Source organism: Curtobacterium sp. MCLR17_055 (assembly GCF_003234305.1).
Taxonomy (GTDB): domain Bacteria; phylum Actinomycetota; class Actinomycetes; order Actinomycetales; family Microbacteriaceae; genus Curtobacterium; species Curtobacterium flaccumfaciens.
In genome coordinates this window covers 1-55,680 of the sequence record NZ_QKSX01000002.1, presented here as the reverse complement: position 1 = coordinate 55,680, position 55,680 = coordinate 1, and the positions used below count along the sequence as shown (strand labels likewise).

Genomic DNA, 55,680 nt, shown 5'->3' with positions numbered 1-55,680 from the left:
GCAGGCGCAGCAGCAGGTCGCCGAGGCGCAGGGTCAGGCCGACGCCAACGAGGTCCTCAACGAGCACCCGCTCTCCGACGCCGCGCTCAAGCAGCGCGAGATCGAGGCGCTCAAGAGCGCCGGCGACAACGGCTCCCTGATCGTCGTGCCGCAGGGCACCGACAACATCCTCAGCCTGCCCGGCACCTCGGGTTCGAAGAGCAAGTAGCGCGCCGAGACGCCGCCCAGTCGCCGAGACGCCTCCGTTTTCGGAGGCGTCTCGCGCACGAGGCGGCGTCGCGGGAACACGACGGCGTCTTCCGGATCCGAGACGCGCGCCGAGACGGACGGGAGGCACGGTGCCAGCTGGCACCGTGCCTCCCGTCCGTCCGCGTGGCGGGGTCCAGGGCCCCGCTCAGGCCGCGCCGTGACTGGCGCGGCTGCGCCGCGAGAGCGAGTCGATGATGACGGCGAGCAGCAGGACCGCGCCGGTGATCATGTAGCGGATCGACGAGTCGAGGCTCAGCAGGGTGAGCCCGTTCGAGATCGACTGGATCACGATGATGCCGAGCAGCGCTGACCAGGCGCTGCCTCGGCCACCGAACAGGCTGGTCCCGCCGATGACGGCTGCGGCGATCGCGTTGAGGTTCGTGTCACCGGCGCCGGACGACAGGCTCGCCGAGTTCAGGCGGGCTGCGGCGAGGATGCCGCCGACGGTGGCGAAGAGCGAGGTCAGCATGAACACCGAGATGTAGATGCGGTTCACCCGGATGCCGGAGCGCCGTGCGGCCTCGACGTTGCCGCCGACCGCGAAGACCGAGCGCCCCCAGCGGGTGCGCTTCAGCACGAAGTTCATCAGCACGACCAGCACGATGAAGAACACGAACGAGGTGCCGGTGCCGAAGTCGCGCGACAGGTACCAGACCATGAGCGCGAGGCCGAGGAACAGGGCGACGGCCTTCACGATGGTCAGCGACATCGCCCCGGTCGACAGCCCGGCACGGCGGCGGCGGGCAGCGCGTCGGATCTCGGTGAAGAAGAGTCCTCCGGCGGCCAGGACGGCGAGCAGGTAGGCGAGCCACGGCGGCAGGTACGAGGCCGAGGCGAACTGCACGATCGGGGAGTCGTACGGCAGGTTGATCGAGCCGTTCGGGCCGAGGATGAGCAGCTGCAGCCCGAGGAACCCGAGCAGACCGGCGAGCGTGATGACGAAGCTCGGCACCCCGAAGCGGGTGAACAGCAGGCCGTAGAGCAGACCGGCGGCGGCACCGACGGCCAGGGCGACCGTGATCACGAGCCACAGCGGCCAGCCGAGCGTCGTGAGGCCCTGGCCGAGGATCGCGGCGGAGAGCCCGCTGACGCTGCCGACGGACAGGTCGATCTCACCGAGCAGCAGCACGAGGACGATGCCGATCGCGATCGTGCCGACCGCGGCGCACTGCAGGGCGAGGTTGACCAGGTTGCCCGGGGACAGGAAGTCGGGGGAGAGCGCCTGGAACACCGCCCAGATGACGATGAGCCCGACGACCACCGGCAGCGAACCGATGTCACCGCCGCGCACCCGGCGGACGAACGCCTTCGCCGCGCCGCCGATCCCCTGGTCACGCAGGAGCCGCTCGTCCTGCAGGTCCGCGGCCGAGGGCGTCGGGGTCGCTGCGGTGAGGGTCTCGTCGGTCTTGCTCATGCGCTGGCTTCCTGCTCGGTGCGGGCGGCGGCGCGACGGGTGACGGCGTTGTCGGTGGCGCCGGTGATGGCCGCGATGATCTCCTCGTAGGAGACGTCGTCGATGCGGAACGTGCCGTTGTTCCGTCCGAGCCGCAGGACCGCGACCCGGTCGGCGACGGCCTGCACGTCCGCGAGGTTGTGGCTGATGAGGACGACGCCGAGGCCGCGCTCGCGCAGGCGTTCGACGAGGTTGAGGACCTCGGCGGTCTGTGCGACGCCGAGTGCGGCGGTGGGCTCGTCGAGGACGACCACCTGCGGGTCGCCGATCAGCGAGCGGGCGATCGCCACGGTCTGCCGCTGCCCACCGGACAGCGACGCGATCGGGATCCGCACCGAGGGGATCCGGGCGGCGAGCTGCTGCAGGAGCTCCCACGAGCGGCGCTCCATCTCCTCTTCGTCGAGGAACGGGTGGGCGATCTCGCGCCCGAGGAACAGGTTCGAGACCACGTCGAGGTTGTCGGCGAGGGCGAGGTCCTGGAACACCGTGGCGATGCCGAGGGTCTGGGCAGCGGCGGGGTTCGGGACGGTGACCTCGTCGCCACCGAAGGTGATCGTGCCGCCGTCCGGCGTGTAGACCCCGGCGAGGATCTTCACGAACGTCGACTTGCCGGCGCCGTTGTCGCCGACGATGGCGACCACCTCGCCCGGGTAGACGTCGAAGTCGATGTCGCTGAGGGCCTGGACGGCGCCGAACCGCTTGGTGATCCCGCGCAGGGACATCACCGGGTCGGCGGAGGGGTGTGCTGCTGGTGACGCGTTGCTCACGGGTGTCGTGCTCACGGGTGTCGTCCTCGATCGGTGAGGCCCGCCCGGTCCGCAGTCGGACCGGGCGGGCAGAGGGGGTCGGACCTACTTGATGCCGGCGCTGTCGCAGGCCGACTTGTACTGCGCGGTGCAGATCTTCGACACCTCGTACAGGCCGTCCTTGACCACCGTCGACTGGACGTTGTCCGTGGTGACGGCGACCGGGTCGAGCAGCGTCGACTGGACGCTGGCGCCCCCGGCGGTGTCGACGGTGGTGTCGCCCTTCGGGGTCTCACCCTTCGCGAACTGGATCGCCAGGTCGGCGGCCTTCGACGCCTCGGGCTTGAAGGCCTTGTAGACGGTCATGTACTGCTCACCGGCGAGGATCCGCTGGATGCCCGCGAGCGAGGCGTCCTGCCCGGTGACGGGCGGGAGCTCGGTGACGCCGGCCGACTTCAGGGCCGCGATGACGCCGCCGCCGGTGTCGTCGTTCGCCGCGTAGACGCCGGTGATCTTGTCCTTGCCGAGCTTGCTGATCTGGCCGGCTGCCCAGTCCTGCGCCTTGGCGGGGTCCCACCCGGGGGTGTCGTACTCGGCGAGCACCTCGTAGCCGCTGTCGTCGATGACCGAGTGGGCGCCCTTCTTGAACTGCGAGGCGTTGTTGTCGGTGGGGGAGCCGTTCACCATGATGATGCCCGAGCCCTCCGGGACCTTCTTCGCCTTGAGGGCGTCGACGAGTGCCTGGCCCTGCAGCTCACCGACCTTCTCGTTGTCGAACGAGATGTAGTAGCTCAGGTCGGGGCTGTTGATGAGCCGGTCGTAGGAGATCACCGGCACCTTCTTGGCCTTCGCCTGCTGGACGATGGACGCTGCGGCCTCGCCGTCGAACGGGTCGAGGACCAGGACCTTGACGCCCTGCGTGAGCATCGACTGGGCCTGCTGCAGCTGCTTCGACGCGTCGCCGTCGGCGTTCGCGTAGATGACCGAGCAGCCGCTGCACTGCTTCTTCACCTCGGCGGTGAAGAGCGGACGGTCGGCGCTGGCGTAGCGGGCGGTGACGGAGTCGGGCAGGAGCAGGCCGATCTTGGCCTTCGACGCGTCGCCGCCGCCTCCGCCGGAACCGGTCCCGGCGTCCGCGCCGTTGGAACAGCCCGCCAGGGTGGTGATCGCGAGCAGCAGGGCGCTGACGCCCAGCATCGCTCGTGTGGTGGATTTCTTCATTGAAACGTCCTCCAACAGTGGACCGCCCCCATCGGCGGTGCCCTGAGTGTGACAGCGAGCGTTCTTGGCTGCAAGAGTTGAACGCAAGGACCGCGCGCCGTGACGAAAACGTTATCCGGAGGGCGCGGGTGGCGCGGTCGGTGCAGCACGGAGCGGCCCGGCGCGTCTCCGCCTAGCGTGCGCGCGTCACGTCCACGGCTTCGATCGCCAGGGCCAGCGCGCCGGTCACCGCGGCCTTCTCGCCGAGCTGCCCCTGCACCACGTCCGGCGTGCCGTCCACGTCGACGATCAACGCCGACTCGAGGGCGTGCCGCATCGGGCCGAGCAGGAGTTCCCCGGCTCGTGCGAACTCGCCCGTGACCACCACCCGCTCCGGGTCGAGGACGTTGCAGAGCCCCACCGCCGCCGAACCGATCGCCCGCCCGGCGTCGGCCACGGCGCGCATGCAGACCTGGTCGCCGCCCATCGCGCGCAGGATCAGGTCCGCCAGCTTGAGGGTGCCGACCTCGTCGCGGACGCCCTCGAGCACCGCGGGCGCGCCGGCGATCGCCTCGAGGCACCCGCGGTTCCCGCACCGGCACAGGGGCCCGTTCGGCAGGACGGGGGTGTGCCCGAACTCACCGGCGATGCCGTGGTGCCCACGGAACAGGTGCCCGCCGAGCACGAGTCCGGCGCCGATGCCGTTGCCGACGTCGAGTGTCACCACGGTGTCGCGGCCGCGGGCCGCCCCGCTCCGGTGTTCGGCCAGGGCGGCGAGGTTGGCGGAGTTGTCGACCTGCACGGGCTTGTCCATCCGCCGGGCGAGCGACTGGCCGAGCGCGATGCCGTCCCAACCCCGCAGGATCCCGCCGCGCGCCGTCATCCCGGTGCGGGCGTCGATCGGGGCGGCCACGGCCAAGCCGACGGCGAGCACCTCGTCCATCGACGACTCGATGGACTCCACCATGTCCAGCACCAGCAGCGCGGTCTTGTCGAGCTCGGCGTCGGCCCGGTGGTCGCGGGCCAGAGGCATGTGCCGCTCGGCGAGGACGGCGCCGTTCAGGTCCGACAGCGCCAGCCGCAGGTGCCGCGGCGAGACGTGCACCCCGGCGACCAGCCCGAGGCCGTGCGGCAGGGTCACGCGGAGCGCCCGCCGGCCGCTCGAGGTGCTCGGCGTCGCGTGCAGGGCACCGGTCGCGACGAGTTCCTTGACGATGTTCGAGACGGTCGCGGGGGAGAGCCCGGTCACCCCGGCGAGCTCGACCTGCGTCAGACCGCCGTGCCGCTTCACCGCGCTGACGACCCGGCCCCGGTTGGCTTCACGCAGTGAAGCTTGGTTCCCCGGACTGCGGCGCGGCTCTGACACGGGGACAGCGTAACGGGCGGGTCCGGAACGCTCGCCGTGACGGACTGGAGGCACGGTGCCAGCTGGCACCGTGCCTCCAGTCCGTGGGTGGTCGCGTCCACGGCCCGCACCGGTCGTCAGACGCGTCGCGCCGTCCGGTCGAGGCGCGGGGTCGGGATGCCCAGGGTGGCGGCGGTGCGCCGGACGTCCTCGAGGACCGCCAGGGGTTCGGCGGCGGTCGGGTCGTCGTGCGCGGCGAGGCTCGCCCGCGCGATCGGGACGAGCGCCGTGGCCGCGGCGACGAGCGTTGCCGTCGTCCCCGGCAGCCGGACGGGCAGGGTCGTGGAGCGGTGTCGGGAGAGGTCGACGCCCCGTGCTTCCAGGACCGGGAGGAGCTCGCAGCCGGTCAGGAACGCCTCGCGGAGCGCCTGCCGATCCCCGACCATCGTCGCCAGGCCACCGCTCTGCAGGGCCTGCGCGAACATGCCGGCGTCGAGCACGAAGTGCAGCCACAGCCATCCGCGGATGTCGTCCTCGTCCTGCACGGTGAACCCCGCCCGCTGGAACACCGACCGCACCAGCTCCCGCCGTTCCGGAGCCGTGCCGGTCGTCCCGAGCCGCACCGAACGGAGGACGGCGCCGTGCAGGACCCCGTCGGCGTCGAACCCGCCGCCGGCGCCCGGGAACCCGAACAGCACCCGGTCCGCGGCGAGCGGTGCGACCGCGGCGAGGGGTTCGTCCCACACGTTGCCGAGGACCAGCACCGTGGCGTCGCCGATGCGGGGTGCCAGGGTGGCCACGGCCTCCTGCAGCCGGTGGTGGCCGACGCTGAGGACGACCAGGTCGTACGCGTCCGCCGTGTCGACCGACTCGACCAGTCGCGTCGGCGACGTCGATCGGGTCCGCCGACCCAGGGGTCCGCGGCGGCCGTCGATGACGTCGGTCTGCACGGTGTCGCCGTACTCGGCAGCGCGCCCCGGCCGCACCAGGTGGTCGACCTGGTGCCCGGAGTGCTGGAAGGCCTGGCCGTAGATCGTGGCGATGACGCCCCGTCCGAGCATGAGGATCTGCATCAGGCACCTGTCCGCTAGTCTGGAGACGATCTCCACTTGGAAGATATGGAGATTGTTTCCACTTGTCAAGGAGGCTCCATGCCGGTCGAAGAGTCCCTGCCTGGCGAGAAGCCGATGCGCGCCGATGCCCGTCGGAACCGCGACGCGATCGTGGCCGCTGCCCGGACGGCGTTCGAGCGTGACGAGCAGCTCCGGTTCGACGACTTCGCCGGACGCGCGGGAGTCGGCGTCGGCACCCTCTACCGACACTTCCCGACACGCGAAGCGCTGGCGGCTGCGGTCTACCGGGGTGAGGTCGACGTCCTCTGCCGCCGTGCTCGTGACTCGACGCGACCCGCGGCCGAGAGCCTCGACGACTTCCTGCACGGGTTCGTGGAGTACGTGGTCGACCACGCGGGGCTCGCGCGCACCCTCGCCGCCGTCGTCGACGCCACCACGCAGGCCGAGGGCGGGGGAGACCTGGAGCGCACACTCGCCGAGCTGATGGCGCGCGCTGCCGCCGACGGGACCATCCGGTCCGACGTCGCCCCCGGGACGGTGCTCATGCTGCTGCACGGCATCGGGGCCGGGATCGATCGCCCCGGGTGGGCGACGGAAGCCCGTGCTGCCGCCGACCTGATCTCCCGAGGGCTCCGGGTCCGCTGATCCGTCAGTGCAGTCGCGCCGCCGGAGCGGTGCGGGCACGGAGCAGGCGGGCACGGAGCAGCACGGCCGCGCTCGCAGTTGCGGCGAGCACGACGAGTGACCACGCCACCGCGCCCACCGCGCCGGCGGGGTGGACCACCGACTGTCCGACCGCGGCCTGCACGGTGAGGAGCACGGTGCCCGCCGCCCACGCGACCGCGACGACGACCACGATCCGCACCTGCGTCGTCGGGTGTGCCAGCCACGGCAGGCGCCGTCCGGCGGCGGCGACCAGGAGCGCCACCAGCGGGAGCACCTGCAGGGCGTGCATGCCGACGAAGTGGGCGACCCGGTAGTCACCGCCGACGGTGCTCCACCCGAGCAGCGGCACCCCGGGTCCGCCGTCCGCGATCCCCACCGTGTGGGCGCCGACGATCCCGTCCGGGGCGGTGAGCTGGGTGGGGGTCGGGCCGGTCATCAGGAACGCGACCCCGATGCCGAGGAGCGCGATGACGGCACCGGCGCGGACGGCAACCGTCAGTGCCGGGGTGGGCAGGCGCAGGAAGAACAGCGCGATCGAGGTGACGAAGGTGCAGAGGTAGAGCGTCGTGATCGCCACCGCCATCACCGCCCACACCACCACGTGCACGCTGTTCGACACGTTGAAGTGACTCGTCGTACCGGTCGCGGCGGCCCACACGATGAGCACCTGTTCCACCACCAGGGCCACGGCGACCACGGTGCCGAGTCGGCGAGCCAGCGTCCGCCACTTCGGCAGGTGGGCGATGAGCCACGCCCACGTGACGGCGTAGAGCAGGATCGACAGCGAGAACTTCAGGGGCTTCATCCACGCCGGTGCTCCGAGGATGGTCCGGGGATCCACGACGAGTCCGACGAGGCAGATCGCGGTGGACACGACCATCAGGCCGGCCACGGCCATGAGTGCCGGGTGCCACGCGACCGCTCGGCGGACGGCGGCGATCACCGGGTCACGCTCCGGGCGTGCAGCAGGGCGGCGGCCACGACGTCGGCGGTGGGGGTCGGGTGCACGCCGAAGGTCTGCTCGAACGCCGACGAGTCGAAGACGTAGGGGTCGGTGTACTGGTACCGCAGCTCGAGCGTCTCGCGGGCGGACGTGTTGAACATGGCGCCGAAGCGCAGCGTGGCCGACGACATCACGACCGTGCGAGCGGCAGGGATCCCGGCGAGCTCGACGTACTGCCGCCCGGTCAGCGCCGGGGCGGTCGGCAGGTGCCAGGTCCGGCCCGTCGCACGGTCGTCGGTGCCGAGGACCACGAGCGCGTCGCCGATGTCGGTCATGGCGGTGAGGGAGTGCGGCTGGTCGGCGTCGAGCAGCCAGGTCGGGCGCTTGCCGGCGGCGATCCGGTCGACGACGAACCCGTTGAACACGCTCGTCGTCGCCCCGGGGCCGGTGAAGTCGGCGCTCCGCCCGATGGTGACGGCCAGTCCGCGGTCGGCCGCGGTCCGCAGCTGTTCGAGGGCGGCTGCGCGCACCGCACCCTTCCGGCCGGAGGGGTTGATCGGGGTCGCCTCGGTCATCGGCCCGGACACGCGGCCGTAGGCGTAGACGTTGTCGAGGTACACCAGGTGGGTGCCCTCGGCCAGGGCTGCCTCGACGGTGTTGTCGACGATCCGCGGCCACTGGTCCGCCCAGACCCCCGACGAGTACGGCAGTCCGGCGACGAGGTACGCGACGTCGGCGCCGTGCAGTGCGCGGCGGACGGCGGTGGGGTCGAGCAGGTCGGCGATGACGTGGTCGGTGCGGGCGTTGGCGCTCTCGCTCTCGTTGTTGCCTGCCGTTGCTGGTGTCGACGGGCGCCGGCCGACGGACACGGCGGTGACGTCGTGCTCGCGGAGGGCTCGGAGAGTCTCGCGCCCGACGACACCGTTGCCGCCCAGGACGACGTGCAGCGGAGCGGTCATGCTCCGGCCTCGTCCGTCTCGGCGACGGGGAACAGGTCGTGGGTGGCGTCCTGCTGCGCCAGGCGCCGGAGTCCTGCGAAGAGCGGATCGCCGAGGACGGTCCCGATCACCATCAACTCCGCCATCGCGGTCCGGCCGTCGCGGTCCTGCAGCGCGGCGACGTCAGCACGTGCCGCGCTCGCCGCTGCCGACACGTAGGCGTCGAGGTAGTCGTCCGGAGCGTCGAACCCGATGGTGCGCAGCCCGTCGAGCGCCCGGGCCGCGGTCTCGAGTCCCGGGTTGTCCGACGTCGCGCACCAGCCGGCGGCCGACACCCGTTCCTCTATCCGGGTACGGGCCTCCGGGGTCGCCTCGGGCTCGGGGGAGCGCGGGGTGGTCATCGCGTACTGGGCGACGGCGAAGACCTCGGCCAGCGGTGCGGTCTCGGCATCGAGCACGGCCAGGACCTGCTTCGTCACGGCGACCGAGAGCCCGCCGGTCTCCAGGAGTGCCCGGACGAGCCGGACCCGTTCGACGTGCCGGTCGTCGTAGGCGGTCTGGTTCGGCGCCGACTTCTCGCCGGGAGGCAGCAGGCCTTCGCGTTGGTAGTACTTGACGGCGGTGACCGGCGTGGACGCCGCTCGGGCAAGTTCGGATATTCGCACTATCGGAGAGTAGCGGTATCTACTTGTGTCCACAAGGCCCTCGCCTCCGAGTGGGCAGGTGAGGGTGTGTCAACCTGCCAGTCCGCCTGTGCCTCCGCGCAGATCGGCACGCGGGGCATTGTCATGTCATACTCGGCGAAGCAGCACGACCGGCCGTCGGCGGGTCCCTGCTCGCAGGGCTTCGTCTCCTGCACTTGCCGCTCCCAGCAGGTCGAGCACCACGTTCTCCGGTCGATACGCCGCGCCCTTCCCCGGGGCCTGGCTGCCAGCAGCTCATCGAGCTGCCCGCCCGCACGTGGTCGACGCAGATCCGACGTTCGACGTCGCAGAGAGCACACCATGAAGAAGATCATCACCGCCTCGATCATCGGCGCAGCGGGCGTCGCCCTCCTGCTCGGAGGCGCCGGCACGTTCGCGCTCTGGAACTCCAGCGCCGAGACTGCCGGGGGCACCATCGTCGCCGGCGCGCTCTCGATCAAGCCGACCACGCAGGCGGCGAGCTGGACCGTCAACGGCGGGTCGCCGCTCTCGACGCTGGACGGCTACCCGATCGTGCCGGGCGACGTCGTCACCTACTCGCAGGACATGGTCGTCACCGCGAACGGCAAGGGTCTGAAGGCCACCCTGGCCGTGGACCCGGCCTCGGTCGAGGCAACCTCGACGTCGGCCCCGGCGGACGTCGCACTGGCGAAGTACCTGTCGGCGAACGCGGTGCTCACCGCGTCCGGTGACGGGGTCTCCGGTGCCGCTGCGCCGTACACGGTGACCGGGCAGACCGGCTCGCAGCAGGATGTCCGCGTCGGCGTGACCATCGCCTTCCCGAAGAGCACCACCCCCGGTGTCGAGGACGGCACGCAGAACGGGTCGGTCGACCTCGACGCCATCGCCGTGACCCTGACCCAGGCGTGAGCCGCCGGCGCCGAGGGGGCGCGATGACCGGCTGGCCGACGGCGACGTTGCTCGCCGTCGCCGCGGTGGGGATCGTGGCGGTCGTCGCCATCTCCACCGACGGTGGGACGTTCGCCCTCCTCAGCGCCCGGTCCTCGACCGAGCCCGCGACGATCACCGCCGGGTCCGCGGACCTGTCGCTGAGCGGTCTCGCGCTGCCGTCCGCACCCCTCTACCCCGGTGCCACCGAGTTCGGCGTGGTCACCGCGACCAACACCGGTGACGTCCCCCTCGACCTCGGCGTCGCGATGGCGCGAGCCGGCACGACGACGTCGGCCTCCGGTGTCCGCAGTGACCTGCGGGTGACCGTCGGTGCTGCGACGTCGGCGGCCGTGTGCCGGGCCGGCGGCGTGCGCCCCACGTGGTCCGGCACGCTCGACTCGACCTCGCCGCGGTCCGCAGGCATCGCGCTGCCCCCGGGCGCCGCCGTCGTCCTCTGTCTCGCCGTCGCGATGCCGGCCGACGCAGCCGCATCGCAGCAGGGCCTCTCCACCGACTTCACCACGACCATCAGCGGGACGCAGGCAGGATCATGACCGACCGCACTCCGCGTCGACGCGTGCTCCTGCTCGGAGCGACGGCCGCCGCGGTCGTCGCGCTCGAACTCGTGAGCGGCGGGACGGCGTGGGCGACGTGGACCGCCCCGGCACAGTCCGTCCGGGCCGCCGCGACGACCGGCTCCGTCTCGGTCGGCATCCGCGGTGTCGAGGACCTCGCCACCACGTACTCCTCGGCCGCGCTGTCCCACACGGCGCTCGTCACGGTGTCGAACTCGGGGTCCGTCCCCGCCACCACCTCGTTGTCGCTCGCAGCGACCGCCGGATCCGCGGTGTCGAGCGCCGTCCGGATCGACGTCTGGCAGTCCACGAACGCCAACCCCTGCTCCGGTGCTCCGTCGAGTGCGGCGATAACCGGTTCGGGCACGACGATCGCCCCCGTGGTCGCCACCCTCGCCGCCGGCGCGAGCCGTTCGACCTGTGTGCGGACGTCGGTCAGCCAGGGCCAGCGCTTCGACCTCTCCGGAGGCTCGACCACCCTGGACGCGACCGTCACCGCCCGTCAGGGGGCCTGGGTCGGCACCGCGCACGCCCGTGCCGCCCAGAGCGTCGCCGACACCGTCACCCCGTCGGTGCCGTCGAAGACCGCCGAGACCGACAGCAGCATCACCGTCACCTGGGCAGCGCCCGCGGACGCCAGCGGAATCGGTTCCTACGCCGTGTACCGGGACGGCGTCCTGGTCAGCGTGACGTCGGCGTCCGTCCGGTCCTTCACCGACACCGGTCTGCAGGTCTCGAAGTACTACGCGTACACGGTGCGAGCGGTCGCCAGCGGGACGGGCGGCCACGCGTCGCCGGCGTCCCAGGGCATCCAGCACGCCACCGGCTGGTACACGTCCACGAGCCGGTACGTCCTGCGGAACGACGCCACCGGCACGTGCGTCGCGAGTGGTGGGTCGGCGTCCGGCTCACCGATCACCACGACGACCTGCACGACCAGCGCGACGCAGACCTGGCGCTTCACGCCCGAGGACGACTGGCTCCGGATCACGTCTCCGTCGAACCCGTCGCTGTACTGGGACGCCCCGAGTGACCGCTCCGCCCTGCTCCGTCCCGACAACGACATCAGCGCCCAGAAGTGGACGGCCGAAGCGGTCGGCGCGGGCAGTGGGCTCTTCCGGTTCCGCAACCGGAACGACCTCTGCCTGACGGCGTCGAACGGGTCCGCCACCACCAACCCGATGACGGTCGCCGACTGCAGCACGTCCGGACTCCAGCTGTTCTCCCTCCGGGCCACGTCGTGACGACCGCAGTGCCGCAGGCGAAGCCGGAGCGGGAGCCGCAGCCGCAGGGTGCCCGCTGGTCGAGCGCCCTCCGGCTGCTGGGGCAGACGGCCGCGGTCCTGCTCCTGATCGCCGTGGTCGGGCTCGCGGCGCTGGCGATCCTGGTGCCGCGGATCACCGGTTCGGTACCGCTCACCGTGCTGACGAGCTCGATGGAACCGGGGATGCCGCCGGGCACCCTGGCGGTCGTCCGCCCGGTGGACCCTTCGGACATCGGTGTCGGCGACATCGTCACCTACCAGATCCGGGTCGATCGGCCCGGCGTGATCTCGCACCGGGTGGTCGCCGTCGCGATCGGGGCCGATGGTCGCCGCCTGTTCACGTTCAAGGGCGACAACAACTCCGCCGTCGATCCCGAACGGGTCGTCGCCGCGCAGGTCATGGGCCGGGTCTGGTACTCGATCCCCGGCCTGGGGTTCGTGAACACCGCCGTCGCGGGCGACACGCGGGCCTGGCTCGTGCCGACGCTGGGCGGCGTGATGATCGGGTACGCCCTGCTGCTGGTGATCCGCTCGGTCGCCGTCACCGGAGCCCGCGGAACGTCGCACGGACGTCGTCGACGAGCAGCTCCGGCTGTTCGAGCATCGCGAAGTGCCCGCCGCGCGCGACCTCGTTGAAGAACACCAGGTCCGTGTACCGGCGCGCTGCCCAGCGGCGCGACCGGCGGACGTACTCGCCCGGCATGATGCTCAGGCCGACGGGCAGGGTCAGCGGTTCCTCGACGGTGCCCGGGGTGGCCCAGCCGGTCCGCGTCGCCTCCCAGTAGACGCGCGCCGAGGACGCAGCGGTGTTCGGCAGCCAGTACAGCATGACGTCGTCGATGATCTCGTCGAGCGGGAAGAGCCGTTCGGCATCGCCGTGTTCGTCGTGGGAGCCGCCGACGTCCTGGAACATCGCGTAGATCCACGACGCCAGCCCGACGGGGGAGTCCGCCAACGAGTACCCGATGGTCTGCGGGCGGGTCGACATCTGCTGCGAGTAGGCCGACAGCTCCCGCCAGTAGTGGCCGCTCTCCTGCAGCATGACCTGCTCGTCGGGAGAGGCGTTCCGGGCTTCGTCGTCGGTCGGCATGAACAGCGCCATGTTGAGGTGGATCCCGGCGAGCCCGATGTCCCCGGCGGCCTGCAGGGCTGCGAGCTCCGCGGTGACGGTGGCGCCGAGGTCGCCGCCCTGGGCGAACCAGTCCGTGTACCCGAGCCGGGACATCAGCACCGACCAGGCACTCGCGGTCCGGGCGGTGTTCCACCCGGTCGTCGTCGGCTTCCCGGAGAAGCCGAACCCGGGCAGGCTCGGGATCACGACGTGGAAGGCGTCCGCCGCGTCGCCGCCGTGCGCAACCGGGTCGGTGAGTGGACCGATCGCGTGGCGGAACTCCAGGACGGAACCGGGCCAGCCGTGGGTGAGCAGGAGCGGGCGGGCGCCGGGGACGGCGGACCGGACGTGCAGGAAGTGGACCTCGAGCCCGTCGATGTGGGTCGTGTACTGGCCCCAGTCGTTCAGCAGTGCCTCGGTCCGGCGCCAGTCGTACTCCGTCGTCCAGTGTCCGACGAGGGCGCGGACCTTCTCGAGTCGGGGTCCCTGCGAGGTGTCCTCGACGGTCTCGGCATCGGGCCAGCGGGTGGTCAGGAGACGGCGGCGCAGGTCGTCGAGTTCCGCCTGGGGGACGTCGAGGGTGAACGGGGTGATGGCTGCGGTGTCCGACATGGGGTCCTCGGGTGCTCGGCGTCGCGACGGCTGTCCGTCTTGATCGCAGATGATCTTTGCACAAGACGATCTTGTTCCGGTACGGTCTCCGGTATGGACAGTCCGACGCCGACCGACGCACTCCCCGAGATCGACTGGGGTGCCGAGGGCATCGAATCCGAACTCGGGTGGGCGCTGCCGCTGGCGCTCCAGGGCTTCACACGGCTGGGCAGTGAGGCGGTCGCCGACGTGCCGGGTGGTCCCCGTGGCTACCAGGTGCTCGTCGCGACCACCACCGAGGAGCCGTCGTCGCAACTCGGGCTCGCGCAGCGCCTCGGGATCGACAAGACCCAGATGACCTACATCGTCGACGCGCTCGAGGCGGGCGGGTTCGTCGAACGCCGCCCCGCCCCGACGGACCGGCGGGTGCGGCAGGTCCACCCCACCGACGCCGGCCGTGCCCTGCTCGCCCGGACGCGGTCCGCCCTGCGCGGCGCCGAGGGCGTGCTCATGCGGCACCTCGACGACGACGAACAGACGATGCTGCGCCGGCTGCTGGCCCGCGTCGCGCTCACCGCCGGGCTCGGCCCCGCTGGACCGGACCAGGCAGACCCCACGTTCCAGCACCCCCTCGCCGTCCCGGAGCGATCCCGACGGCGCACCGCGACGACCACGTCGACCACCACTGCAGTGAGGCCCCGCCCATGACCACCACCATCCTCGTCGCCGGCGCCACCGGCGACCTCGGGCACCGCATCGTCCGCGAGCTCACCCAGCACGACGTGCGGGTACGGGTCCTGACCCGGCCCGGCAGCAGGACCGCCGGAGAGCGCTTCGGCGATGACCCCCGTGTCGACGTCGTCGCTGCCGAGTACGGCGACCACGACGCCCTGACCCGGGCCGTGAGCGGGGCCGACGTCGTGGTCTCCGCCGTGAGCGGGACCCGCCCGGTGATCGTCGACGCCCAGCGCGCGCTGCTCGCGGCGACCGTGGCGGCGGGCGTCCGGCGGTTCATCCCGTCCGACTACTCGGCCGACTACCGGCGGATCGCACCCGGCACCAACCGCAACTTCGAGCTGCGGCGCGAGTTCGCCGCCGACCTCGATGCGGCCCCGGTGCAGGCGACCTCGATCCTGACCGGCATGTTCACCGACCTGCTGACCGGCGAGGCCCCGATGATCCTGTCCGGCCGTCGGCTCGTGCTGTTCTGGTCGTCGGCGGACCAGGTGCTCGACTTCACCACGAAGGACGACGTCGCCCGGGTCACGGCGCTCGCCGCCCTGGACGACGACGCTCCGCGGGTGATCGAGATGGCGGGCGACCAGGTCACCGCACGCGACGTCGCACGCGCCATGAGTGAGCTGACGGGGGAGCGCTTCCGGCTGCAGTGGGCCGGCACCACCGGCACCCTGTCCGCGATGAGCGCCGTGGGCAGGCGCCTGTCGAAGGACCCGGACGAGACGTTTCCGGCCTGGCAGGGGATGCAGTACTTCGTGAGCATGTTCAGCGGGCAGGCGCAGCTGCACCACGTCGACAACGACCGCTACGGCGTGCAGTCGTGGACGAGTGTCCGTGACGTGCTCCGGGCACACCTCAGCGGACAGGGCCACCCGGCGACGGACTGACGGGCGCGGTGTGCGGTCGTCGGCGGCGGAGCAGGAACGCGAGCCCGACGAGGACGACCGGCACCAGCGCGAGCGCGGCGAGCCAGACGAGGACGTCCCACTCCGGCGAGAGCGGCACGCCGAGCGCGCTCGACGAGGTCCGCCAGACCTGGTCGCCGGGCCCCTCGTGCTCGTCCATCCCCGTGACCGGGAACAGCAGTGCCGTCACGATCGCCCAGCCCACCAGGACGACGACGGCGATCAGTGTCCAGGGACGCGCAGCGGACGGGGCGGACATCTGTGTCACCGGACCGCAGTCCGCGAGCGCTCGGCCCGGGTGCCCCACCACGTGGCGACCAAGGCTGCGGCTCCCAGTGCGAGCCCGACGACGCCTGATCCGAGGCACGGGATGAGGGCGAGGCCCAGGCCGATGTTGGCGCCGCCGCCCTCCGGGCCGTAGGACGCGTCGTACATCAGGGCGCCGACGCCGAGGAACCCCACGGCGAGGAGCACGGTGCTGACCCAGTGGAGTGTGCGGGCTGTGGTCATGGCGGTTGTTCCCCTCGAGAGTGCGGTTGACGAATCCTCGCACGGCTGTTCCGCCGCACATTCCTGGAGCGGCATCAGTCGATCGGCACGCGGCCGGCTCGGGCCGCCCGGACGATCTGCCACACGCAGACCGCGAGCACGACGACACCGGCGAAGGCGGCGATCCACGCGCCCGCGACACCGATCATCGGCTCGGTCGTGCAGTAGCTCGTCGCTTCTCCGGGAACGGCATCGGCGCAGCTGGTCGTCGGGATCAGCGTCAGCATCGACACCGTCACGACGACGACCACCGCGACCGTGGCCCACCCCACCACTCGTTCCACCGTGCGCTCCGTCCTGCCTGCCATCGGTGGCTCAACCATGCCGCACGCCGGGCCGGACCGGTGTCTCGATCCGGCAACGAATCGGCCGTACCGACAGGCGGACGGGAGGCCCGGTGCCAGCTGGCACCGGGCCTCCAGTCCGTCAGCCGCTCGCGGTGACCGCATCGCTCACGCCACGACGGCGGCCGGCGGCACCGGTCCGACGATCGCCGCGACGTCCCGTCGCCGTGCGGCGCCGGTCCGCAGCCCGTGCGCCACCGACAGGGACACGGCTGCGGCGACGATCCACGCACCCAACGTGAGGAGCGCGCCCGTCGCGCCAGCCCCGTCGAAGTAGCTGAACCCCGTGACGGCGCCGAACGCGGCACCCGGCGGGAGGGCCTGTCCGACGGTGGCGAGCACGGGTGGCAACAGGTGGGTGCTGATCGTCGCACCGCTCGTCGCGTTGCCGAGGGTTGTGAAGAGGAGCGTCGAGACGATCACGCCCATCGGTCCGACGATCGAGGTGATCGCCATCGTGGACAGCGAGACGGCGACGGCGAGGAGCGAGAGCACCACGATCACGGCGCCCGTCGCTGCGGGGACGGCGCCGTCGATCGGCCCGGCGATGACGGCGACCACCGCGGCTGCGGCGATGCTCCCCACCACCGTGACGACGATCCGGGTGCGGAGGCGCGCGAGGGCGCCGAGTGAGTTCATGACCTGCGCCAGGATGAACGCCGCCAGGGTCGTGCCGAAGACCAGGTAGAACCCCGCGATGCCCTGGGCATCGTTCGTCGCGAGCGGGACGACGTCCTGTGTGCTGGTGACGGAGGCACCGGCGCCGGCCGCGACCCCGGAGAGCATCGTGGTCGCGGCGGTCGTCGCGCTCCGTCCCTCGGCGCCTGCCGTGTACAGGGACCAACCGTCGCTGCCGGGGACGAGGGCTGCGACCGCGTCGCGGGACCGGACGAGGTCGCGTGCGTCGGAGGGGGAACCGGCGGTGCGCACGTCGGCGCGGTCGCCGAGCGCCTCGCCCGCCGCGTCGGCCACCTGGGTGCCGACGACGGCGATGGGCAGGTGGTGGGGTGTCGGGGCCTTCTGCAGGCCGATGTACAGGCCGGCGAACGCTCCGGCGACGGTCATCGCGACCAGGATCTGGGTGACGAGGACGGGCAGGACCCGGCGGACCGGGGAGAAGCCGGCGGGCTTCGCAGCGTTGTTAGTAATCGATTCATTACTTATGGAATCGGATGATACCCTCGCGGCATGACGACAGCAAGGGGTCCGGTCCCGAAGGGTGCGGAGCGCATGGCCGGCAGCCAGCGGCGCGAGGCCACCCTGACCGCGGCGGCCGCCGTGTTCGCCCGGCAGGGGTACCACGGCGCGACCACGGAGCGCATCGCCCAGGCCGCGGGCATCAGCCAGCCGTACGTCGTCCGGATGTTCGGCTCGAAGGAGAACCTGTTCCTCGCCGTCGTCGACGGGTGCCTCGAAGCCGTGCTCGACGCGTTCCGGGCGGCGCTCGACGACGGGCAGCCGGGCACCGTCGCGTCCCGCCTCGGCGCTGCGTACCGTGCGCTCGCGACCGAGGACGGCGTGCACCTCATCGTGATGCAGTCGTACATGCTCGGTGCCGACCCCGTCGTCGGACCGGTCGCCCGAGACGGCTTCACCCGGATCCTGCACTTCCTGGTCGAGGAGGCCGGGCTGTCGGAGTCCGCGGCGGAGTCGTTCCTGGCCAAGGGGATGCTCATCAACACGCTGCTCGGCATCCGGCTCGGGGACCAGGACGACCCGCTCGCGCAGCGGTTCACCCAGACGGTGTTCGACCCGGAACCCGCAGGACCAGGGCCGACCGACCGCTGACCAGACCCGTCGTCAGGCGACGCGCTCGACCCGTTCGACGAGCTCCCTGACGGCGTCCGTCGCGCTCGGGCGCTGCGCGGTCTCCTCGCTCAGTCGCCGTGCCGCGGCGAAGTGACTGCGCTCCGCGAGCATCCGGTGCACCGCCGGGCCGACCGCCGACGGCTCGTCGACCACCACCGCGACACCGGCCTCGGCGGCACGGGCAGCGTTGATGAACTGGTCCGCGCCCTGCGGGAGCAGCACCATCGGCACGCCCACGCTGGCCGCGGCGAGCACCGTGCCGGCACCGGCCGCTGCGACGACCAGGTCCACGCCCTCGAGCAGCTCGCGCATCGGGCGGAACGGCACGAAGCGCACGTGCTCGCTGTCGTCGAGGCGCTCGCCGATGACCCCGACGGTCGCCACCAGGTCGGCCTCGTCGGGCTGGAACCCGTCGAGGATCGCCGTCAGCAGCGCGGCGTCGCCGAAGACCGTGCCGAGGGTGACGAGCACCCGCGGTCGTCCTCCGCGCGCCGAGACCGGTGCGAGCGGCTGCTCGGCGGCGGCGTCCGGTCGGCTGTGCGGTTCGGAGCGGAACGGGATCGTGACGGGCGGCTGCGTCCACCCGGGCGCCTGCAGCGACACCGGCGTCGGGTCGAGCAGGGCGATGGGCGGGGTCGGCACCACTCCTCGCTCGGCGTAGCGGGGGAGGACGAGCTCGGCCATCGGGCGGCGGAACTCCTCGGGGACCTCGGGGCCGAAGGCGACGATCGCGTACGGCACGCCGAGTTCCGCGGCGACGAGCGGCCCGACCAGGTCGACGGCGTCCGCGACGACCACGTCGGGCGCCCACCCGCGCGCTGCGCGCACGGCGTCGTCGACGGTCAGGTCGACGCGGGTGCCGGCGAAGAACTCGGCGACGGCCGCCGGCTCGGGCCGGTTCGCGGGGTCGCTGCCGGGGATGCGGCGGGCCACTTCGGAGAACAGGTCGGGAGGCATGGGTCCGGCCGCCAGGACCGGCACCGTGGGCAGTTCGGTCGCCATGGGCTCGCGCATCCCACCACTGGTGAGCAGGGCGACGTCGTGGCCGGCCGCCTGTGCGGCACGGGCGAGCGGGACGAGGGGCAGGAGGTGTCCGAGTGCGGGGACGCCGGAGAAGAGGATGCGCAAGAGGGGTCTTCCTGGTTCGGGGTCAGTCGGCGGCGAGGACGAGCGGGATGCTGCGTCGGCGTCCGGTGACGAGGGGGATCGTGCCGGCGGCCACCATGAGCACGAGGCTCACGAGGGCGGCCGGAAGGGCGGCTCGCAGACCCAGGTGGGGCTGCGTGCCGGGGACGGTGACCGCGAGCGCGACGGCTTGTCCGCAGCCGGTCAGCACGAGGACGACGGCGGCGACGAGGACCGCGGTGCCGACGAGGATGACGGACTCCCAGGCTGCGCGGGCGAGCACGGTGGCGCGGGACCCGCCGGCGGCCTCGACCAGCGCGGCCTCCTGCTCGCGGGTGCGTCCGGCCATCAGGACGGTGGCGGCCGCGCCGAAGAGCGAAACGAGCAGCGGCCCGCCGAGCATGAGCAGGACGCTCTGCAGGTCGAGTCCACCACCCGATGACGACCCCGTGGGCCGGTGCACGGCGTCACCCAGGGTGTCGAAGCCGGCGAAGAGGCTTCCGGGCAGGGCGATCGTGATGACGAGCGCGCTCACCGTGGCGCTGCTCCGGTCGACGGAGAACGCGGCGGCGTTGCGTGCGAGGAACCACGATGCCGATCGGTGCGCGGGCACCACCGCGGTCCAGGCCCGGAGGGTGGCCGGGAACACCACGGGGCCGATCGCGGTGCAGGCCGCCGTCACGAGCGGCCCGATCAGCAGCACCTGCCCTCCGGTCCGGACGCCGGCGTCGACGATCGAACTGGTCAGGAGCCCGGCGAGCAGCAGTGCGACGGCACTCGCGGCCCAGCGGGTCCAGGTCGTCCGGGTGCGGACGGACTCCGGCTCCCGCAGGACCTCGATCGGGCGGACGAGACCGGCTCGGCGCGACGGCCGGAGACTGCTCAGGACGACCACGACCGTCACGGCGAGCACGACCGAGACGACGCTCGTCGGACCGAACCGTTCGTCGAGGTCCCGGAGCCCGTCGGACTCCGACAAGCCGAAGTGCAGGAACGCCGGCACGAACGGCGCCACGACGAGGCAGCCGATCGTGCTGCCGACCAGCGCCACGACGGCGAGCTGCAGCCGGACGACCGCCGTCACCGTGCGGGACGGCACCCCCACCAGCTGCCAGAGCGCGTAGCCCCGCCGCTGCAGGTCGATCGTCAGGCGGGTGACGCTGCCGAGGACCGCGGTGACGGCGACGATCGTCAGCACGACGACGAGCGACGCGAGCGTGGTGAGGCCGCCGGCCCGGAGCAGGTCCGTCGGTCCGCCTGACCCGATGATCGCGAAACCGGTCTCGAGCATCCCGGCCGCGATGGCACCAGCCGCCGCGGTGGCAGCGCTGACGACGAGTGCGCCGATCCAGATGCCGGCGTTCTGCCGCAGGTCGCTCAGGACGAGTCGGAGCACGTCAGGCCTCCTGCGCGGCGGCGGTCAGTGCTTCGAGGACCGCGGCGGCGTCCGGGTGCGCCAGCTCGCGGTGCACGGCCCCGTCGCGCAGGACGAGCACACGGTCGGCACGCGCAGCCGCTTCGAGGTCGTGCGTGACCATCACCACCGACCGGTCACCGTCGGCCACCCGGCGCAGCAGGTCGAGGACCGCGTCACCGGCGGTGGTGTCGAGCGCGCCGGTCGGCTCGTCGGCGAACACGACGTGCGGTTCGGACGCCAGGACCCGGGCGATCGCGACCCGCTGCTGCTGCCCGCCGGACAGCGCGCCCGGTCGGTGGTCGCCGCGGTCGGCGAGTCCGACCGAGGCGAGCGCCGCGTCGACCTGGTCCGCGGAGACCGGCCGGTGGGCGAGGCTGGCGGGCAGCGCGATGTTCTGCCGCGCGGTCAGCGACGGGATGAGGTTGAAGGACTGGAACACGAAGCCGACCGTCGAACGGCGGAGTGCCTGCAGTTGCTTCGGTCGGAGGGTCTCGAGGCGTTGCCCGGCGATCGACACCGATCCGCTGTCGTAGGGCTCGAGGGCGGACAGGCAGTACAGCAGCGTCGACTTGCCGGAGCCGCTGGGGCCGACGACGGCGACGAACTCGCCCGGCAGCACGGACAGTGAGACACCCCGGAGCACCGGGACCCTCGACTGTTCCGGCCCGGGGAACGACTTCGTCAGGTCGTGTGCCTGCAGGAGGGGTTCGGTCATGGTGTCAGTCCGTCTCGTTCTCGTCGTCGTTCTCGGATGTCGGACCGCAGGATGCCGAGGACCCGCGCGTACCGACGCTCCTGGTAGATCCCGTGCACAGCGGCGAGCAGGACGGCCGTGACCACCCCGGCGGCCAGGGACCCGGACGGCGCCCACGTGCTCGCGGTCAGCAGTGCCGCCCCGGCACCCGCGACGATGCAGTTCACGACCGCGATCGCGCTCGACAGCGTGAAGAACACCCCGCGCCAGGACAGCCGGAGCCCGATGTCGAGCAGCTCGTTCGGCGCGATCCGGTCCTCGGGCACCGGGAAGTACCGCGGGGCGCCGGGCAGGATCGTGCCGTACCAGCGGCGGATCCGCTGCATCGCGGCGAGGGCGACCACGTCCTCCAGCGAGGTCTGGACGAGTCGCTCGTAGGTGAAGACCCCGAGCAGCACGACGACCGGGATCACCACGGCGAGGTAGCCCGTGGCGAAGTCGGTGTCGGCCAGGAACCCGAACGCCACCAGGGCGCTCGACAGTGTCGTCAGGTAGATCGCGGCCCGGGTCGACGACTCCGAGACGGTGATGCCGCGCGCGGTCTGGAGCACGAAGTGCTCGGTCACGAGGGCCGTGAAGAACGCGCTCGGCGCGTCCGGCAGCCGCGCAGCCGCGTGGTCGGCGGTGTCGTCGGCGGAGCCTTCCGGCATGGGCGCCTCCCGGTGGTCGTCGTGGTCGCGACCCGATGCCGGGTCGCCGCCACGAGGCTCGCAGCTGGTCCGCCCACGGTGCATCCGTTGCGTGACGTAACCCGTGCCTCCAGGTCGTCGCCCGGTGCGTCAGTCCGTCGGACCGGACGCTGCCAGCGCAGCCGCCAGCTCGGTGCGACTCGTCACGCCGAGCTTGGGGAACACCCTGTACAGGTGGGTGCTGACGGTGCGGTGCGACAGGTAGATGCGGTCCGCGATCTCGCGGTTCGTCATGCCGGCGGCGGCGAGCCGCGCGATCTGCAGCTCCTGGGGTGTGAGCCGTTCGCGTGTCGGCGCCGTCGTGCTGTCGGCCCGTTCCGGGGCCTCGCCGGCTGCGCGGAGTTCCGCCGCGGCGCGGGCGGCGAAGCCCGCGGTGCCGGCGGCGTCGAACGCGTGGAGCGCCTCGCGGAGGTGCAGCCGTGCCTCGACCACCCGGCGCTCGCGGCGGAGCCACTCGCCGAACAGCAGCTGGGTCCTCGCCAGTTCGACCGGGGCGTCGGCGAGGCGACCGGCCTCGATCGCGCGGGCGTAGAGGGACTCCGGGTCCGCGCCGCCCGCGCCGTCGGTGTCGGTTCCCGTCGAGTCCGTGCCCTCGGCGAGCAGGGCCCGGCTCCGCACGACGAGGGCGGTCAGGTGCGCGGACCCGGTGGTACGGGCGACCGCCTCGGCCTCGGCGAGGTTCTCGACGACCGAATCGGGTCGACCGCCCCGGACCGCGGCCTCGGTGCGGTCGGCGATCGCCCACAGGGACCGGGTCGCGTGGACGGTCATGTGCGTGAACTCGATCTGGGCGTCCCGGTGGCGCCGCTGACCGAGGGCGACCAGTCCCGCTGCCCACCGCGCGTCGGCGCTGGCCAGGGCGAGCCGCCCGCCGTGCGCGAACTCCGAGCCCTCGCGCAGGGCGGCCAGCGCGGCCTCGTCGTCGCCGAGCAGGGCGTGGCCCCGGGCGAGCGTGGCGTAGGCCATCCCGGCGATGAGCGGGAGCTGGACGTCGCGGGCGATGCGGACGGCGTACTCGGCGTCGGCCAGACCGTCCCGCACCCGCCCGCGCAGCATGAGCACCGTCGCCCGGCCGCGGAGCGCCTGGGTCTCGTCGGCGACGGCGCCGAGCTGGTGTGCACGCTCGTACGCCAGCTCCCAGCACGTCAGCGCGGTCTCGAGGTCCTGCTGGGACTCGGCTGCGATCGCGAGGGACGCCATCGCGAGCGGTTGCTCGGTGAGCTGCGGCACCAGGTGTGCGAGTTCGGTGCGCAGGTGCTGGGCGGAGCCGAGCGGCGCCAGCACGGCGAGGGCCACCGACTTCAGCGGGCTCGCCGAGCGTGTCGCGAGCAGGGCCGCCTCGATGTCCTTCCACTCCGATCGCGGCAGGTTGCGGCCGCGGGCGTTGAGGGCCGCCGCCCAGAGCACCCGCACGAGCCGGTCCGCGTGCTCCGGGCCGGCGAGCACGGGCCGGATCCGGCGGAGTTCGATGCGTGGTCGACCGGCAGCACCCGTGGTCAGGCTCAGCACCGTCTGCGTGACGGCGGTCTCGGTGACCGTCTCGGGGTCGGCGGCGAGGGAGTCGACCTGCTCCAGGAGCTCGATCGCCTCGGCCGTCATGCCGGCGGCCCGTGCGGTCTCGGCAGCCCGGCCCAGCCGACGTGCCCGACCGGTGACCCCCTGCGACAGGGTGGCCGCACGCTCGTAGGCCCGGACCGCCTCGGGGCGGGCACCCCGTTGTGCCGCGCGGTCGGCGGCGGTCTCGAGGTCGGCGGCGATGGACTCGTCCCGCTCGAACGTCGCCGAAGCCCGGTGCCAGGCGGCGCGCATGCCGTCGGTGACCACCGACGCGAGTGCCCGGTGCGCCGCGGACCGTGCAGCGGCCGAGGCGTTGCCGATCACCGCCGAGCGCAGGAGCGGGTGGCGGAAGCGCAAGGAGACGAGGTCGGTGCGGAGGAGCCCGAGTTCCTCGAGCGGCTCGAGGTCGTCGACCCCGAGGTCCATCGTGCGGGCCGCCGCCATGACGTCCTGCAGGCCGGCGTCGTCGGCCGCCGCGGCGAGCAGCAGGAACGAGCGGCTGCCGGACGGGACGGCGGCGACCTGCTCGAGGAACGCCTGCTCGAGCCGCCGCGTGGTGGGGAGCCGGGACGCGATGGTGGCCGGGCCGCCCGTGGTCCAGGTGACGGGCAGTTCGTGCAGGGCGAGTGGGTTGCCGCCGGCCTCGGCCAGCACCCGTCGCCGGACCGAGGTGGACAGGGTGCCGGCGTGGGCGTCGAGCAGGGCCTCGGCGGCGTTGTCGGCGAGCGGTCCGAGCTCGAACCGCGTGAAGCTGCACGGGGGCACGGCGTCCGGGGCGTGTCCGGTCCGGACCGCCGCGATGACGACGACCGGGGTGTGCGTGAGCCGGCGTCCCACGAAGTCGAGCACCTCGGTGGTGGACCGGTCGAGCCACTGCAGGTCCTCGGCGCGGACGAACACCGGACGGTGCGACGCGGCCTCCTCGAGCAGCCCGAGCGTCGCGGTGCTCACCAGCAGGCGGTCCGGACTCGGGCCGTCCTCGACCGCGAGGGCCGTGAGCAGCGCGGTGCGCTGGCGCGGCGGCAGGGCGGACGCGAAGGGGAGCAGTGGGTGGAGCAGCTCGTGCAGGCCGTCGAAGCCCACGCTGTTCGCCCCCTGGATGCCGGTGCAGGTCAGCACGCGGAAGCCGGTCCGCCGCGCGTGCCGCTCGACGGCGGCGAGCAGCGTCGTCTTGCCGATGCCTGCCTCACCCTCGACCAGGACCGCGGCGCCGCGCTCTGCCGCTTCGTCCTCGGCCGCCCCGTCCGCAGTCACCGCCGCGGCGTCGTCGAGCAGGCGCGTGAGGGCCGCGAGTTCGTCCGCGCGGCCGAACAGTGCACGGTCGGGGAGCGGCGGTGACACGGCTCGTTCGGCGTCCACACGCTGCCCTTCGCTCGTTTAGGTGATCTTTCACCTAAGTTACGTCGCGCTGGTGCGTGAGGGCAAGCGGAGCTAGGGGTGGTCGGCCGGTCGGGGCAGGGTGCCGTGCTCGAGCACTGACTCGTACACGCGCTCGAGCACGTCGGCGAAGCCCGCCAGCTCGTCCTCGCGCAGGTCGCTGAAGAACATGTCCTTGACGAGTTCGGTGTGGCGCGGCGTGGCTTCGCGGAGCGTCCGCCAGCCCGTGTCGGTCAGGGCGACGGCGGTGGTGCGCCGGTCGTGCTCGCTCCGACGGAGTTCGAGGAACCCGCGTTCGGCCATGCGTTTCGCGTGGTGCGAGGCACGGCTGCGCTCCCACCCGATGCGGGTCGCCAGGGCCGACATCGTCATCTCGCCGCCCGGCTCGCTCGTGAGGGCGACGAGGACGTCGTAGTCGGCGAGCGAGATGTCGCTGTCGGCGCGCAACTGCCGGTTCATCTCGTACCGCAGGCGCAGCTGGAGCTTCATGTAGGCGTACCAGGTCCGCACCTGCTCGGCGCTCATGTAGGCGTACGGGGACTCCGGGGGCACCTCGTGCTGCATCGACATCGCCCGTGTCCTCCTGCCTCGCCCACCGTCCAGACGCCCGACCATCATCGCAGGGTGCGTGACACTGCGGCGGGTCGGGCGTCTGCGGGTGGGTTCAGCTGGTCAGCAGCGTGTAGACCTTCGCGATGCGGTCACCCTCGACGAAGCAGATGTCCAGCCCGGACACGACGGGCGGTGCTCCCTCCGGTCCGAAGTGCCAGGCGAGGTACCCCATCCCGTGGTTCTCGTAGACCGGGCCGGCCGGCGAGAACACGAACCCGGGAGCCTCGTCGAGCAGGCGCTGCGCCTTGGTGTGCAGGGCGTCGTGGCCGGTGACGACCTCGTCGGGGTCCAGGAACTCGACGTCGGGGGCGTAGGTCCGCTCGATGGCGGCGCGGCGGCGGTCCGGGTCGCGTTCCCCGAACACCTCGAACAGGTTGGCGTGCATGAGCGATTCGAGCGGTTGCGACATGGTGTCTCCGTCGGTGGTCGGTGGTCGGTGGTCGGTGGTCGGTGTCGGTGTGCGGTGGCGGTCTCAGTCACGTGTGCGACGGGGACCGGTCGGTCCAGTCGAAGACGAGGTCCCGGTGGGCGATCGCCCACGCGCCCTCGACCCGGACGAACCGGTCGAGGTAGCGGATGGACATCGTCAGGAGCACCCGCTCGCCGCCGTCGTGCAGGACGTGGAACGCGACGCAGTACGTCTCGCCGTCGGCGGTGTCGGGCCCCGTGAACCGGATCGTGGACTGACCGTTGAGGTACGTCGTCACCTCGTACCGGGCGATCAGTCCGGCGAACGTCTCGGCCAGGTGTTCCCGACCGTGGATCGTGTCGACCGGCTCGTGCGAGGAGGGGTCGCCCTCGTACAGCGCGACGACCCCGTCCTCGGTGAACACGCACGCCTCGAGCACGGCGTCGCGTCGGTCGGCTCCGCGGGCGTAGGTCGCCAGCAGCGTCCGGATCTCCTCGCGCGCGACGAGCGTCTCGAGCGTCTCCGGGGTGCCCGCGCGGGCACGCTCCTGCTCAGGCAAGGGCGGCACGGAGCGACGCGGTGGCGAGCATCAGCGCGTGCTTCGCGGCCTCGGTGTCGTGCAACGCGTTCACCATCACGAAGTCGTGGACGATGCCGCCGAAGCGGGCGTTCGTCGCCTTGACGCCGGCTTCGCGCAGGCGTGCCGCGAAGGCCTCGCCCTCGTCGCGGAGCACGTCTGCCTCCCCGGTGATGACGAGAGTCTCCGGCAGGGTCGCGAGCACCTCGAGCGGTGCGCGGAGCGGCGACACCGTGGGCAGGGCGCGCACGGCCTCGTCGGTCGTGTACTGGTCCCAGTACCACTGCATGCCGGCGCGGGTGAGGAAGTAGCCCTCGGCGAACTCCCCGTACGAGCCGGTGTCGAACGCGGCGTTCGTCACCGGGTAGAAGGCGACGAGCTTCACGAACTCGACGTCCCCGCGCTCGGCGGCGAGGAGCGCCAGGGCGATCGCCATGTTGCCACCCACCGAGTCGCCCGAGACCGCGAAGCGCGAGGCGTCCAACCCCTTCTCGCCGCCCTCCTTGACGACCCACCGGGCTGCGGCGTAGGACTGCTCGAGCGCGACCGGGTGGCCGACCTCGGGGGAGCGGTCGTACTCCGGGAACACGACGGCGGCGTTCGACCCGATGGCGAGGTCGCGCACCAGGCGGTCGTGGGTGTGGGCGTCGCCGAAGACCCAGCCGGCACCGTGCACGTACAGGATCACGGGCAGGTTCGCGGTGGTGCCGGCCGGCTTGACCAGGCGGATCTTCACGGTGCCGGTGGGACCGCCCTCGATCTCCAGCCATTCCTCGTCGACCTCGGGCTTGAAGATCGGGGAGTCCTGCACGGAGTCGACCGCCTTGCGTCCCTCGGCGGGCGGCAGGTCGTTCAGGAACGGCGGGTTCGACGTCGCGTCGACGAACTCCTGGGCGGCGGGCTCCAGGGCGATGTGCTTCGGGTTTCCGGTCATGGTGGGCTCCTCGTGGGTCGCTGGTGACGGATGGTGCGTGGCGTGCTCCACGCTGACAGGAGGCCCGTCCCGGCAGCATCCGTCAGGTGACGTATCCGGAACCCAGCGTCCAGAGCCGCTCCGCGGCACCGTGGTCCAGCGCGTACCGCGCCACCCCGCGGTCGTGGCCGGTGCCGTCGTCGAGCACGGGCGACTCCTGGTTGTCCTCGAAGTACCGCCCGGTCACGCCGGCGACCAGCGGGGAGGCGACCAGCAGTGCCGACGTCGCCGCGCCCTGCGCCGCGGTCTTGAAGAACGGCTGCTCGATCCGGTTGCCGTCGTCGTCGAGTGCGCCCATCGCCCGGAGCGTCGCGTCGTCGAGGTGACGCTGCAGCCGGGTCGTGATCCAGCCGGGCATGACCGCGTTCGCGGTGACGCCGTGCTCCGCCCAGCGGTCCGCGACGCCCACCGCGAGGAGCACGTCGGCCGTCTTCGACTGCGCGTAGGCGGCCCACCGGTCGTACGGACGCACGGCGAAGTGCGGGTCCTCGAAGTGGAACGGGGAGCGCAGGTGCGCGGTCGAGCTCACCGTCACCACCCGGGCGGACCCGGCGGCGAACAGGTGTTCCCGCAACCCGAGCAGCAGGGCGAAGTGGCCGAGGTGGTTCGTCGCGAGCTGCATCTCCCAACCCGATGCCGCGAGTTGCTTCTCGGGCAGGGCCATCACGCCGGCGTTGGCGACCACCCCGTCGACCGTGCCCTGCCACGCGTCCGTGAACCGGCGCACGGAACCGAGGTCGCTGAGGTCGAGCGCACGCGGCACGACCAGGCCACGGGCCTCCAGGTCGGCGAACGCCGCGTCCGCGCGGGCCGTGTCGCGCACCCCGACGACGACCTCGGCTCCGGCACCGGCGAGGGCGCGGGCGGTCTCCGCGCCGATGCCGGAGGCGCCGCCGGTCACCAGGTACCGGCGGCCGTGCAGGTCCACGTCGGCGAGGACGTCGGCCGCGGTGGCGGACGCGGAGAAGGGGGTGCGGACGGGATCAGACATCGTCGCGTTCCGTCCGTGCCGTGGCGAGCCGCTCGAGGATCCGGGCCAGCTGCTGCGGCATGTCGCCGGGCTTCCGGGCGGTGACGAACTGGCCGTCCTCGACGACCGGCTCGTCGATCCAGGTGCCGCCGGCCGCACGGACCTCGTCGGCGACCTCGCGCCAGGACGTCAGGCTGCGTCCGTCGACCAGCCCGGCGGAGGCCAGGACCTGGGGTCCGTGGCACACGGCACCGATGAGTCGGCCCGTGGCGGCGAAGTCCCGGAGGAACGCCAGGGCCTCGGGGACGGTCCGGACCTCGGCCGGGGCCAGGCCGCCGGGGATGAAGACCGCGTCGGAGTGCTCGGCGGTGGCGTCCGCGACGCGCTGCAGCCCGGTCCGCAGGGACAGGCCGACGTACCCGGTGACGGTCCCGCCGTCGGGCGTCAGGACGTCGACGTCGTAGCCGGCCTCGACGAACCGGTAGTAGGGGTAGAAGAACTCGACGTCCTCGACGCGGTCCGCGGTGACGATCGCGATGCGGCCGATGGGCGGTCGGTCGGCGCGGATCGCGGCACGGTTGTCGGTGACGCGGGGGTCGGTGGTGGTGGGCACGGTGGTCACTCCTTCGGTTCCGAGGTCGTTGCCTCGGCTTTGTTTGACAATCATCAAACCATTGAGATCATTCCTGATAGGTTTGATGCATGTCAAACGAAGAGCCGAAGGTCGGGCACGAGCCCTTCCCGCTGCCCGACGTCGACGACCTCGAACTCGTTCGGGTGCTCCGGGCGGCCGGTGACCCCGCGCGACTCGTGATCATCGAGCGACTGTCGGACGGCGACTACCACCCGTGCAACCTCACCGACTACCGACTCGACATCCACAAGACGACGCTCTCGCACCACTTCAAGGTGCTGCGCGAGTCCGGACTGACCCGGACCCGTGTGACGGGACGCGAGCACGCCGTGCAGCTGCGCCGGGACGCGCTCGAGGCGCGCTGGCCCGGGCTGCTCGACACCCTCGTCGCGGCTGCGGTGCGGGACGACCCCGAGGCGCAGGCCGCGCCCGGGTGACGGCGGCGGGCTAGCGGCGAGCCGCTGCCGCCAGAGCGGCGGTCATGCCGGCCCGGTCGTGCCGCACGCCGTACGCCGGCTGGTCGCGTTCGTACCGCCAGCCCTCGCTCAGCGGTCCCACGTCGACCACGTCGAACCCGAACCGGTCGAGCAGCTCGGTGACGACGGCCTTCGCGTCCGCGTCGTCCCCGGCGACGGTCAGGGCTCGGCGCCCCGGCGTTCCGGCGGGGGACCCGTCCGTGGTGACGTCGGCGGCGCCGAGGTTGTTGAACGCCTTGATGACGCGAGCATCCGGCAGCGACTGCTGGAGCAGCTCGGAGGTGGTCGGCACCGCGCCCTGCTCGAGCTCGTCCACCGGTCCGAAGAACTCCGGGTAGTAGTTGCCGGTGTCGACGACGACCTTGCCCGCGAACGCCTCGGCCGGCAGGTCCCGGTAGCCGTTGATCGGGATCGAGACGACGACCACGTCACCGGCCCGGGCGGCGTCGGCGACGGTGGCTGCTCCGGCACCGGGGGAGAGCTCGTCGATCAGGGACTCGAGCGTCTCGGGCCCGCGGGAGTTCGCGAGGACGACGTCGAGACCGACGGCGATCGCGCGGCGGGCGATCTGCGCGCCGACGTTGCCGGCGCCGATGATGCCGAGGGTCTCGATGGGGGTGGTGGTCATGGTCCGTGCTCCTGACGTGGTGCGGGTGGTGTCCCGCCAGGATCCGTGGTCCGGCCGGTCGGGGGCATCCGTCGGACGACGTAACCGCACCGCGGCGGCGTCGTCCGACGGGTGCTGCCCCGGCTACCGGATCTCGAGGTCGTACAGCGAGTAGCCGTACGGGGTCGCCCGTTCGACACCGTGCACGCGGACGTACCGCCACGAGCCGTCCAGGGCGTGCCGGTCGGTCCCGCCGTCACCGTCGGTCTCGGTGGCGAGCGTCGTCCACCCGTCGTCGCCCGCGTTCCGCGCCTCGATCCGGTAGGAGCGTCCGAAGGCGTCCTCCCACCGGAGCACCGCGCCGTGCAGGCGGTGCGGTGCGCCGAGGTCGACGGCGAGCCACTGGTCGTCGGTGTGCCCGCTCGCCCAGCGTGATCCCGGGTCGCCGTCCACGGCGTTCCGTGCGGGGACGCCGTCACCCTCGTCGGCCGATGACGACACGGTCGCCCGTCGTGCCAGGTCCGGCGTCGGTTCGCCCTGCGTCGAGGTGACGCGGAGCGCCCAGAGCGAGACGCCGAACGCGGTGTGCCGGCGGTCCGCGACGACCCGGACCCAGCGGCCGGTGACGTCGTCGCCCTCCAGCCGGTGGGTCACCTCGCCGCCGGTCCCGTGGGCTTCTTCCGCGACGGTCCGCCAGGGGGCGTCTTCGTCGTCGCGGACCTGGACGCGGTAGGCCTCGGCCCACGCGGCCTCCCAGTCGAGCTGCACCTGGTCGATCGGCACGACCTGCCCGAGGTCGACGGCCACCCACTCGCCGTCGCGTGCTGCGCTGGCCCATCGGGTCCGGTCGTCGCCGTCCACCGCGTTGCCGCCGGACAGGTCGCCGCGCTCGTCCGACGAGGTGGTGACGGGCTTGCCGGCGGCGATGTCACGAGAGCGGGCGGGTGCCGTTCCGCCGTCGTCGTCACCGTCGGTCGCCTCGTCGAGGGTCGTGACGGTGGCCGTCCCGGATGCTCCTGGCACGGTGGCCGTGACCGTCGCGGTCACGCCGCCCTCGGTCGCTGCGGTGACGACGCCGTCCGGTTCGACACTTCCGCCGCCGTCGACGGCCCACTCCGGGCGGTCCGCGGCGAGCCGCCCGCCGAACCCGTGGCGGTCGAACCCGTAGGCCGCCATCCGGACCGTGTCACCGGTGCGGACGGTCGCGCTGCGCGGTGCGACGAGCACGTCCTCGACGTCGACGGTCGAGGCCGCCGGGGTGCCGGACACGTGCACCTCCCAGATGGAGTACCCGTACCCGGTGAGGCGGTCAGTCAGGTGCAGGCGCACGAACCGGGCGGTCTCGCCCACGGGCACCGTGTCCATGTCGGCCGTTGTCTTGTCGACGGTCCGCACGTCGCGCCAGGGGCCGTCGGCGGTGTCCCGGACCTGCAGCACGTACCGTGCGGCGGCGGCGTTCTCCCAGTCCACCCGCACGGTGTCGACGTCGGTCAGCCGCCCGAGGTCGATCGTGTAGTCGACCTCGTCCACACCGTGCGCGCTCTCCCACCGGGTGCTGCGGTCCCCGTCGACGGCCTTCCCGGCGACGTTGCCGCCGTCCGAGGAGCTCGCGTCGACGTCGGCACCCGCTGCGGCGTCGGGGATCGACGTCACCGAGGCGACGACCGCCGAGCCCTCGACACCGCCATCGGTCGCGACGACGTACCCGGAGCCCGCGGCGGTGGTCGTCACGGTGCCGTCGGTCCCGGCGCTCCCGGCGCCGGTGTACGACCAGGTGACGTCGGCGGGCAGGGCCGCCGGGTCGCCGTACTGGTCGTGGCCGGCGGCACGGAACCGCTGTGGCGTCCCGACGACGAGCCGGTCGAAGCCGGGCGTGACGTCGAACCCCGTGAGGACCGGTGCCGGTGCGACCCGGAAGGCGTACGACCCGTGCACCCCGCCGATCGTGGCGGTGACCGTCGCCTGCTCCGCGCGCTCCGATGCGCGGTGGAGGCCATCGGCGCTGATCGTGCCGGTGTCGGTCGACCAGGTGACCTCGTCCAGCGCGACGGTGGCGCCGTACTGGTCGTAGCCGGTGGCGGTGAAGGTCGTGGTCGCGCCGGGGACGATCGTCTTCGGGGCGCCCTGGGTGGAGACGACCACCTCGGTGAGCCGCGCGTCCAGGTGCGACGTGATCTGCGTCTGGGCCGGGACCGCGATCTGGCCGATCACCTCGGTGCCCTCGTAGACGTCGTACGTGTGCTGCACGGTGTCGGGGTTGTCGAGCACGTAGCTGATCGTGCCGTCCGGTGCGCGGAACACCTGGCTGAGCGGGTCCGAGGTGTGCCGGTCGGTGACCTCGGTGCCGACGGTCCGGTTCGACATCGCCTGGTGGTAGACGAGGCCGGCCATCGATTGTCCGGTCACGGCCGGGTCGTCGGCGGCCCACAGTGCGGCGTGCACGTCGGCGTAGGTGTCCGGGTCGTACTGCCCGAGGAACCCGAGCACGACGTTGCCGAGGGCGTCACCCATGCCGCTGAACACCCGTGCGGCGTGCTCGGTGTCCTCGCCCGGGGTGTGGTCGGTGAGGTCGACGCCGTACAGCTGGTCGATGGTCGCGGTGTCGGCGCGGAAGTCGTCCACCAGGAACGGCATCAGCGGGGACGGCGTCGGCCAGTCCTGGGGCTTCCGGTCGGCGGTGGGACCGTCGAGCTCGGTGGGCACCAGCGAGTCGGGCAGGTTCTCCGGCGTCCAGTACCGGTCGGGGAACACCACCCGTCCGTCGTCGTCCACGCTCACCAGCAGGGTGTCGGTGGCCGGGTCGTACAGGGGGTTCGCCGCGGTTCGCCGGGTGACGTACCCGGGGTGGTTCGTCTCGACCGCGCGGATCGCGTCCTGCAGCTCACCGATCGCGGCCGGGCGGTCGCGGGTGATCTTCACGTCGCCGTAGCTGCCGACACCCCACCACTTCTTCGTGAGCATCTGGATGCGTGCCGCGTTGCCGTCCGTGACCCCGGCCTGCCCGATGGACTCCGGGCGGGCGGCCATCATCTCGCGCATCAGGGCCTTCGAGAAGCCCGGGTCCCAGCCGAAGTAGTCGAACCACGGGGCGATCGGCATCCACTGGATGCCGGAGATCCAGGCGGGGTCGCCGGAGAAGTACGTCGCGTGGGCCTGCCCGGAGTCGAACAGGATCCCCGCCTGCCCGTGCTCGTACTCGTCCGGGAACGCGCCGTTGCCGTCGTACGACGCCGAGGCGGGGTTGCCGCGGACGTTCTGCCAGTAGTCGCGGACGGCCGCGCGCTCGGTGACGTACTGCACCGCACCGGCGGCCTGCATCTCCTCGTCGCCGAGGACCGAGCCGAGCAGGAAGAGCCCCGCCTCGGACTGGATCGCCTCGGACGACGACTCCTGGTTGTTGCCGCCGGGTGACGACACACCGCCGGCGTTCGACCGGCCCTCCCAGACGCCGAACGTGCGCATGTGCGGGAACCGGGCGTCGTCGCGGTCCCAGTTCGCGTACTGCTTCGCGACGAGTGTCGCCATGCCCTGGTACTTCGCGGCCCACTCGTGGTCGACCCGGCCGAGCATGGCGGTCGCGACGGCGAAGTACCCGTAGTGGAAGTGGTTGTCGTTGAACTGGGCCGACCCGTACGAGTCGGCGAACCCGATCAGGGCCTTCCACGTCGGGTACATCGCGAAGAAGTGCTCCGCTTCGCCGTCCGTGTACGTGTACCAGTCGGTCAGGGCGCGCTCGAGGGTGTCCTGCAGCGTCCGGGCGTCCTCGGTGGCACCGATCTGCCGCGCGATGGTCATGTACTCGGCGAGCTGCAGGACGTCCTTGCCGCCCCAGTAGGTGTCCCCGCCGTACGTCGTCCTCGCGGCGTAGTCGTGCAGGTACTCGCGCATGACCTGCTCGGAGTACGGGTCCTCCCCGACCGCCTCGGGCGTGGCACCGATCGGCGTGATGCCCGTGAACGCGTAGTCCAGGGTCCAGCCGTCGTGGCCGACGGTGGTCCGCATGGTGCCGCGCGGGGTCTCGTACGTGGCGCCGGTGAAGCGCAGGTTCGTGATGGCGTCGGCGTACTGGTGCTGCAGCCAGCCCTGCACGGTGTCGTGGTCGTCGCCCTGCAGCGTGTCGGTGCGGATCGACCACTGCTGGCGGACGTTCGCCGCCGCCGGGTCGTACGAGTACGTCATCGTCGTGTCACGGGGGACCGCGAAGGCGGTGCGGTGCAGGTCGTCGAGGGACAGCCCCTGCTCGGGCACCGCGCTGAGCACCAGGTAGGGCGTGCCGGATGAGGCCTCCAGTGCGTTCCCGACACGGGTGAAGGTCGTCCCGTCGGGGGCGTGCACGCCGAAGACGTGGCCGTCCTGGCGGATCTCGAACCGGTCCGTCGTCACCGGCAGGTCGAGCGGTTCGCCGTCTCCGTCGGTGATCTCGGCACCGTCCTGCAGGGTGAGGCGCGGGGTCATGCCGTGGAACTCGAACCACTCGTACGGCGAACCCTGCACGCTCGTGACGTCCATGTACTGCCCGCCCGGGCCGTCCTGCGGCATCCGCCAGCTGACGTTCCAGTCGCCCCAGCGGAGCGCATCGGCCTGCTTCGCCCGGAACGTGGTCGCGAAGCGGTCAGCGAGGCCGTCCGGGGCGTCGGTGAGCAGGACCTGGTCGACCAGCACGTGTGCCCACCCGGCACGCAGGTCATCGACGATCCGCAGCTGCGCGGACTGCCCTCGGTGGGCGGAGACGTCCCAGCTGTCCCAGCGCAGCTGTTCGCTGTCCGTCCCGGTGCTGCTCGCCACGACGTCGCCGTCGACCAGGAGCTGCACGGCTTCGTGGTCGGGGTGTCGGCCACCGCCGACCAGGAACGCCAGGGTCGAACGGTCGATCGTGAACGCCGGCGAGGTGAGCGTGCCGGTCGCGCCGTCGCCGTCCTCGTCGCTGAACGAGTTCAGGAAGCGTCCGCCGAGCCACCCGGAGACCGTGCTCTGCCCGGCGGCCGTCCCCGTGGCCGTGCCGGTGAACGCGTCACCGGTCGCGGTCCAGCCGTCGGGCAGGCCGTCCTCGAAGTCGGCGAGGGTGCGGTCACTCGCGTCGGGGGTCGGCTCCACCGTCCCGCCCACCGTCACCGGGGACTCCAGGCGCATCGCTGTGCCATCGCTGTTCCACCGCGTCGGGATCGTGAGCTTCGTGCCCGCGGCACTGTTCGACGAGACGAACGGGTACGCCCACATGTCGCCGGAGTACTTGCTGACCAGCAGGTCCGTCCACCACTGGTTCGTCGGCACCGGCTCGCCGGCCTTCGACGGGTCGATGTACAGCCGCTGGTCCAGCGTCTTCCGCACGTCGGCGATGTCCGTGATCTCGTCCGGCGGGGCCGGCGCGTAGGAGCCGGAACCCACCTGCACGCCGTCCGCGGCCGGACCGACGCGGGACGAGCCTCCAGGCTGTTCCTGTGGTGCGGCCACCGCAGCGGTCGGATCGGCCGGTGAGCGCGGGGTGTCCGAGGTCGCGGCGTGCGCCGGGGTGACGGCGAACGCGAGCAGCGTGGCGGCGGTCAGTGCGCCGGCGGTGGCGCTGACGGCCGCTCGGCGGAACGACCTGGGACGGACGGCGGGACGCGGTGAGGTCACCGGGACTCCTGTCGGAGGGGTTCGGCCGGACACGACGTACACGGCCGAGACGAGCTGGGTCTGGTGGTGCGGGGCCTGCACACGGACAGATCGGCAGGGCCGGTCCCGCCGTCAGCAGTCCGCGTTCTGGGGATGCCCTACCGTTGGCCCCATGCCGACCATCGGACTGCGCCGGATGGTGCCGCGTGACCCCGACCAGCGACACCGCGCCGCGAGCCCGCTGGAGCTCCTGTTCGACCTGGTGTTCGTCGTCGCGGTCGGCTTCGCCGCGACGAACCTGCACGAGATCGAGCTCGAGGGACACGTGGCCTCCGCCGTCCTGGCCTACGGGCTGGTGTTCTTCTCGATCTGGTGGGCGTGGATGAACTTCACCTGGTTCGCCACGTCGTTCGACACCGACGACTGGCTCTACCGGGTGATGACCTTCGTGCAGATGGCGGGGGTGCTCGTCCTCGCCGCCGGGGTGCACGCGGCCATGGTCGAGAACGACTTCACGATCGGCGTCATCGGCTACGTCGTCATGCGGCTGGCTCTGGTCGGGCAGTGGATCCGCGCCGCCGCGTCCTCCACCCGGTACCGGCGGACAGCGACCCTGCACGCCGTCGGCGTCACCGTCGTGCAGCTGCTCTGGGTGGTCTCACTCGCCCTGCCCGAAGACGTCTGGGGGTACGCCGCACCGTTCCTCGTGCTCGCCGAGCTGTCGGTGCCGATCTGGGCGCAGACCTCGACGGGGACGGCCCCGTGGCACACCCGGCACCTGGCCGAGCGGTTCTCCCTGTTCACCCTCATCGTCCTGGGCGAGGGGCTGGTGGCCTCGGCCGGCGCGGTGATCGATGCCCTCGCGCACACCGAGCACCTCGGAGCCCTGCTGGCGCTCGCCGGGTGCGCGCTGGCGATCACCGTCGGCATGTGGTGGATCTACTTCTCCCGCGAGCAGCACGCACACATCCGCTCGCTGCCCTCCGCGCTCGTGTTCGGCTACGGCCACTACTTCGTCTTCGCCGCCGCCGGTGCCCTGCCCGCCGGCATCGAGGTCGCGGTCAGCGCCGACGCCGGACACGTCGCGCTGTCGTCCGCCTCGGTCGCCGCGACCGTCGCGGTGCCGGTCGCCGTGTTCGTGCTGTCGATCTGGGCGCTCGCGATCCGGCCGTCGCTGTCGGCACGGGCCAACGCCGTCGTGGTGGCCCTGGTGCTCGTCGTCCTCGCGTCGATCGCGGTACCGGCGGTGTCGCTGCCGGTCACGGCGCTCGCCGTGGTGGCGGTCGTCGTGACCCTCGAGGTCGCGTCCGCACGGACCGACACCTGACGCCCTGACGGACGGGAGGCACGGTGCCAGCTGGCACCGTGCCTCCCGTCCGTCAGGTGGTCGCGTTGACGGCCCGTGCGCGGTTCCGTCTCTGGTGCGAGGGCACGTTCGTCGCACCGACTACGGAACCTCGCACCACACCGCGCGCGCCGCGCCGCGTCAGCGCTCCGGCTGCTCCGTCGCGGGCCCGTCGTCCGCTGCCGGTCGCGCGTCGAGGCTCGGGTCGACCGCAGGGTCGGCCGAGATCGACTCGGGCCGCACCGGGAAGTCCTCGAGCGCGCCCGCGCCCACCGTCGGGGCCGCGGTTCCGCGGCCGCCGCGCACACGGTTCTTCACCGCGGCCCACGGACGGCCGAGGCCGGACCGTGCCGGACGCTCGGTCGGTGCCTCGACCTCGAGGCCGTAGTAGGCGCCGACGTGCTCGAGCAGCACCTCGCGCTCGGCCTTGTCGTAGGCACGGCGCTCACGGGTGAAGGCGATGATCGTCGACCAACAGGTGAGCAGCAGGACGATGCTGAACGGCAACGCGGTCGTGATCGCCGCCGTCTTCAGGGCGTTCAGTCCACCGCTGAGCAGCAGGGCGACGGCGAGCAGCGCAGCGACACCGGCGAAGAAGACCCGCAGCCAGTTCTTCGGCTCGATGTCACCGCCCGACGCGATCATCGCCATGACGAGCGAGCCGGAGTCCGACGAGGTCACGAAGAACACGCCGATGAGCAGGATCGCGCCGTAGGTCAGGACCATGCCGGCGGGCAGGTCGCCGAGGACCGCGAACAGTGACCCCTCGATGTCGACCGAGCCGTCCGAGCCGATCAGGCCACCCGAACCGTCGGTCTGGCGGTGGATCGCGGTGCCACCGAGGACGGCGAACCACAGGAACGTGAGCGCGGTCGGCACCAGGAGGACACCGAACACGAACTGGCGGACCGTGCGGCCCTTGGAGATGCGGGCGATGAAGACACCGACGAACGGCGCCCACGACATCCACCAGCCCCAGTAGAAGGTGGTCCAGGCGCCCTGCCAGGCCTCGCCCTCGGCGCCCTGCTGTGCGGTGACGTTGAACGACAGGCCGACGATGTTCTGCAGGTAGGAGCCGATCGACTGCACGAAGTCCCGCAGCAGGAACTGCGTCGGGCCGACGATGAGCACGAACAACAGCAGTGCGGCGGCGAGCAGCAGGTTGAAGTTCGACAGGATCTTCATGCCCTTGGTCACACCGGTGACGAGCGAGACGATCGTGACGGCCGTGATCACCGCGATGATGGCGATCTGGCTGACGATGCTGCTGTCGGCGATGCCGGCGCTCTCGAGTCCGGCGCCGATCTGGATCACCCCGAGGCCGAGCGAGGTCGCGACGCCGAACAGCGTGCCGACCAGGGCGATCACGTCGATCAGGTTGCCCCAGCCGCCGCGGACGCGGTTGCCGAGCAGCGGCTCGAGGGCCCAACGGATCGACACCGGGCGACCCCGGCGGTGGATCGCGTACGCCAGGGCCAGGCCGAGGACGACGTAGATCGCCCACGCGTGCAGGCCCCAGTGCAGGAACGTCTGGGTCAGTGCCTGCTGCGCGAGCTCCTTCTCGGTGCCGGTGACGCCGGGGCGCGGGGAGGCGAAGTGGCTGAGGGGCTCGGAGACGCCGTAGAAGACGAGGCCGATGCCCATGCCGGCGGCGAAGAGCAGTGCGAACCACGAACCGGTCGAGAACTCGGGCTCGTCCTGGTCCTTGCCGAGCTTGATGTCACCGAAGCGGCTGAAGCCGACGAACAGCGAGAAGCCGACGAAGAACGCGGCGATCAGCACGTAGTACCAGCTGAAGTTCTTGACGATGCCGTCCTGCAGACCGAGGAACAGCGCCTCGGCGGTGGAGGGGGAGATCAGGGTGAAGGCCACGAACCCCAGCACGATGACGGCGGCGGGCCAGAACACCCACCGCCGCAACTGCGGTGTCGTGGTCACGGGTCCGGGCAGGGGAGGAGTGGTGCTTGCCATGCACTCCATGGTGCCTGCTCGCGTTCCTGTGTGTTCGCCCAGGCGTGTCGTGGTTCAGAAATCGCGCACGGACTCCGTGGGGTTCCCCCGGCCGACCCGGGCGAGGTGGAGCCTCCGCGACAGCCGGATGACGGGACGGATGAGCAGCTGGATGCTCCCGATCAGGAACAGCCAGGTGCCGGCCGTCGTGGTGGTCTCGGAGAAGAAGAGGACGCTGCCGACGATGAACCAGAGCGCCACCATCACGTCGTTGATGATGCTGATGGTCTCGTAGACCCCGCGGATGCGGAGCTCCTCGTGCCCCACCCGGAGTGCGATGTCCCGTTCGTCCTCAGCCATCAGACGATCCTGCCAGCTCCGTGCCGTGTCCGTCCCGGTGGGCGCGGCGCGCGGCCGTGGACGCGCTGCGCGGCGGACGGGAGGCGCGGGGCGGGCTGGCACCGTGCCTCCCGTCCGTGGGGCGCACTGACCACTGCCACATGCGATTACAACGTTGACGTACGCTTTACAGCGCTGTAAACAGGAGCCTGCGCGACGATGCGCGACGAGGGAGAGACCCGATGGTGGGAAGCAGGACCGCAACACTCCAGGCGGCGGTGAGCCGGCGGGGGTTCCTCGCGGGCGCGGCCGGTGGCATCGCACTCGGCACGATGGCGCTCGCCGGGTGCGCGACCCCGGGGCGTGCCGCCGGTGGTGGCACGACGCTCCGCTTCTACGAGCAGAAACAGGAGGTCATCGCGTACTTCGACAAGCTGCTGCGGCGGTTCGAGGGGGAGCACGCGGGCATGTCGGTCGTGCACGACAGCACGGCGGCCATCGCCCCGCAGTTCGTCCGCGGCGAACCGGCGGACGTCGGGTGCTTCAACGACAACCTCGAGCTCGCCCGGTACATCTCGCGCGGCGTGCTCAGCGACCTCAGCGAACTGCCGTCGGCAGCGCGGGTCCGCCCGGACATCGACACCCTGACGAATCAGTACGCGAAGTTCGAGGACCGCACGAGCGTGCTGCCGTACTCGCTCGCGGCAGCCGGGGTGATCTACAACAAGCGGATCTTCGCCGAGCACGACCTGCCGGTCCCGACGACGTGGGACGAGTTCGTCGAGGTCTGCCGGACCCTGCAGAAGGCCGGCATCACGCCGATCTACGCCACCGACCGGGACACCTGGACGCTCTGGCAGGGCCTGTTCGACTACTCGGTGGGCAGCCTCGTCGACACCGGCTCGTTCTTCCGGAAGATGAAGGCCCTCGGCGCCGACGTCGGCCCCGACTCCGAGGTGTCGTTCGAGAAGGACTTCGCGGTGCCGATGGAGCGTGCGAAGACCATCTCGTCGTTCTTCAACCGCGACCACGCCACCCGGGCCTACGCCGACGGCAACCTGGCGTTCGGCAAGGGCGAGGCCGCGATGTACCTGCAGGGCCCGTGGGCGCTCGGGCAGATCGCGCTGATCGACGACGAGCTGCCCGTCGGCACCTTCGCCCTGCCGGTGTCGAACGACCCGGCCGACCGCAAGGCCCGGGTCAACATCGACCTCGGGCTCTGGATCCCCACGGCGTCCGAGCACCCGGAGCAGGCGAAGGAGCTCGTCGAGTTCCTCATGCAGCCCGAGGTCATCGACGCCTACAACCGCGACAACCTGGCGTACTCGCCCCGCATCGACGCACCGCCGCAGCAGGACGAGCGCCTCGCCGGCCTGCAGCAGTACGTCGACGACGCGGCGTTCTACCAGGGCGCCGGCACCTTCATCCCCACGTCGATCCCGCTCGGCAACTACCTGCAGTCGGCGATCCGGAGCGGGGACTTCACCTCGATGCTGCAGCGGCTCGACTCGGACTGGCGGCGGCTCGCCGGCCGTTCCGCGACGGTCTGAGCCGGACCAGGACACAGGAGTCACCATGACCATGCAGACCCCGCTCTCCCGCGACACCGACCCGGAGACCTCCGGACCGGCGACCGACGCAGCCCGCACGCACCGGCGTGTGGGTTCCCGCGGTGTCGGTTCACTCAGCCGCACCGAGGGCATGTACTACCTGTTCCTCGTGCCGGCCCTCGTGCTGTTCACGGCGTTCGTCGTCGCCCCCGCCTGCGTCGGCGTCTTCTACAGCTTCACCGACTACCTCGGGTTCGGGCAGTGGGACTTCATCGGCGTCGAGAACTACAAGGCGCTCGTCTCCGACCCGGCGATCCTGGCGTCGTACGGCTTCACGCTCGGCTTCGCGGCCGTCACCGTCGTCGTCACGCAGGTCGTCGCGCTGTCCCTGGCGATCGCCCTGGCGAAGAAGATCCGGTTCGCCGCCGGGCTGCGGTCGGTGTTCGTCATCCCGATGGTGATCTCGGGGATCATCGTCGCCTACGTGTTCAACTTCCTGTTCTCGAACACCGTGCCGGCCCTGGCCACGAGCGTCGGCTTCGGCCCGCTCGAGCAGAGCATCCTCGGCGACCCGAACCTCGCCTGGCTCGCGATCGTGATCGTGTCCGCCTGGCAGACCGTGCCCGGCGCGCTCCTCATCTACACGGCGGGCCTGACGTCCATCCCCGAGGAGCTGTACGAGGCCAGTGCGCTCGACGGCGCGACCGGCTGGAAGCAGCTCCGCTCGATCACGCTCCCGCTGCTCGGCGGCTTCATCGTCATCAACACCGTGCTCGGTGTGAAGGGCTACCTCGGCGCCTACGACGTGATCGTCGGTCTGACCAACGGCGGCCCCGGCAGCGCGACGAGCAGCGTCGCGATGACCATCTTCGGCGGCTTCACCGGCGGCGACTACGCCTACCAGATGGCGAACGCGACCGTGTTCTTCATCATCACCGTCCTCATCTCCGTGCTGCAGCTCGCGGCGACCCGCGGAAGGAACCTGCGACTCGCATGACCGCCATCGACACACGACCCCCGACCGACACCCGCGCCGTGACCACCGGCGGCACCGGTCGCTCCGGCCGCGGCCACCGCCGACGACTGGGCGGCACGAACTGGACGCTGACCGTGGTCCTCGGCCTCGCGTCGCTGACCGTGCTCATCCCGCTGTACGTGACGCTCTCGATGGCGTTCAAGACGACCGAGCAGTCCGTCGACGGCAATGCACTCTCGCTGCCGTTCCCGTTCAACCCGGGCTCGTTCGCCGAGGCCTGGCAGCTGACCCGGTTCCCGGTGTCCTTCTCGGTGTCGCTGGGCGTCGCGGCGCTCACCGTCGTCGCCACGCTGCTGCTCAGCTCGTTCGCCTCGTACGCGATCGTCCGGAACTGGCACAAGCGGTTCTTCCGGTACTCGTTCGTCTACCTGCTCGCGGCGATGTTCCTGCCGTTCCCGGTGGTGGCGCTGCCGCAGATCAAGCTGACCGCCGAGATCGGCCTCGACAACCCGATCGGCGTCGGGATCCTGCACGCCATGTTCCAACTGTCGTTCAGCGTGCTGCTCTACTCGGCGTACCTGCGGTCGATCCCGGTCGAACTCGAGGAGAGCGCCCGCATCGACGGGGCGTCCACGTGGCAGATCTTCTGGCGGATCATCCTGCCGCTCCTCGGCCCGATGAACGCGACGGTCGGCATCTTCGCCTTCCTGGCATCGTGGAACGACTTCATGATGCCGTCGCTCATCACGGCGGATCCGGGGTTGCAGACCCTGCCCGTGGTGCAGAACATCTTCCAGAGTCAGTTCGGCACCAACTACAACGTCGCCTTCGCCTCGTACCTGATGGCGATGGCGCCCACGATCATCGTCTACCTGTTCGCGCAGCGCTGGGTCATCAGCGGCGTGACGCAGGGCGCGGTCAAGAGCTGAGAGGCACCACGTGAGCAGCACCAGCACCAGCACCACCGGCACCGGCACCACCGGCGCCGTCCTCCCCACCATCCGTCCGTTCCCGGGCTCGGACCCGGTCGCCGACCCCGCAGCCGTCGTCACCGGCGACCACTGGCGCATCACCGTGCTCGACGCCGGGGCGTTCCGCATCGAGTGGAGCGACGACGGCGGGTTCGAGGACCGCGCATCGACCTTCGCGATGCGCCGACGCCTGCCCGTGCCGGCCTTCACCGTGGAGTGGACGGCCGGCGCCGACGGCACCGGCACCGGCGCCGGCGTCGTCGTCACCACGGACCGCGCCCGCCTGCGCTACGACGGCCGCCCCTTCAGCCCGAGCGGCCTGGTCGTCGAGACCACCGGTCCGGACGCCAACCGCTGGCGCTGGGGGCAGGAGCCGCGCGACCTCGGCGGCACCGGCCGCACCCTCGACGACGTCGACGGCCGGATGCCGCTCGAGCCGGGGATCCTGGCCCGCGACGGCATCACCGCGCTCGACGACAGCGAGTCGTTCCTGTTCGCCGACGACGGCTGGATCGGCACACGGGTCCCCGAGCGCCGCGACGTCACGGTCTTCGCGTACGGCCGCGACTACGACGCCGCGCTCCGCACGTACCACGCCGTCTCCGGGCCGCCCTCACGGATGCCGCGGTGGGCACTCGGCAACTGGTGGAGCCGGTACCACCCGTACAGCGACACCTCGTACCTCGAGCTGCTGGACCGCTTCGCCGCCGAACACCTGCCGTTCTCGGTCGCCGTCATCGACATGGACTGGCACCGGGTGGACTCGGTCCCGCCGCGCTTCGGCAACGGCTGGACGGGGTACTCCTGGGAGCCGTCGCTGTTCCCGGACCCCGAGGCGTTCCTCGCCGAGCTGCACCGCCGGGGGATGCGCACGACGCTGAACCTGCACCCGGCCGACGGCGTGCGGGCGTTCGAGGACGCCTACCCCGCGGTGGCCCGGGCGATGGGCGTCGACCCGGAGACCGAGCAGCCGATCCCGTTCGACCCGACGGACCGGCGGTTCCTGCAGGCCTACTTCGAACAGCTGCACCGTCCGCTCGAGGAGCAGGGAGTCGACTTCTGGTGGATCGACTGGCAGCAGGGTCGTGAGACCGGGCTGCCCGGGGTCGACCCGCTGTGGCTGCTCAACCACTTCCACCTGCTCGACTCGGCGCGACACGCGGCGTCCGGCGACGCAACCGCCGACACGACCGCGGACACAGACACCACCGCGGTCCCGGCCCCCGTCGACGGCATGACCTTCTCGCGCTACGCCGGCCCCGGCAGCCACCGGTACGCCGTCGGGTTCTCCGGTGACGCCGTCGTGTCGTGGGCGTCCCTGGCGTTCCAGCCCGAGTTCACCGCCACCGCCGCGAACATCGGCTACCCCTGGTGGAGCCACGACATCGGCGGCCACACCCGCGGCGTCCGCGACGACGAGCTCGCCACCCGCTGGGTGCAGTTCGGGGTGTTCTCGCCGATCATGCGCCTGCACTCCGCGAACAACCCGTTCATCCGCAAGGAGCCGTGGGCGTTCCCGGCCGAGGCCCGCGCCGCGATGGGGGAGGCGCTCCGCTTCCGTCACCGGCTGGTGCCCTACCTGCACACGATGAACCACGGCACCGCCGAGGGCACCGCGCTGGTCCGGCCGCTCTACCACCTGGAGCCGCGCCGCGACGAGGCGTACCGGGTGCCGAACACCTACGCGTTCGGCTCGGAGATGCTCGTCGCCCCGATCGTGGCACCGCGCGACCCGGTCAGCCGGCACGGGGTCGCCCGGGCCTGGCTGCCGCCGGGCACCTGGACCGACGTCTTCACCGGCACGGTGTACGCGGGTGACCGGTTCGTCGACCTGCACCGCACGCTCGACACGGTGCCGGTCCTGCTGCGCGCCGGAGGGATCCTGCCACTCGCGGCGGCCGATCAGCTCGACGCAACCGTCAACCCGACGGCGTTCGAGGTCCTCGTCGCACCGGGTGCGGCGGGTGAGTTCACCCTGGTCGAGGACCACGAGGGCGAGGGCAGCCGCACCGCCCGGACCCGCCTGACCTGGGACCCAGAGCACGCCGAGTTCCGGGTGCACGCCACCACCGGGGCCCTCGACGTCGTCCCCGCCCACCGCGACTGGCGGATCACGTTCCTCGCCGCACCGGCCGACGGCCAACCGACGTCGGCACGCTCGGCCGACCGGTTCTCGGTCGACCTGTCCGTCGACTCGGCGTCGGGCGGATCGGTCACGCTGGTCGGCGCTCCGGTCATCGGTCTCGACGCGCGGGAGGCCGTGCGGCGGGTCCTCGAGGGCGCGCAGGCCGGCAACCCGGAGAAGCTCGAGGCGTGGGAGGTCGTGGCGAAGGACCTGCCGCGTGCGGACCGCATCGTCGAGCTCGGCACCGTCGGCCTGCCCGACGCCGTGCGGGACGTCGTCGTCGAGCTGCTCGGCAGCGTGCACCCGGGGGAGTCGGCTCCCGCAGACCGCTGACGGCAGTCGACGGGGAATTGCGGACGGGAGGCGCGTGGCGGCACCGCCACGGGCCTCCCGTCCGTCGTCAGGCGCCCTGGTGCGCCGCCCGGTCGGACGTGCCGTCCGCGTACGGCGCGCTCTCGCCGACGAGCAGGCGGTGGCCGACCGTGACCAGTCGGCCGGGCACGTCGGAGCCGTCCATCCGCTCGACCAGCAGGTCGAGTGCGGTGTCGGCGAGGGCGACCGTGTCGGGCGCGACGGAGGTCAGGCTCGGCACCAGGCTCGACCCGAGGCCGACCGCGTCCCACCCGACGACGGCGACGTCGCCGGGGGCGTCCAGGCCGCGCAGGCGCATCGCCCGGAGCGCCCCGAGCGCGGCCAGGTCGTCGCGGCAGAGCAGCCCGTCGACGCGGAGTCCGGCGTCGAGCGCGGCGCCGAAGGCGACCTCGGCACCGGCGGCGTCGCCGACCTCGCGGGGGACCAGCAGCGCGTCGTCGAGCGGCAGATCCGCGGCGACGAGTCCGGCGCGGTAGCCGTCCAGACGGAGTCCGGACGTGCGCGACGACGGGCCGGTCTCGTGTCCGAAGAACCCGATGCGGCGGCAGCCGAGCGCCACGAGGTGCGCGACGGCCTCGGTGGCAGCCCCGGCGTTGTCGATGACGACCTGGTCGGCGTGCGGGGGCCGGACGTCCTCGCCGAGGAACACCACGGCGGTGTCCCCGCGGATCCGGTCGATCGCCTCGGGCGTGAGCACCTGCGGGTGGATCACGACCCCGTCGACCACGCCGGCCTCACGACCCCGCACCGCCGAGCGTTCACCGTCGGGGTCGCCGCCGGTCTCCTCGAGCAGGAGCTGGTAGCCGCGGTCGGCGCACACCCGGGAGAACACGTGGGCCAGTTCGGCGAAGTACGGACGCCGCAGGTCGGGGAACGCGAAGGCGAGCATGTTCGAGCGTCCGGTCGCCAGGGACCGCCCCGAGACGTTCGGGCGGTAGCCGAGCTCGTCGATCGCGGCCTGCACCCGGCTGCGCATCGGGTCGCTGACGTGCTGGTAGCCACGGACGACGTTGGACACGGTCTTCATCGAGACGCCGGCGTGCGCGGCGACGTCCTGCAGCGTGACCTTGCCCATCCGCTCACCGTAGCGGGCGGAGGGGCACCGGACCCGGCGGACCGGCCGGGGTCGTCAGGGGACGAGTCGGCGCTGCACGATCGCGCGGGCGACCTCGGAGAGCGGCTCGTGGTGCTCGAGCGCGTACCCGCGGATCACCGCGAAGGCGTCCTCGATCGAGACGCCGCGCAGGTACGACACGACGCCCTTGGCCTGCTCGATGACCTCGCGCGACCCGATGGTCCGCTGCAGCTGCGCGCGGACGACCTCGTGCTCGCGCAGGGACCGTTCGTGCAGGATGCCGATCGTCGCCACGTCGGCCAGGGCCCGGGCGACGCGCAGGTCCGACTCCGCGAGGGCACCGACGCCGGCCCCGAACAGGTTGAGCGTGCCGATGACGTTGCTCCCCAGCCGGAGCGGCACGGCGTGCACGGAGCGGAACCCGAGCGCCAGCGCACCCGTGCGGAACATCGCCCACTCCGCCGGGGCGACCTCGATGTCCGGGCACGTCACGACCCGTCCGGTCGCGAACGAGGTCATGCAGGGGCCGGCCTCGGCGTCGAGCTGCAGCACCTCGACGAGCCGCGTCGCCTCCGATGTGGAGGCCACGACCTCGAGCTCCTGGTCGTCGTTCGCGAGCAGGATGCCCGCGGCGTCGATGTCGAGCACGTCGGCGCACGTCTCGACCAGGGTCTGCAGCAGCTCCACGACGTCGTAGGCGTCCACCAGGGTGTCGGCGAGCGATGTGAACGTCTCCAGGATCCGGGCTTCTCGGCCTGCCGTCGTCACTGGACCTCCTCGATCAGGTCGCCTCGCTTCTCGAACCGGACCGTGCCGTCGAGGATCTCCTCCGCCACCCGCCGCATCGTCGTCCGACGGGCGAAGGCGTGCCCCTGCAGCAGTAGGTAGGCGTCCTCGGGGCTGATGTCGAGCTGCGCGAGCACGACCCCGGTGGCCTGGTGCACCACGCGCCGCGACGACGGGCTGCGGTCGAGCAGGGCGTCGTCCTCGTCCGCGATGGAGCGCAGCGCCCGGCGCAGGACCCGGCGGCTGACGGCCGAGGCGAGGGTCATGGCCTGCCGCACGGTGTCGTCCTCGATCGTCGCGGGCTCCGGCACGTACACGTCGATCGCGCCGAGCGGGAACGGCCCGAAGGCGACCGGGAACGCGAAGACCGCGCCGACGGGTTCGCTCCGGACGGCATCGTTGAAGGCGGGCCACGCGGCGTTCGGACGCTGCACGAGATCCGTCTCCAGCACTGGAGCATCGGTCGCGAGCGCGGTCCAGCACGGTCCCTCGGACAGGTCGAGCTGGATCTCGTCGATCCGGGTGGCGACCTCGTCGGTCGCGGACACGGTCTCGCTCGGGCACAGGTCACCGAAGGTCGAGATCGAGACACCGCCCATCGGCAGCGCGAGCGCGAACGGCCGACTGAGTTCGTCGTCGGCGATCTCCGCCGACCGGAGCGCACGGAGTGCACGCTCGAATGCGTCATCCATGGGCGCCTTCCCTGCCGTCTCTCGATCCTACGCGCTGGTCGGTGTCGGACGATCCGGACGGCGCAGGCACGTTCGGCGGTGGGCCGGCGCGCCAGGCCGGCAGCTCTGCGGGTGGGTACGACCCCTGCTCGTCCTGCACCCGGAGCATCGCGTCCAGGGCCACCAGCGTCACGCCGGAGGTCTCACGCACCACCGTCCGCACCGCGTTGCCGAGCAGGAACGCCATCAGGTCCTCGCTGCCGCCGTCCGGCCGGTAGTCCCGCCACGGACCGGCGCCGGCGCGTTGCAGGGCACCGGCGAGCACCGCCTTCGCGTCGTCGACGTCGACCTCGCAGTCGAGCACCAGGCGGAAGCGCCGCTGGTTCCGGTCCGACAGGCTCGGTGCGCCGTCCTCGTCGTCCTCGGGAACGAAGGACCGCAGCGCCGACGAGGGCGCGATGCCGTACGCCGCACGGAACGCCGCAGCCATCCGGCCCGCGTTGCTGAACTGCCAGCGCTCGGCGATCTCCGCGATCGTCCGCCGGTCCGGCGCACCGGAGGCTTCCTGCAGGTCGCGACGGACACCCTCCAGGCGTACGGCGCGCAGGAAGGTTCCGGGGGACTGCCCGATCTCGGCCTGGAACCGCTTCTGCAGGCTCCGCGGCGACAGCTGCACGGCCGCGGCGACGTCGGCGACGGTGATGTGGGTCGCAGCCTGCTCGTGGACGAACCGCATCGCATCCCGGACCGCACGCGAGAGTCGGGGCGGGCCGTCCTGGGTCGCGCTGCTCCCGTCGCTCATGCGCCGACCGTACGGGACCCGCCGATGGCGCGCTCCCAGGGCACCGATCGAGGCGACGGATGATCCACCTTGCGCGGTACGAAGTCAACCCCTGACATGACCGGAATCGTCCTGTCGATACTGAAAGTGTCTCGTGCATCGCGGTCGAAGCGATGCGCCACATCGAACCGACAGGGAGGGCGCGATGGGACACCGCCAGGGATCCACGACCGTGATGACCGAGGCCGCCGTCTGGCAGCAGGTCGTCCACACCGATCGGATCCGTGCGCTCGCCGCGACGGACCCGACGGACATCCGCGTCCAGCCGGTCGACGCCGGGTGCTGGCGGGTGGTCGACGCCGCAGCTGCATGGGGGGATCCCGACATGCTGCTCGGCTTCATCGAGCGCACGGTGGACGGGTTCGACTGCACGCTCATGGCGGCGCTGCACGAGCACGACCGGCGAGCGAGCCTGCAGGACGCCCGCGCCTGGTTCGAACACCGCTGCGGACAGCGCTTCGACGAGGCACCGTGCTGACCGCGGTCCACGGGACCGACGCCGCCCGGACCGTCACCGCGAGGATCGACGCGCAGCGACGCCGCACCGAACGATCCGGCACCGACCGGGCCTTCGCCGCACGCGTGCTCGCCCAGGCCGGGCACGGCCGTGACGTGCGCTTCGACGTCGAGGACGACGCCTTCCGGCTGCCGTTCCGGTTCCGCTACCGGACCCGACGGGACGGTTGCGTGAGCCTCGTCACGGCGTCGGCGACCTCCGGCTTCTCCGGGGTCTTCGAGCCCCTCGACCGCATCGTCGTCGGGTGGTCGAGCACCGGAGGTGTCCGCATCGCCGTCGAGGACGGCGTCGTCCTCGAGACCCGCCCGGGCACGCCCGTCCTGATGCCGACGTCCGGGGAGTTCTCGGTGCGCGCCCCGAAGGGCACGCTGCAGCTCGTGAGCATCGACCGGTCGCTCCTCGACCAGGTGCGCTCGTCGCTGGGAGCAGCGTCCGAACTGCCGACGCGGGGTGCTGAGCCCGCCGTCGCGGCCCTCGAACACCTGCGCCGGTGCGTCGAGCAGGTGGCCGTCACCGCGACGCGCGACGGGTTCACGTCCGGTGCCCGGACCGGTGCGCAGGTCGCGCTGGTCGAGGCCGTCCTCGGAGCCTTCGGCGTGCGGACGCCCGCGGTCCTCCGCCGCGCGGTGACGCCGTCGACGGTCGAGCTCGCCGAGGCCTACCTCGACGGACACTGCGAGCGGACGTTGTGCCTGGCCGACATCTGCGACGCCGTGGGCGTGAGTCCGCGGACCCTGCAGACGGCCTTCATGCGGGAGCACGGTGTGTCGCCGATGACGTTCCTGCTGCGGATGCGGCTCGACCGGGTGCACGCGGTGCTGGAGTCCGGCAGCCGGCACGAGACCAGTGTGAGCGAGGCCGCGATGGCCTGGGGCTTCCGGCACCTGGGGCGGTTCTCGGGCACGTACTTCCGTCGGTTCGGGGAGTACCCGGGGCAGACGTTGCGCGCATCGTCCGGTCGGTGCGCGGACGGTCCGGAGCGCCACGCGGGCTGAGTTCGTGCACTGCGCAACGTGTTCTGGACACCACGGTGAACACGCAAGTTCGGCCCCTAGGGTCGCCGCAAGCGCAATCGCGTGAACTCCCTCGAACCGGTTGAAGGACCGATCCGTACCGGAAGGCGGTCCACATGACCACCACTCCGCTCGCTCCGGGTTACACCCGCACTCGTCCCGCTACGGGGGCCCGCAAGGGCACCTCGACCTACTCCGCGCTCCTGGCGCAGGTGAAGGAGAACGGCCTCCTGCGCCGTCGTACCGGTTTCTACTGGGCACTGTTCGGCGCACTCGTCGGCAGCCTCGCCCTCACCTGGGTCGCGTTCGCGTTCCTGGGTGACTCGTGGTTCCAGCTGATCGTGGCCGGCGCGCTGGGCGTGCTGTTCACGCAGTTCGCGTTCCTGTCGCACGAAGCCGCGCACCGTCAGGTGTTCGAGTCCCAGAAGTGGAACGACCGCGCGGGCCGCTGGCTCGGCACGTTCCTCGTGGGCCTCAGCTACTCGTGGTGGATGAACAAGCACACCCGCCACCACGGCAACCCGAACACCGTCGGCAAGGACCCCGACATCGCCCCCGACGGCATCCGCTTCCTGCCGGAGGACGCCGCCGCCGTCAAGGGTGGCGCCATGAAGACCTTCATGCGCTTCCAGGGGTGGCTCTTCTTCCCCCTCCTCACGCTCGAGGGCCTGAACCTGCACCGCTACGCCGTGATGTCCATCGTCACCGGCAACGGCACCAAGGCCGACAAGAAGCACCGCCTCATCGAAGGCGCCCTGCTCGTTGCCCGTTTCGCGATCTACCTGACGGTGGTGTTCTGGTTCCTGCCGTTCGGGATGGCGTGTGCGTTCCTCGGGGTGCAGCTGGCCGTGTTCGGCGTGATGATGGGTGCTTCGTTCGCCCCGAACCACAAGGGCATGCCGACGATCGCCCACGACGCGAAGGTCGACTTCTTCTCCCGCCAGGTGCGCACGTCGCGCAACATCCGTGGCGGCTGGTGGGTGTCGTTCCTGATGGGTGGCCTGAACTACCAGGTCGAGCACCACCTGTTCCCGTCGATGCCGCGTCCGGCGCTGAAGCAGGCTCGCCTGCTCGTGCGTGACCACTGCGACACCCTCGACGTGCCGTACACCGAGACCACGTTGCTGCGCTCGTACGGGATCGTCGTCCGGTACCTCAACCGCGTCGGCCTCGCTGCCCGCGACCCCTTCGCGTGCCCCATGGTCGCGCAGCTGCGCATCCACTGACGCCGTGCTGACCGCCATGCCCACGGGCACCGTCAAGTGGTTCGACCACAGCAAGGGGTTCGGCTTCATCCACCCCGACGACGGGTCCCAGGACCTGTTCGCGCACTTCTCCAGCATCGTCGCGGCGACCGGCTCCCGGCCGCTCGCCCAGGACGATCACGTGCAGTACGAGATCGGGCCCGGCAAGAAGGGCCCGCAGGCGGACAACATCTCGATCATCCGCTGATCGGCACCACCACGAGCAACGCCCCGACCGGTCCGGTCGGGGCGTTGCTCGTTGCGCGCGTGCCCGCGGCCGACCGAGTCTCGCCCTGCCGGACAGACCGCGCCTCCCGTCACCCGCAGCCTGTCCGCGGAACCGAGTCGCGGCAGCTGCCGCCGGCCCGGCGCACCACGAGCTCGGGCCGTGATCTCGCGCCGGACGACAGCCCACGCCCGGTGAACCACGCAAGGTGTGGCTCAGCCCGAAACGAGGCGGGCGTTCACTCACTCGTCGTTCAACGAACCCGGGAAACACTGCGAGAACGACGACAACCGGACCTTCCTGGTGTCGTTGTAGATCGTGATGAGGTGCTGGTCGTCGTTCGTCCCGGTGAGCGTCAATCGCTTCGCGCCCTTGTCGGTCGTGTCAGTGGCGGCCGTGTACCCGTCGTCCCGCACAGCGGCGGTCATCGCGTCGTAGGTCTCATCGACGTCCACTGGCCGCGCCAGCGTGATGGCGGCGCCGCCCGCTGCCGAGACAGCGGTGTCCGAGCAGGCCAACAGCGTCCAGTCGATCGTGCGGCTGCTGGTGACCGCGTCGTCCGGGATCGCACCGATCACCCGGTCCTGGATCTCCGTTGTGCGACGTTCAGCAGTTGTCCGGGACACCGAGGTGGTTGCGCCCGGCTCGGATTGTTCGTTCATCGATGGTCCTCCAGCGCAGGCAGTGATGGACAGTGCGAACGTCGTCACGAAACCCGCGACGAACCAAGCGGAGCGGGTGGTCACTCGAAGATCTCCTCGGCGAGTTGGTCGAGGACGGCACGATCGCCCTCGATGCGTGCGACCTTGTCCGTCTCGTCCATGGTCTTGGGCGTGATTCGTGGCTAGCGACAGCTCACGCCCCTCAGACCCCGTGAGGTGTCGCTCAGCCCAGGAACGAGCCGGGCGTTCACTTGCCCAGATCGCCGCAGGCCTCGTCGAGACCTGCGGTCCCGGCGCCACGGTCCTCCAGCGCATCGGTGTGCTCAACGGTCGGACAAGGAACCCCGATAGCAGGGCGAGAACGAGGCGATCCGGACGGTCAGCGATTCGTTGTCGACAGTGACCAGGTATCGCTCGCCTGTCCCGCGGCTGAGCGCGAGCCGTTCGAGGCCCTTGCCGGTCCGGTCTGTCTCGGCAGTGAACGAGGGGTCCGTTGAGAACTCGGACCGGATCTTGCCGTACGCGGGATCCACTGCTTCTGACTTCGTCAGCCGCAGGGTGATGCCGCCGGCAGACTGCACCTCTGAGTCAGAACATGCGAGCAGCACCCACTTCCGAGTCATCTCAGACGAAATCTTCTCGGCGTTGAACGTGTCGGCGATCTTTCGTTGCACGGCACCCGTGCGCTCCTCGGCCGCAGCGCGGGTCTCCGCTTGATCGGAACCCGATGATGTCGTCGGTGATGCCGGCATGGGTTGCCCTCCGGTGCATGCGGTCAGTGCGAGGGCGATGATCGCCCCGATGGCGGATGAGATGGCCGGGTGTCTGGTCACGGGAATATCTCCTCCACGAGGTCGTCGAGGACGTCCTGGTTTCCTTCGATCCGAGCAACCTTGTTGTGCTGGTCCATGAGGTACCCGAAATCGTACGGGTTCACGTCCTCGGGCGGCGGCCCGTAGTACTCGCCGTGGCCGAACGCCGGGTTCCGGCGAGGATTGTTCCCGTCCCACACCCCGCCCGTCGCTTGCCCGACCTGCAAGATGTCGACGTAGGAGTAGTCCGTGTAGGTGGTCTGTCGGTTGGGCTGCCACGTCTCCGGCATACCGGCTCCGGAAAGCGACGCGACCTGGTCGTACTGTGCACCGAGGGTCTCCGAGGTCGTGATGTTCGCCAGGCCCCAGCTGTGCCCGATCGCCGTCGTCTGCGCGTCCGTCAGGTCGGGGTCCACGTCGAGCCCGGCCGACAACTGCCGCAGTCGTTCTGCGGGAGCGAGAGCGAAGTCGGGGTCGTTGGCTTCCGCGACCCCAGCGGCGCCGGCTGTCTCCTCGCCAGGGAAGACGCCGTCCTTCGCGACGAAGACGACCGTGTCCTCGGGGGAGTACCCCTGGAGGTATTCGGGCACCTGTTGCACGCTGCCGTTGTAGAAGGACTCGACATTGCTGAAGGTCCCCGGCACGTACGTGATCACGTGCTTCGTGTCCGGCGACGGCGTGCCGATCATCTCGATGATCCGATGGTCGTCCGGGTCGTACAGGTACAGCTGGGTCTTCGGCGGCTCGGCCGTGACCCGGAGCAGGTACTTCTCCTCGAGCGCCAGCCGGTCGATCTCATCCTTGGTCGACTTGTCGGTCCGACCGGAGAGCGCCTCGGACCAGGCCAGAGCCAGTCGGAGCGCCTGGAGCCGAGACTGCACGGCTGAGAGGCGGTTCCCCGCGAGGTTCTTGTTCGCCGCGACGCGCGCCGCGGGCGGGAGGCCGTTCAGTCCGCCGAGCACCGACGGCACTGCTGCGATGAGTGCCTGCTGCTCGGGGGACAAGGTTCCGTCGTCGCCGCTCCCGAGCGACTGCCACCACGCGCGCACCGCGCCGGGGTCGGCCTGCTGGATGGTCTCGACGACTTCGGGGTGGGCCTTCAGGAACGCTGCAGCCTCGTCGGCGCTCATGCCCTGGAGCAGGGCGAGCAGCGTCAACGGGGTCGCACTCGCGATGTCGGACCCGCTCAGCTTCTGGGGAAGTCCGTTCGCCCGGCGGGCCGAGAGCGCGTCGATGCACCGCCGGTCGGCCGCACGACGCTGCTCGACGAGCGCGTCCCACTCCATGTCGAGTGACCGGGTCGTCGCGACTGCGTGGGAAAGCTGGTCGTCGGCCCTGTTCGCGGTGGACTGCAGTGCAGCGCCCGCCTCGGGGGTCGTGGTGGCGTCCTTCGCAGCCGAGCGTGCTTCGTCGCGAGCCGTCTCGGACGCAGTCTGGGCGGACGCGAGAGCCGCTGCGGCCGAAGCCCGGGCGATCTCGAGCCGCTGTTGCTCCTGCTGCACCGCCTCGAGGTCCATCGCGTACCGCTCCAGAGCGGACGCCTGCTCGACGAGCGCAGCCCGGAGCATCATCGTGTCCGCGCCGAAATCGCCGATGTTCGACAGGAACGGTTCCTTCGCGCGTCCCTTCCAGTCGGCGCTCTGGCCGTCGCTCGCGACGTCGCGCAGGGTCCGCTCGACGTCGTGCAGGTCATCAGCCTTGGTGCGTCGCGCAGTCGCCAGCGCCGCGACGGCGACGGTGTCGCCCGCTCCGGGGTCGGTCGTCGTCCAGGACATCAGCGACCGCCAGACCGGCCTGCGAGGTCGTCCTCGACCGCGGAGATATTGGTTGCCACCTCGCGCGGGTACTGCCCGATGGCGCTGAGGGACTGCGCGAGCACCTCGGCACGGTCGGTGATGGCGGTGCCGGCCGTCCCCAGCGCGTCTGCGACCTCGCCCGACCCGAATGCGTCCTCTCGCGGATCGCTGAAGGCCCGGTCGAGCCGGACCGCCTGCGGTACCGGCGTCAAGGCGTTCGTCAGCGCATCGAGCGTTGTCTCGTCGACCTGTAGATCCCCCATCGGTCACCCCTCCCGTGGCCTGCAACGACCATAGCAGCGGTCGCCACCGCACGCGGTGGGGCTGTGGAAGCACCGACGAGACGGACTGGAGGCGCGGTGCGGTCTGGCACCGCGCCTCCAGTCCGTCGTTCCTCACGTCCACCGCAACCGACGCACGTCGGCCCGGACTGCGCTGCTGCGTGGTCCGGGCCGATTGTGGTGGTGCGGGGTGTTACTTGATCTGGGCGGTGATGGTGGCGGTGCCGACGAGGAGGCCGCGCTTGACGGCGTCGGTGCCGAA

General features: G+C 71.6%; 55 protein-coding genes (1 of these 55 only partly in view). 19 read left to right on the top strand and 36 right to left on the bottom strand.

Annotated features, from left to right (window positions below; genetic code table 11):
• Positions 1-208 carry the final stretch of an SPFH domain-containing protein gene (locus DEJ09_RS02110; RefSeq protein WP_258373774.1) on the top strand. Its footprint begins 800 nt before the window's first position, so the window shows 208 of its 1,008 coding nt (coding positions 801-1,008); its start codon lies beyond the left edge, outside the window; the stop codon is at positions 206-208.
• Positions 209-394: 186 nt separating this feature from the next.
• On the opposite strand, the gene DEJ09_RS02105 is transcribed toward DEJ09_RS02110, so the two are convergent.
• The 5 genes from DEJ09_RS02105 to DEJ09_RS02085 all read right to left on the bottom strand — a co-directional run bounded on the left by DEJ09_RS02105 (position 395) and on the right by DEJ09_RS02085 (position 6,066).
• Positions 395-1,663, bottom strand: coding sequence for a sugar ABC transporter permease (locus DEJ09_RS02105; RefSeq protein ID WP_111087500.1), 1,269 nt, complete (start codon positions 1,661-1,663; stop codon positions 395-397).
• A complete protein-coding gene (locus tag DEJ09_RS02100) occupies positions 1,660-2,424 on the bottom strand; it encodes an ATP-binding cassette domain-containing protein (RefSeq protein WP_111087499.1) in 765 nt (254 codons plus the stop codon). The genes DEJ09_RS02105 and DEJ09_RS02100 overlap by 4 nt, the downstream gene beginning before the upstream one ends.
• 129 nt (positions 2,425-2,553) lie before the next feature.
• A complete protein-coding gene (locus DEJ09_RS02095) occupies positions 2,554-3,669 on the bottom strand; it encodes a sugar ABC transporter substrate-binding protein (RefSeq protein WP_111030413.1) in 1,116 nt (371 codons plus the stop codon).
• Between the two features lie 172 nt (positions 3,670-3,841).
• A complete protein-coding gene (locus DEJ09_RS02090) occupies positions 3,842-5,014 on the bottom strand; it encodes an ROK family transcriptional regulator (RefSeq protein WP_111087498.1) in 1,173 nt (390 codons plus the stop codon).
• Positions 5,015-5,130: 116 nt separating this feature from the next.
• Entirely contained in the window at positions 5,131-6,066 is a 936-nt protein-coding gene (locus DEJ09_RS02085) for a ketopantoate reductase family protein (RefSeq protein WP_111087497.1), read from the bottom strand.
• Between the two features lie 78 nt (positions 6,067-6,144).
• Between DEJ09_RS02085 and DEJ09_RS02080 the strand changes: the two genes are divergently transcribed.
• Positions 6,145-6,711, top strand: a complete 567-nt coding sequence (locus DEJ09_RS02080; RefSeq protein ID WP_111087496.1) for a TetR/AcrR family transcriptional regulator — start codon at positions 6,145-6,147, stop codon at positions 6,709-6,711.
• A 4-nt stretch (positions 6,712-6,715) separates the two neighbouring features.
• Here the strand turns inward: DEJ09_RS02080 and DEJ09_RS02075 are convergent, their stop codons facing one another.
• Genes DEJ09_RS02075 through DEJ09_RS02065 form a run of 3 tightly spaced genes read right to left on the bottom strand, consistent with a single transcriptional unit; the run spans position 6,716 to position 9,278 of the window.
• Positions 6,716-7,675, bottom strand: coding sequence for a hypothetical protein (locus DEJ09_RS02075; RefSeq protein WP_258373758.1), 960 nt, complete (start codon positions 7,673-7,675; stop codon positions 6,716-6,718).
• Complete coding sequence (locus DEJ09_RS02070) at positions 7,672-8,634, bottom strand: NAD-dependent epimerase/dehydratase family protein (RefSeq protein ID WP_111087495.1); 963 nt, start codon at positions 8,632-8,634, stop codon at positions 7,672-7,674. Before DEJ09_RS02070 ends, DEJ09_RS02075 begins: the two co-directional genes overlap by 4 nt.
• A complete protein-coding gene (locus DEJ09_RS02065; protein ID WP_071404276.1) occupies positions 8,631-9,278 on the bottom strand; it encodes a MerR family transcriptional regulator in 648 nt (215 codons plus the stop codon). Before DEJ09_RS02065 ends, DEJ09_RS02070 begins: the two co-directional genes overlap by 4 nt.
• A 339-nt stretch (positions 9,279-9,617) precedes the next feature.
• On the opposite strand from DEJ09_RS02065, the gene DEJ09_RS02055 reads away from it, so the two are divergent.
• From DEJ09_RS02055 to DEJ09_RS02040, 4 genes are read left to right on the top strand one after another with little or no spacing between them, the layout of a single operon-like run.
• Positions 9,618-10,187 (top strand): alternate-type signal peptide domain-containing protein, encoded by a 570-nt coding sequence (locus tag DEJ09_RS02055; protein WP_111033128.1) that lies wholly within the window; start codon positions 9,618-9,620, stop codon positions 10,185-10,187.
• Positions 10,188-10,210: 23 nt separating this feature from the next.
• On the top strand, positions 10,211-10,762 hold the full coding sequence (locus DEJ09_RS02050; RefSeq protein WP_111087493.1) for a hypothetical protein: 552 nt from the start codon (positions 10,211-10,213) through the stop codon (positions 10,760-10,762).
• The gene (locus DEJ09_RS02045) at positions 10,759-12,027 is read left to right on the top strand and encodes an RICIN domain-containing protein (protein ID WP_111087492.1); all 1,269 of its coding nucleotides are present in this window, start codon (positions 10,759-10,761) and stop codon (positions 12,025-12,027) included. The genes DEJ09_RS02050 and DEJ09_RS02045 overlap by 4 nt, the downstream gene beginning before the upstream one ends.
• Positions 12,024-12,683, top strand: coding sequence for a signal peptidase I (locus DEJ09_RS02040; protein WP_181433234.1), 660 nt, complete (start codon positions 12,024-12,026; stop codon positions 12,681-12,683). Before DEJ09_RS02045 ends, DEJ09_RS02040 begins: the two co-directional genes overlap by 4 nt.
• On the opposite strand, the gene DEJ09_RS02035 is transcribed toward DEJ09_RS02040, so the two are convergent.
• Positions 12,589-13,770 carry an epoxide hydrolase family protein gene (locus tag DEJ09_RS02035; RefSeq protein ID WP_111087490.1) on the bottom strand — a complete coding sequence of 394 codons (1,182 nt, stop codon included), beginning with the start codon at positions 13,768-13,770 and terminating at the stop codon, positions 12,589-12,591. The two genes, DEJ09_RS02040 and DEJ09_RS02035, sit on opposite strands and share 95 nt — an antisense overlap.
• Positions 13,771-13,863: 93 nt before the next feature.
• Between DEJ09_RS02035 and DEJ09_RS02030 the strand changes: the two genes are divergently transcribed.
• Positions 13,864-14,457: a MarR family winged helix-turn-helix transcriptional regulator gene (locus DEJ09_RS02030; protein ID WP_111087489.1), complete on the top strand. Its 594-nt coding sequence runs from the start codon at positions 13,864-13,866 to the stop codon at positions 14,455-14,457.
• Positions 14,454-15,374 carry an NmrA family NAD(P)-binding protein gene (locus DEJ09_RS02025; protein WP_111087488.1) on the top strand — a complete coding sequence of 307 codons (921 nt, stop codon included), beginning with the start codon at positions 14,454-14,456 and terminating at the stop codon, positions 15,372-15,374. Before DEJ09_RS02030 ends, DEJ09_RS02025 begins: the two co-directional genes overlap by 4 nt.
• Here DEJ09_RS02025 and DEJ09_RS02020 read toward each other — a convergent pair.
• The 4 genes from DEJ09_RS02020 to DEJ09_RS02005 form a co-directional block, all read right to left on the bottom strand.
• Entirely contained in the window at positions 15,343-15,651 is a 309-nt protein-coding gene (locus DEJ09_RS02020) for a hypothetical protein (RefSeq protein WP_111087487.1), read from the bottom strand. The two genes, DEJ09_RS02025 and DEJ09_RS02020, sit on opposite strands and share 32 nt — an antisense overlap.
• A gap of 5 nt (positions 15,652-15,656) precedes the next feature.
• A complete protein-coding gene (locus tag DEJ09_RS02015; protein ID WP_111024494.1) occupies positions 15,657-15,902 on the bottom strand; it encodes a hypothetical protein in 246 nt (81 codons plus the stop codon).
• A 74-nt stretch (positions 15,903-15,976) separates the two neighbouring features.
• A complete protein-coding gene (locus DEJ09_RS02010) occupies positions 15,977-16,249 on the bottom strand; it encodes a hypothetical protein (protein WP_146245656.1) in 273 nt (90 codons plus the stop codon).
• Between the two features lie 144 nt (positions 16,250-16,393).
• Positions 16,394-17,350, bottom strand: a complete 957-nt coding sequence (locus DEJ09_RS02005) for a hypothetical protein (protein ID WP_111087485.1) — start codon at positions 17,348-17,350, stop codon at positions 16,394-16,396.
• 123 nt (positions 17,351-17,473) lie between these two features.
• Between DEJ09_RS02005 and DEJ09_RS02000 the strand changes: the two genes are divergently transcribed.
• Positions 17,474-18,073 carry a TetR/AcrR family transcriptional regulator gene (locus DEJ09_RS02000; protein ID WP_111087484.1) on the top strand — a complete coding sequence of 200 codons (600 nt, stop codon included), beginning with the start codon at positions 17,474-17,476 and terminating at the stop codon, positions 18,071-18,073.
• 12 nt (positions 18,074-18,085) lie between these two features.
• On the opposite strand, the gene DEJ09_RS01995 is transcribed toward DEJ09_RS02000, so the two are convergent.
• The 11 genes from DEJ09_RS01995 to DEJ09_RS01945 form a co-directional block, all read right to left on the bottom strand.
• Positions 18,086-19,222, bottom strand: a complete 1,137-nt coding sequence (locus DEJ09_RS01995) for a glycosyltransferase (RefSeq protein WP_111087483.1) — start codon at positions 19,220-19,222, stop codon at positions 18,086-18,088.
• Positions 19,223-19,244: 22 nt separating this feature from the next.
• Positions 19,245-20,615: an FtsX-like permease family protein gene (locus tag DEJ09_RS01990; protein WP_111087482.1), complete on the bottom strand. Its 1,371-nt coding sequence runs from the start codon at positions 20,613-20,615 to the stop codon at positions 19,245-19,247.
• Position 20,616: 1 nt separating this feature from the next.
• Positions 20,617-21,351 (bottom strand): ABC transporter ATP-binding protein, encoded by a 735-nt coding sequence (locus DEJ09_RS01985; protein ID WP_111030393.1) that lies wholly within the window; start codon positions 21,349-21,351, stop codon positions 20,617-20,619.
• Positions 21,348-22,040 (bottom strand): hypothetical protein, encoded by a 693-nt coding sequence (locus DEJ09_RS01980; protein ID WP_111024501.1) that lies wholly within the window; start codon positions 22,038-22,040, stop codon positions 21,348-21,350. Before DEJ09_RS01980 ends, DEJ09_RS01985 begins: the two co-directional genes overlap by 4 nt.
• A gap of 129 nt (positions 22,041-22,169) precedes the next feature.
• Positions 22,170-24,995, bottom strand: a complete 2,826-nt coding sequence (locus DEJ09_RS01975) for a LuxR family transcriptional regulator (RefSeq protein ID WP_220034907.1) — start codon at positions 24,993-24,995, stop codon at positions 22,170-22,172.
• A gap of 72 nt (positions 24,996-25,067) precedes the next feature.
• The gene (locus tag DEJ09_RS01970; RefSeq protein ID WP_111030391.1) at positions 25,068-25,583 is read right to left on the bottom strand and encodes a MarR family winged helix-turn-helix transcriptional regulator; all 516 of its coding nucleotides are present in this window, start codon (positions 25,581-25,583) and stop codon (positions 25,068-25,070) included.
• Between the two features lie 94 nt (positions 25,584-25,677).
• Entirely contained in the window at positions 25,678-26,034 is a 357-nt protein-coding gene (locus tag DEJ09_RS01965; RefSeq protein ID WP_258373757.1) for a nuclear transport factor 2 family protein, read from the bottom strand.
• 67 nt (positions 26,035-26,101) lie between these two features.
• Entirely contained in the window at positions 26,102-26,593 is a 492-nt protein-coding gene (locus tag DEJ09_RS01960; protein ID WP_181433233.1) for a nuclear transport factor 2 family protein, read from the bottom strand.
• A complete protein-coding gene (locus DEJ09_RS01955) occupies positions 26,586-27,545 on the bottom strand; it encodes an alpha/beta hydrolase (protein WP_111087480.1) in 960 nt (319 codons plus the stop codon). Before DEJ09_RS01955 ends, DEJ09_RS01960 begins: the two co-directional genes overlap by 8 nt.
• An 82-nt stretch (positions 27,546-27,627) precedes the next feature.
• Complete coding sequence (locus DEJ09_RS01950) at positions 27,628-28,575, bottom strand: SDR family NAD(P)-dependent oxidoreductase (protein WP_111087479.1); 948 nt, start codon at positions 28,573-28,575, stop codon at positions 27,628-27,630.
• Positions 28,568-29,167 carry a type 1 glutamine amidotransferase domain-containing protein gene (locus DEJ09_RS01945; protein ID WP_181433232.1) on the bottom strand — a complete coding sequence of 200 codons (600 nt, stop codon included), beginning with the start codon at positions 29,165-29,167 and terminating at the stop codon, positions 28,568-28,570. Before DEJ09_RS01945 ends, DEJ09_RS01950 begins: the two co-directional genes overlap by 8 nt.
• 89 nt (positions 29,168-29,256) lie before the next feature.
• Between DEJ09_RS01945 and DEJ09_RS01940 the strand changes: the two genes are divergently transcribed.
• Positions 29,257-29,625 carry a helix-turn-helix transcriptional regulator gene (locus DEJ09_RS01940; protein ID WP_111087477.1) on the top strand — a complete coding sequence of 123 codons (369 nt, stop codon included), beginning with the start codon at positions 29,257-29,259 and terminating at the stop codon, positions 29,623-29,625.
• A gap of 10 nt (positions 29,626-29,635) precedes the next feature.
• Here DEJ09_RS01940 and DEJ09_RS01935 read toward each other — a convergent pair whose 3' ends face one another.
• Both DEJ09_RS01935 and DEJ09_RS01930 read right to left on the bottom strand, forming a co-directional pair.
• Positions 29,636-30,382: an NADPH-dependent F420 reductase gene (locus DEJ09_RS01935; RefSeq protein ID WP_111087476.1), complete on the bottom strand. Its 747-nt coding sequence runs from the start codon at positions 30,380-30,382 to the stop codon at positions 29,636-29,638.
• Positions 30,383-30,415: 33 nt separating this feature from the next.
• Positions 30,416-35,887 (bottom strand): discoidin domain-containing protein, encoded by a 5,472-nt coding sequence (locus tag DEJ09_RS01930; RefSeq protein ID WP_111087475.1) that lies wholly within the window; start codon positions 35,885-35,887, stop codon positions 30,416-30,418.
• Positions 35,888-36,038: 151 nt separating this feature from the next.
• On the opposite strand from DEJ09_RS01930, the gene DEJ09_RS01925 reads away from it, so the two are divergent.
• Positions 36,039-37,193: a low temperature requirement protein A gene (locus DEJ09_RS01925; protein ID WP_181433231.1), complete on the top strand. Its 1,155-nt coding sequence runs from the start codon at positions 36,039-36,041 to the stop codon at positions 37,191-37,193.
• Between the two features lie 159 nt (positions 37,194-37,352).
• Here the strand turns inward: DEJ09_RS01925 and DEJ09_RS01920 are convergent, their stop codons facing one another.
• Together DEJ09_RS01920 and DEJ09_RS01915 are read right to left on the bottom strand one after the other, a co-directional pair.
• Entirely contained in the window at positions 37,353-39,182 is a 1,830-nt protein-coding gene (locus DEJ09_RS01920) for a BCCT family transporter (protein ID WP_258373755.1), read from the bottom strand.
• 54 nt (positions 39,183-39,236) lie between these two features.
• Positions 39,237-39,521 carry a YrhK family protein gene (locus tag DEJ09_RS01915; RefSeq protein WP_111087473.1) on the bottom strand — a complete coding sequence of 95 codons (285 nt, stop codon included), beginning with the start codon at positions 39,519-39,521 and terminating at the stop codon, positions 39,237-39,239.
• A 257-nt stretch (positions 39,522-39,778) separates the two neighbouring features.
• Here DEJ09_RS01915 and DEJ09_RS01910 point away from each other — a divergent pair, with 257 nt between their 5' ends.
• The 4 genes from DEJ09_RS01910 to DEJ09_RS01895 are packed head-to-tail and all read left to right on the top strand — an operon-like array spanning position 39,779 to position 45,455.
• Positions 39,779-41,050, top strand: a complete 1,272-nt coding sequence (locus DEJ09_RS01910; RefSeq protein ID WP_111087472.1) for an ABC transporter substrate-binding protein — start codon at positions 39,779-39,781, stop codon at positions 41,048-41,050.
• A gap of 25 nt (positions 41,051-41,075) precedes the next feature.
• Entirely contained in the window at positions 41,076-42,047 is a 972-nt protein-coding gene (locus DEJ09_RS01905; protein WP_111087471.1) for a carbohydrate ABC transporter permease, read from the top strand.
• Complete coding sequence (locus DEJ09_RS01900; protein ID WP_111057388.1) at positions 42,044-42,955, top strand: carbohydrate ABC transporter permease; 912 nt, start codon at positions 42,044-42,046, stop codon at positions 42,953-42,955. The genes DEJ09_RS01905 and DEJ09_RS01900 overlap by 4 nt, the downstream gene beginning before the upstream one ends.
• A 10-nt stretch (positions 42,956-42,965) precedes the next feature.
• Positions 42,966-45,455: a TIM-barrel domain-containing protein gene (locus DEJ09_RS01895; RefSeq protein ID WP_111087470.1), complete on the top strand. Its 2,490-nt coding sequence runs from the start codon at positions 42,966-42,968 to the stop codon at positions 45,453-45,455.
• Positions 45,456-45,522: 67 nt separating this feature from the next.
• Here the strand turns inward: DEJ09_RS01895 and DEJ09_RS01890 are convergent, their stop codons facing one another.
• Genes DEJ09_RS01890 through DEJ09_RS01875 form a run of 4 tightly spaced genes read right to left on the bottom strand, consistent with a single transcriptional unit; the run spans position 45,523 to position 48,828 of the window.
• On the bottom strand, positions 45,523-46,569 hold the full coding sequence (locus tag DEJ09_RS01890) for a LacI family DNA-binding transcriptional regulator (RefSeq protein WP_111054342.1): 1,047 nt from the start codon (positions 46,567-46,569) through the stop codon (positions 45,523-45,525).
• Positions 46,570-46,623: 54 nt separating this feature from the next.
• Positions 46,624-47,337 carry a GAF and ANTAR domain-containing protein gene (locus DEJ09_RS01885; protein WP_111030378.1) on the bottom strand — a complete coding sequence of 238 codons (714 nt, stop codon included), beginning with the start codon at positions 47,335-47,337 and terminating at the stop codon, positions 46,624-46,626.
• Positions 47,334-48,047 (bottom strand): GAF and ANTAR domain-containing protein, encoded by a 714-nt coding sequence (locus tag DEJ09_RS01880; protein ID WP_111054343.1) that lies wholly within the window; start codon positions 48,045-48,047, stop codon positions 47,334-47,336. The genes DEJ09_RS01885 and DEJ09_RS01880 overlap by 4 nt, the downstream gene beginning before the upstream one ends.
• Positions 48,040-48,828 carry a helix-turn-helix transcriptional regulator gene (locus DEJ09_RS01875; RefSeq protein ID WP_111030376.1) on the bottom strand — a complete coding sequence of 263 codons (789 nt, stop codon included), beginning with the start codon at positions 48,826-48,828 and terminating at the stop codon, positions 48,040-48,042. Before DEJ09_RS01875 ends, DEJ09_RS01880 begins: the two co-directional genes overlap by 8 nt.
• Before the next feature lie 184 nt (positions 48,829-49,012).
• Here DEJ09_RS01875 and DEJ09_RS18010 point away from each other — a divergent pair, with 184 nt between their 5' ends.
• The 4 genes from DEJ09_RS18010 to DEJ09_RS01860 all read left to right on the top strand — a co-directional run bounded on the left by DEJ09_RS18010 (position 49,013) and on the right by DEJ09_RS01860 (position 51,849).
• Positions 49,013-49,345, top strand: a complete 333-nt coding sequence (locus DEJ09_RS18010) for a hypothetical protein (RefSeq protein WP_071405799.1) — start codon at positions 49,013-49,015, stop codon at positions 49,343-49,345.
• Positions 49,339-50,379, top strand: a complete 1,041-nt coding sequence (locus DEJ09_RS01870; protein ID WP_181433230.1) for an AraC family transcriptional regulator — start codon at positions 49,339-49,341, stop codon at positions 50,377-50,379. The genes DEJ09_RS18010 and DEJ09_RS01870 overlap by 7 nt, the downstream gene beginning before the upstream one ends.
• A 134-nt stretch (positions 50,380-50,513) precedes the next feature.
• A complete protein-coding gene (locus DEJ09_RS01865) occupies positions 50,514-51,623 on the top strand; it encodes an acyl-CoA desaturase (protein WP_110864824.1) in 1,110 nt (369 codons plus the stop codon).
• A gap of 16 nt (positions 51,624-51,639) precedes the next feature.
• Positions 51,640-51,849 carry a cold-shock protein gene (locus DEJ09_RS01860; protein ID WP_071405807.1) on the top strand — a complete coding sequence of 70 codons (210 nt, stop codon included), beginning with the start codon at positions 51,640-51,642 and terminating at the stop codon, positions 51,847-51,849.
• A gap of 260 nt (positions 51,850-52,109) precedes the next feature.
• Here DEJ09_RS01860 and DEJ09_RS01855 read toward each other — a convergent pair whose 3' ends face one another.
• The 4 genes from DEJ09_RS01855 to DEJ09_RS01840 form a co-directional block, all read right to left on the bottom strand.
• The gene (locus tag DEJ09_RS01855) at positions 52,110-52,613 is read right to left on the bottom strand and encodes a hypothetical protein (protein ID WP_146245655.1); all 504 of its coding nucleotides are present in this window, start codon (positions 52,611-52,613) and stop codon (positions 52,110-52,112) included.
• A gap of 239 nt (positions 52,614-52,852) precedes the next feature.
• Positions 52,853-53,362 carry a hypothetical protein gene (locus DEJ09_RS01850; protein WP_146245654.1) on the bottom strand — a complete coding sequence of 170 codons (510 nt, stop codon included), beginning with the start codon at positions 53,360-53,362 and terminating at the stop codon, positions 52,853-52,855.
• Positions 53,359-55,116, bottom strand: a complete 1,758-nt coding sequence (locus tag DEJ09_RS01845) for a hypothetical protein (protein WP_111087467.1) — start codon at positions 55,114-55,116, stop codon at positions 53,359-53,361. The genes DEJ09_RS01850 and DEJ09_RS01845 overlap by 4 nt, the downstream gene beginning before the upstream one ends.
• Positions 55,116-55,400 carry a hypothetical protein gene (locus DEJ09_RS01840; RefSeq protein ID WP_111087466.1) on the bottom strand — a complete coding sequence of 95 codons (285 nt, stop codon included), beginning with the start codon at positions 55,398-55,400 and terminating at the stop codon, positions 55,116-55,118. Before DEJ09_RS01840 ends, DEJ09_RS01845 begins: the two co-directional genes overlap by 1 nt.
• Positions 55,401-55,680: the final 280 nt, after the last annotated feature.

Bases quoted from the DNA above. Each gene is read 5' to 3' on its own strand.
- DEJ09_RS01940 (WP_111087477.1), top strand. From the start codon at position 29,257: ATGTCAAACGAAGAGCCGAAGGTCGGGCACGAGCCCTTCCCGCTGCCC.
- DEJ09_RS02035 (WP_111087490.1), bottom strand. From the start codon at position 13,770: ATGTCGGACACCGCAGCCATCACCCCGTTCACCCTCGACGTCCCCCAG.
- DEJ09_RS02025 (WP_111087488.1), top strand. From the start codon at position 14,454: ATGACCACCACCATCCTCGTCGCCGGCGCCACCGGCGACCTCGGGCAC.
- DEJ09_RS02015 (WP_111024494.1), bottom strand. From the start codon at position 15,902: ATGACCACAGCCCGCACACTCCACTGGGTCAGCACCGTGCTCCTCGCC.
- DEJ09_RS01900 (WP_111057388.1), top strand. From the start codon at position 42,044: ATGACCGCCATCGACACACGACCCCCGACCGACACCCGCGCCGTGACC.
- DEJ09_RS01845 (WP_111087467.1), bottom strand. From the start codon at position 55,116: ATGTCCTGGACGACGACCGACCCCGGAGCGGGCGACACCGTCGCCGTC.
- DEJ09_RS02085 (WP_111087497.1), bottom strand. From the start codon at position 6,066: ATGCAGATCCTCATGCTCGGACGGGGCGTCATCGCCACGATCTACGGC.
- DEJ09_RS01880 (WP_111054343.1), bottom strand. From the start codon at position 48,047: ATGGATGACGCATTCGAGCGTGCACTCCGTGCGCTCCGGTCGGCGGAG.
- DEJ09_RS02055 (WP_111033128.1), top strand. From the start codon at position 9,618: ATGAAGAAGATCATCACCGCCTCGATCATCGGCGCAGCGGGCGTCGCC.
- DEJ09_RS01950 (WP_111087479.1), bottom strand. From the start codon at position 28,575: ATGTCTGATCCCGTCCGCACCCCCTTCTCCGCGTCCGCCACCGCGGCC.
- DEJ09_RS02000 (WP_111087484.1), top strand. From the start codon at position 17,474: ATGACGACAGCAAGGGGTCCGGTCCCGAAGGGTGCGGAGCGCATGGCC.
- DEJ09_RS01840 (WP_111087466.1), bottom strand. From the start codon at position 55,400: ATGGGGGATCTACAGGTCGACGAGACAACGCTCGATGCGCTGACGAAC.
- DEJ09_RS02080 (WP_111087496.1), top strand. From the start codon at position 6,145: ATGCCGGTCGAAGAGTCCCTGCCTGGCGAGAAGCCGATGCGCGCCGAT.
- DEJ09_RS01875 (WP_111030376.1), bottom strand. From the start codon at position 48,828: ATGAGCGACGGGAGCAGCGCGACCCAGGACGGCCCGCCCCGACTCTCG.
- DEJ09_RS01890 (WP_111054342.1), bottom strand. From the start codon at position 46,569: ATGGGCAAGGTCACGCTGCAGGACGTCGCCGCGCACGCCGGCGTCTCG.
- DEJ09_RS02050 (WP_111087493.1), top strand. From the start codon at position 10,211: ATGACCGGCTGGCCGACGGCGACGTTGCTCGCCGTCGCCGCGGTGGGG.
- DEJ09_RS02010 (WP_146245656.1), bottom strand. From the start codon at position 16,249: ATGGCAGGCAGGACGGAGCGCACGGTGGAACGAGTGGTGGGGTGGGCC.
- DEJ09_RS01905 (WP_111087471.1), top strand. From the start codon at position 41,076: ATGACCATGCAGACCCCGCTCTCCCGCGACACCGACCCGGAGACCTCC.
- DEJ09_RS02095 (WP_111030413.1), bottom strand. From the start codon at position 3,669: ATGAAGAAATCCACCACACGAGCGATGCTGGGCGTCAGCGCCCTGCTG.
- DEJ09_RS18010 (WP_071405799.1), top strand. From the start codon at position 49,013: ATGGGACACCGCCAGGGATCCACGACCGTGATGACCGAGGCCGCCGTC.
- DEJ09_RS01970 (WP_111030391.1), bottom strand. From the start codon at position 25,583: ATGTCGATGCAGCACGAGGTGCCCCCGGAGTCCCCGTACGCCTACATG.
- DEJ09_RS02100 (WP_111087499.1), bottom strand. From the start codon at position 2,424: ATGTCCCTGCGCGGGATCACCAAGCGGTTCGGCGCCGTCCAGGCCCTC.
- DEJ09_RS01925 (WP_181433231.1), top strand. From the start codon at position 36,039: ATGCCGACCATCGGACTGCGCCGGATGGTGCCGCGTGACCCCGACCAG.
- DEJ09_RS01865 (WP_110864824.1), top strand. From the start codon at position 50,514: ATGACCACCACTCCGCTCGCTCCGGGTTACACCCGCACTCGTCCCGCT.
- DEJ09_RS01965 (WP_258373757.1), bottom strand. From the start codon at position 26,034: ATGTCGCAACCGCTCGAATCGCTCATGCACGCCAACCTGTTCGAGGTG.
- DEJ09_RS02105 (WP_111087500.1), bottom strand. From the start codon at position 1,663: ATGAGCAAGACCGACGAGACCCTCACCGCAGCGACCCCGACGCCCTCG.
- DEJ09_RS01985 (WP_111030393.1), bottom strand. From the start codon at position 21,351: ATGACCGAACCCCTCCTGCAGGCACACGACCTGACGAAGTCGTTCCCC.
- DEJ09_RS02030 (WP_111087489.1), top strand. From the start codon at position 13,864: ATGGACAGTCCGACGCCGACCGACGCACTCCCCGAGATCGACTGGGGT.
- DEJ09_RS01955 (WP_111087480.1), bottom strand. From the start codon at position 27,545: ATGACCGGAAACCCGAAGCACATCGCCCTGGAGCCCGCCGCCCAGGAG.
- DEJ09_RS01915 (WP_111087473.1), bottom strand. From the start codon at position 39,521: ATGGCTGAGGACGAACGGGACATCGCACTCCGGGTGGGGCACGAGGAG.
- DEJ09_RS02005 (WP_111087485.1), bottom strand. From the start codon at position 17,350: ATGACCGTCGCCGGAGCGTTCGCCGGCCTGTACATCGGCCTGCAGAAG.
- DEJ09_RS01920 (WP_258373755.1), bottom strand. From the start codon at position 39,182: ATGGCAAGCACCACTCCTCCCCTGCCCGGACCCGTGACCACGACACCG.
- DEJ09_RS01860 (WP_071405807.1), top strand. From the start codon at position 51,640: ATGCCCACGGGCACCGTCAAGTGGTTCGACCACAGCAAGGGGTTCGGC.
- DEJ09_RS02045 (WP_111087492.1), top strand. From the start codon at position 10,759: ATGACCGACCGCACTCCGCGTCGACGCGTGCTCCTGCTCGGAGCGACG.
- DEJ09_RS02020 (WP_111087487.1), bottom strand. From the start codon at position 15,651: ATGTCCGCCCCGTCCGCTGCGCGTCCCTGGACACTGATCGCCGTCGTC.
- DEJ09_RS02070 (WP_111087495.1), bottom strand. From the start codon at position 8,634: ATGACCGCTCCGCTGCACGTCGTCCTGGGCGGCAACGGTGTCGTCGGG.
- DEJ09_RS01980 (WP_111024501.1), bottom strand. From the start codon at position 22,040: ATGCCGGAAGGCTCCGCCGACGACACCGCCGACCACGCGGCTGCGCGG.